The sequence below is a fragment of the Fibrivirga algicola genome (assembly GCF_011742925.1).
Taxonomy (GTDB): domain Bacteria; phylum Bacteroidota; class Bacteroidia; order Cytophagales; family Spirosomataceae; genus Fibrella; species Fibrella algicola.
Map to the genome: position 1 here is coordinate 403,701 of NZ_WAEL01000003.1, position 57,671 is coordinate 461,371.

The 57,671-nt window shown below is 54.3% G+C and carries 46 protein-coding genes (2 of these 46 cut by a window edge); 26 read left to right on the forward strand and 20 right to left on the reverse strand.

Features of this window, described 5'->3' with window-relative positions:
* The 9 genes from F7231_RS10130 to F7231_RS10170 all read left to right on the forward strand — a co-directional run.
* A protein-coding gene (locus F7231_RS10130) for a M13 family metallopeptidase (protein ID WP_229365099.1) crosses the window boundary here: on the forward strand, positions 1-753 show its end. The gene continues 1,164 nt to the left of window position 1, outside the view; the window shows 753 of its 1,917 coding nt (coding positions 1,165-1,917); its start codon lies off the left edge, out of view; it ends in the stop codon at positions 751-753.
* A gap of 129 nt (positions 754-882) precedes the next feature.
* Positions 883-1,683: a transglutaminase-like domain-containing protein gene (locus F7231_RS10135; protein ID WP_085410945.1), complete on the forward strand. Its 801-nt coding sequence runs from the start codon at positions 883-885 to the stop codon at positions 1,681-1,683.
* Positions 1,664-2,491: a Rossmann-fold NAD(P)-binding domain-containing protein gene (locus F7231_RS10140; protein ID WP_085410946.1), complete on the forward strand. Its 828-nt coding sequence runs from the start codon at positions 1,664-1,666 to the stop codon at positions 2,489-2,491. Before F7231_RS10135 ends, F7231_RS10140 begins: the two co-directional genes overlap by 20 nt.
* 150 nt (positions 2,492-2,641) lie before the next feature.
* Positions 2,642-3,445: an ion transporter gene (locus F7231_RS10145; RefSeq protein WP_085410947.1), complete on the forward strand. Its 804-nt coding sequence runs from the start codon at positions 2,642-2,644 to the stop codon at positions 3,443-3,445.
* Positions 3,446-3,650: 205 nt separating this feature from the next.
* Complete coding sequence (locus F7231_RS10150) at positions 3,651-4,232, forward strand: RNA polymerase sigma factor (protein WP_085410948.1); 582 nt, start codon at positions 3,651-3,653, stop codon at positions 4,230-4,232.
* Positions 4,229-4,570, forward strand: coding sequence for a hypothetical protein (locus F7231_RS27390; protein ID WP_229369781.1), 342 nt, complete (start codon positions 4,229-4,231; stop codon positions 4,568-4,570). Before F7231_RS10150 ends, F7231_RS27390 begins: the two co-directional genes overlap by 4 nt.
* A complete protein-coding gene (locus tag F7231_RS10160; RefSeq protein ID WP_085410950.1) occupies positions 4,563-5,060 on the forward strand; it encodes a Spy/CpxP family protein refolding chaperone in 498 nt (165 codons plus the stop codon). The genes F7231_RS27390 and F7231_RS10160 overlap by 8 nt, the downstream gene beginning before the upstream one ends.
* A gap of 207 nt (positions 5,061-5,267) precedes the next feature.
* Entirely contained in the window at positions 5,268-8,171 is a 2,904-nt protein-coding gene (locus F7231_RS10165; protein ID WP_085410951.1) for a TonB-dependent receptor, read from the forward strand.
* Positions 8,172-8,202: 31 nt separating this feature from the next.
* On the forward strand, positions 8,203-8,631 hold the full coding sequence (locus F7231_RS10170) for a DUF1810 domain-containing protein (RefSeq protein ID WP_085410952.1): 429 nt from the start codon (positions 8,203-8,205) through the stop codon (positions 8,629-8,631).
* Positions 8,632-8,743: 112 nt separating this feature from the next.
* Here the strand turns inward: F7231_RS10170 and F7231_RS10175 are convergent, their stop codons facing one another.
* Together F7231_RS10175 and F7231_RS10180 are read right to left on the reverse strand one after the other, a co-directional pair.
* Positions 8,744-10,021 (reverse strand): M20/M25/M40 family metallo-hydrolase, encoded by a 1,278-nt coding sequence (locus tag F7231_RS10175; protein WP_166691801.1) that lies wholly within the window; start codon positions 10,019-10,021, stop codon positions 8,744-8,746.
* Between the two features lie 90 nt (positions 10,022-10,111).
* A complete protein-coding gene (locus F7231_RS10180; RefSeq protein WP_166691802.1) occupies positions 10,112-10,897 on the reverse strand; it encodes an NIPSNAP family protein in 786 nt (261 codons plus the stop codon).
* Between the two features lie 137 nt (positions 10,898-11,034).
* On the opposite strand from F7231_RS10180, the gene F7231_RS10185 reads away from it, so the two are divergent.
* The 6 genes from F7231_RS10185 (at position 11,035) to F7231_RS10210 (ending at position 20,483) form a co-directional block, all read left to right on the forward strand.
* Positions 11,035-13,173 carry a M3 family metallopeptidase gene (locus F7231_RS10185; RefSeq protein ID WP_166691803.1) on the forward strand — a complete coding sequence of 713 codons (2,139 nt, stop codon included), beginning with the start codon at positions 11,035-11,037 and terminating at the stop codon, positions 13,171-13,173.
* Between the two features lie 116 nt (positions 13,174-13,289).
* Positions 13,290-14,081: a polysaccharide deacetylase family protein gene (locus F7231_RS10190; RefSeq protein ID WP_166691804.1), complete on the forward strand. Its 792-nt coding sequence runs from the start codon at positions 13,290-13,292 to the stop codon at positions 14,079-14,081.
* Positions 14,082-14,265: 184 nt separating this feature from the next.
* Positions 14,266-14,574 carry a hypothetical protein gene (locus F7231_RS10195; RefSeq protein ID WP_166691805.1) on the forward strand — a complete coding sequence of 103 codons (309 nt, stop codon included), beginning with the start codon at positions 14,266-14,268 and terminating at the stop codon, positions 14,572-14,574.
* A 191-nt stretch (positions 14,575-14,765) separates the two neighbouring features.
* Positions 14,766-15,158, forward strand: coding sequence for a hypothetical protein (locus F7231_RS10200; protein ID WP_085410958.1), 393 nt, complete (start codon positions 14,766-14,768; stop codon positions 15,156-15,158).
* A gap of 90 nt (positions 15,159-15,248) precedes the next feature.
* Positions 15,249-19,520, forward strand: coding sequence for a CusA/CzcA family heavy metal efflux RND transporter (locus F7231_RS10205; protein WP_166691806.1), 4,272 nt, complete (start codon positions 15,249-15,251; stop codon positions 19,518-19,520).
* Between the two features lie 69 nt (positions 19,521-19,589).
* A complete protein-coding gene (locus F7231_RS10210) occupies positions 19,590-20,483 on the forward strand; it encodes a cation diffusion facilitator family transporter (RefSeq protein ID WP_085410959.1) in 894 nt (297 codons plus the stop codon).
* A 540-nt stretch (positions 20,484-21,023) separates the two neighbouring features.
* Here the strand turns inward: F7231_RS10210 and dnaG are convergent.
* Positions 21,024-23,201 (reverse strand): DNA primase, encoded by a 2,178-nt coding sequence (gene dnaG / locus F7231_RS10215; protein ID WP_085410960.1) that lies wholly within the window; start codon positions 23,199-23,201, stop codon positions 21,024-21,026.
* Positions 23,202-23,458: 257 nt separating this feature from the next.
* Here dnaG and lacZ point away from each other — a divergent pair, with 257 nt between their 5' ends.
* Both lacZ and F7231_RS10225 read left to right on the forward strand, forming a co-directional pair.
* Positions 23,459-26,734, forward strand: a complete 3,276-nt coding sequence (gene lacZ / locus F7231_RS10220) for a beta-galactosidase, LacZ type (protein WP_166691807.1) — start codon at positions 23,459-23,461, stop codon at positions 26,732-26,734.
* Positions 26,735-26,854: 120 nt separating this feature from the next.
* Positions 26,855-28,366: an amidase gene (locus F7231_RS10225; protein ID WP_166691808.1), complete on the forward strand. Its 1,512-nt coding sequence runs from the start codon at positions 26,855-26,857 to the stop codon at positions 28,364-28,366.
* On the opposite strand, the gene F7231_RS10230 is transcribed toward F7231_RS10225, so the two are convergent.
* The 4 genes from F7231_RS10230 to F7231_RS10245 form a co-directional block, all read right to left on the reverse strand.
* A complete protein-coding gene (locus F7231_RS10230) occupies positions 28,358-28,576 on the reverse strand; it encodes a VF530 family protein (RefSeq protein ID WP_085410963.1) in 219 nt (72 codons plus the stop codon). The two genes, F7231_RS10225 and F7231_RS10230, sit on opposite strands and share 9 nt — an antisense overlap.
* Before the next feature lie 128 nt (positions 28,577-28,704).
* On the reverse strand, positions 28,705-29,592 hold the full coding sequence (locus tag F7231_RS10235; protein WP_085410964.1) for a hydroxypyruvate isomerase family protein: 888 nt from the start codon (positions 29,590-29,592) through the stop codon (positions 28,705-28,707).
* 77 nt (positions 29,593-29,669) lie between these two features.
* Positions 29,670-30,434 (reverse strand): 3-keto-disaccharide hydrolase, encoded by a 765-nt coding sequence (locus F7231_RS10240; protein ID WP_166691809.1) that lies wholly within the window; start codon positions 30,432-30,434, stop codon positions 29,670-29,672.
* A 168-nt stretch (positions 30,435-30,602) separates the two neighbouring features.
* The gene (locus tag F7231_RS10245; RefSeq protein WP_085410966.1) at positions 30,603-31,070 is read right to left on the reverse strand and encodes a hypothetical protein; all 468 of its coding nucleotides are present in this window, start codon (positions 31,068-31,070) and stop codon (positions 30,603-30,605) included.
* Positions 31,071-31,454: 384 nt separating this feature from the next.
* On the opposite strand from F7231_RS10245, the gene F7231_RS10250 reads away from it, so the two are divergent.
* The 3 genes from F7231_RS10250 (at position 31,455) to F7231_RS10260 (ending at position 33,495) form a co-directional block, all read left to right on the forward strand.
* Complete coding sequence (locus F7231_RS10250; RefSeq protein ID WP_085410967.1) at positions 31,455-32,102, forward strand: hypothetical protein; 648 nt, start codon at positions 31,455-31,457, stop codon at positions 32,100-32,102.
* A 133-nt stretch (positions 32,103-32,235) separates the two neighbouring features.
* A complete protein-coding gene (locus F7231_RS10255) occupies positions 32,236-33,051 on the forward strand; it encodes a PD-(D/E)XK nuclease-like domain-containing protein (protein ID WP_374757375.1) in 816 nt (271 codons plus the stop codon).
* Between the two features lie 36 nt (positions 33,052-33,087).
* Complete coding sequence (locus F7231_RS10260; protein WP_166691810.1) at positions 33,088-33,495, forward strand: hypothetical protein; 408 nt, start codon at positions 33,088-33,090, stop codon at positions 33,493-33,495.
* A gap of 82 nt (positions 33,496-33,577) precedes the next feature.
* Here F7231_RS10260 and F7231_RS10265 read toward each other — a convergent pair whose 3' ends face one another.
* Positions 33,578-34,711, reverse strand: coding sequence for a lactonase family protein (locus F7231_RS10265; RefSeq protein WP_166691811.1), 1,134 nt, complete (start codon positions 34,709-34,711; stop codon positions 33,578-33,580).
* A gap of 96 nt (positions 34,712-34,807) precedes the next feature.
* Here F7231_RS10265 and F7231_RS10270 point away from each other — a divergent pair, with 96 nt between their 5' ends.
* A complete protein-coding gene (locus F7231_RS10270; RefSeq protein WP_166691812.1) occupies positions 34,808-35,464 on the forward strand; it encodes a hypothetical protein in 657 nt (218 codons plus the stop codon).
* A gap of 77 nt (positions 35,465-35,541) precedes the next feature.
* Here the strand turns inward: F7231_RS10270 and F7231_RS10275 are convergent, their stop codons facing one another.
* Positions 35,542-36,261, reverse strand: a complete 720-nt coding sequence (locus tag F7231_RS10275) for a LexA family transcriptional regulator (protein ID WP_198172166.1) — start codon at positions 36,259-36,261, stop codon at positions 35,542-35,544.
* A 122-nt stretch (positions 36,262-36,383) separates the two neighbouring features.
* On the opposite strand from F7231_RS10275, the gene F7231_RS10280 reads away from it, so the two are divergent.
* Complete coding sequence (locus F7231_RS10280; RefSeq protein WP_166691813.1) at positions 36,384-37,652, forward strand: DNA polymerase Y family protein; 1,269 nt, start codon at positions 36,384-36,386, stop codon at positions 37,650-37,652.
* Between the two features lie 28 nt (positions 37,653-37,680).
* Here F7231_RS10280 and F7231_RS10285 read toward each other — a convergent pair whose 3' ends face one another.
* From F7231_RS10285 to F7231_RS10300, 4 genes are all read right to left on the reverse strand, one after another.
* The gene (locus F7231_RS10285) at positions 37,681-38,718 is read right to left on the reverse strand and encodes a sugar phosphate isomerase/epimerase family protein (RefSeq protein WP_166691814.1); all 1,038 of its coding nucleotides are present in this window, start codon (positions 38,716-38,718) and stop codon (positions 37,681-37,683) included.
* A 305-nt stretch (positions 38,719-39,023) separates the two neighbouring features.
* Entirely contained in the window at positions 39,024-41,504 is a 2,481-nt protein-coding gene (locus tag F7231_RS10290; RefSeq protein WP_166691815.1) for an OmpA family protein, read from the reverse strand.
* Positions 41,505-41,599: 95 nt separating this feature from the next.
* Positions 41,600-43,369 (reverse strand): T9SS type B sorting domain-containing protein, encoded by a 1,770-nt coding sequence (locus F7231_RS10295; protein WP_166691816.1) that lies wholly within the window; start codon positions 43,367-43,369, stop codon positions 41,600-41,602.
* A 240-nt stretch (positions 43,370-43,609) separates the two neighbouring features.
* Positions 43,610-44,797 carry a CaiB/BaiF CoA transferase family protein gene (locus F7231_RS10300; protein ID WP_166691817.1) on the reverse strand — a complete coding sequence of 396 codons (1,188 nt, stop codon included), beginning with the start codon at positions 44,795-44,797 and terminating at the stop codon, positions 43,610-43,612.
* A 241-nt stretch (positions 44,798-45,038) separates the two neighbouring features.
* Here F7231_RS10300 and F7231_RS10305 point away from each other — a divergent pair, with 241 nt between their 5' ends.
* From F7231_RS10305 to F7231_RS10320, 4 genes are all read left to right on the forward strand, one after another.
* Positions 45,039-45,854 (forward strand): hypothetical protein, encoded by an 816-nt coding sequence (locus F7231_RS10305; protein WP_229369785.1) that lies wholly within the window; start codon positions 45,039-45,041, stop codon positions 45,852-45,854.
* A gap of 121 nt (positions 45,855-45,975) precedes the next feature.
* Complete coding sequence (locus tag F7231_RS10310) at positions 45,976-46,242, forward strand: hypothetical protein (protein WP_085410977.1); 267 nt, start codon at positions 45,976-45,978, stop codon at positions 46,240-46,242.
* Between the two features lie 300 nt (positions 46,243-46,542).
* Positions 46,543-49,416, forward strand: coding sequence for a carbamoyl-phosphate synthase large subunit (gene carB, locus F7231_RS10315; protein WP_166691818.1), 2,874 nt, complete (start codon positions 46,543-46,545; stop codon positions 49,414-49,416).
* Positions 49,417-50,285: 869 nt separating this feature from the next.
* Positions 50,286-50,693 (forward strand): pyridoxamine 5'-phosphate oxidase family protein, encoded by a 408-nt coding sequence (locus tag F7231_RS10320; protein ID WP_166691819.1) that lies wholly within the window; start codon positions 50,286-50,288, stop codon positions 50,691-50,693.
* Positions 50,694-50,954: 261 nt separating this feature from the next.
* Here the strand turns inward: F7231_RS10320 and F7231_RS10325 are convergent, their stop codons facing one another.
* The 7 genes from F7231_RS10325 to F7231_RS10355 all read right to left on the reverse strand — a co-directional run.
* Positions 50,955-51,344: a hypothetical protein gene (locus tag F7231_RS10325; protein WP_166691820.1), complete on the reverse strand. Its 390-nt coding sequence runs from the start codon at positions 51,342-51,344 to the stop codon at positions 50,955-50,957.
* 202 nt (positions 51,345-51,546) lie between these two features.
* Positions 51,547-52,206 (reverse strand): DUF4145 domain-containing protein, encoded by a 660-nt coding sequence (locus tag F7231_RS10330; RefSeq protein ID WP_166691821.1) that lies wholly within the window; start codon positions 52,204-52,206, stop codon positions 51,547-51,549.
* A gap of 292 nt (positions 52,207-52,498) precedes the next feature.
* On the reverse strand, positions 52,499-53,497 hold the full coding sequence (locus F7231_RS10335) for an NADP-dependent oxidoreductase (RefSeq protein WP_166691822.1): 999 nt from the start codon (positions 53,495-53,497) through the stop codon (positions 52,499-52,501).
* Positions 53,494-53,937: an organic hydroperoxide resistance protein gene (locus F7231_RS10340; protein ID WP_166691823.1), complete on the reverse strand. Its 444-nt coding sequence runs from the start codon at positions 53,935-53,937 to the stop codon at positions 53,494-53,496. Before F7231_RS10340 ends, F7231_RS10335 begins: the two co-directional genes overlap by 4 nt.
* A 4-nt stretch (positions 53,938-53,941) precedes the next feature.
* Positions 53,942-54,391 carry a MarR family winged helix-turn-helix transcriptional regulator gene (locus F7231_RS10345; protein ID WP_085410985.1) on the reverse strand — a complete coding sequence of 150 codons (450 nt, stop codon included), beginning with the start codon at positions 54,389-54,391 and terminating at the stop codon, positions 53,942-53,944.
* 172 nt (positions 54,392-54,563) lie between these two features.
* Complete coding sequence (locus F7231_RS10350) at positions 54,564-56,120, reverse strand: DUF4394 domain-containing protein (RefSeq protein WP_166691824.1); 1,557 nt, start codon at positions 56,118-56,120, stop codon at positions 54,564-54,566.
* A 149-nt stretch (positions 56,121-56,269) separates the two neighbouring features.
* Positions 56,270-57,671, reverse strand: partial view of a capsule assembly Wzi family protein gene (locus F7231_RS10355; RefSeq protein ID WP_166691825.1) — the 3' portion only. 152 nt of this gene lie beyond the right edge of the window; only the last 1,402 of its 1,554 coding nucleotides appear in the window; the start codon falls outside the window, past its right edge; it ends in the stop codon at positions 56,270-56,272.

Consider the following 57,671-nt stretch of genomic DNA (forward strand, 5'->3'; position numbering starts at 1 on the left):
GACGGTGTGACTATCAAGCGGAATGACTTCTTCGGTAACGTAGATGCCGCCGGCCAGTGGTCTTACAATTACATGATCAACCGCCTCGGCAAGCCCGTCGACAAAACAGAGTGGGGCATGACACCGCCAACGGTAAACGCCTACTACAGTCCGGTAAACAACGAAATCGCGTTCCCGGCTGCTATTCTGCAGTTCCCTTTCTTTGATGCTGACGCCGACGACGCTATCAACTACGGTGGTATCGGTGCGGTAATCGGTCACGAAATGACGCACGGCTTCGACGATTCAGGTCGCCAGTACGATGCCGACGGTACCCTGCGCGACTGGTGGACCAAAGCCGATGCCGATAAGTTTAAAGAGCGGGCCGGTAAAGTAGAGGCGCAGTTCTTCGGCTACAAAGTGCTGGATACGCTGGCCGTAAATGGCAAGCTGACCCTAGGCGAAAACCTGGCTGACCTGGGTGGCCTGGCCATTGCTTACGATGCCTTCAAGAAAACCAAGCAGGGCAAAAGCAACACAGCGATCGATGGCTTCACACCCGATCAGCGTTTCTTTCTGTCATGGGCGCAGGTGTGGCGCATCAACGTACTCCCCGAGCAGCAGGCGCAACTGATCCTGACCGACCCGCACGCCCCTGGCCAATACCGGTGTAACGGGCCCCTGAGCAACATTGACGCCTGGTACAACGCCTTCAACGTAAAAGCTGGCGATAAACTCTACAAAGCACCCGACCAACGAATTCGGGTTTGGTAGAATAAAATAGTATACTGGCAACTGTAACAGTTCGCCGCTTCTGTAGTTTCGCTCTTGAATCATTTTCAGGATAACGAAGCCACTGAAGCGGCGAACTGTTTGTTACCTGAAACCTGAAACTATTCCCCCATGAAACTGACTGCCGGTTGTGAACTTCAATTCGATGTTCAGGACGACACACCCTTGATGCTGATGCTTCGCCCCCGCTCGGGTGCGGGCCAATGGATTATTAGCGAAACCTACGAGATGGAGCCGGAAGTGCCCGTCACTGAGTTCACCGACCTGTATGGTAACCTCTGCCAACGCCTGATTGCCCCTACCGGCAAGTTCCGCATACGTACCCAGGCGGTGGTGCAAACCGACGATCTCATAGCCACTGATCCGGGCGCTCCCCTGACCATTGTGCAGGACCTGCCCGACGATGTGCTACACTTCTTACTACCCAGTCGTTATTGCCCGTCCGATTATCTGGTTATCAGCAACGAAGCCGCCAGGATTGTGGCCGGTGTTGCACCCGGTTATGACCAGGCAGAGGCGATCCGCGCCTGGATCAACACCAACATCCGGTATGAATACGGCACCAGCGATTCCACCACCTCGGGCGCAGACACGCTCTACAACAAGGTGGGTGTCTGTCGCGATTTTACGCACCTGGGCATTTCGCTATGCCGTAGCCTGAGCATTCCGGCCCGGATGGTGGTTGGCTACCTGCACGAGCTGAAACCGATGGACCTCCACGCCTGGTTCGAAGCCTACATCAACGGGATCTGGTACACATTCGACGCTACGCAAACCGAACCGAAGGGTAACCGCATTACCGTTGCCTACGGCCGTGATGCCGCCGATGTTGCGTTTATGACTCAATTTGGCCCAATGACCATGAACACGATGGAAGTCTGGGTAGATGCCGATGAGACCGTTGCAACTTAGCCTCATTGGACTCGGCTGGCTGGGCATACCCCTGGCCGAGCGCCTGCAACAAAACGGTACGGTTGTTCAGGGCAGCACCACCACCCCCGACAAGCTTGCATTACTACGGCAAAAAGGAATCGATACGTACCTGTTGCGGCTTACCCCTGCACCGGAAGGTGACCTGCAACCATTGCTCGATGCCGATTATCTGGTGGTGAATATTCCGCCGAAAGCCGGACAACAGGGCGACGCGTTCCACCCGGAGCAGATGCGTTTGCTGGCCGACCAGGTACGTTCCTCCCGTATCAAGCACATCCTGTACGTCAGTTCAACCTCGGTTTATCCCGAGCTGAACCGCGATATGGTGGAAGACGACGTGATTACACCCGACCAATCGGCAGCCCCTGCGCTGGCCGAAGCGGAGCAAATCTGGCTATCGCTGGCCGATCAGCACAGGGCTGTCACCATTGTGCGTTGCGCCGGCTTGATGGGCGACCGGCGAATTCCGGGCAAGTACGTGGCGGGCCGAACCGTCGACAGCGGCAACGTACCTGTCAATTACATTCACCAGTCAGATGCTGTCGGGCTGCTAGCCGCCACCATTGAACAAGCACTGACCGGCACGTTCAATGCCGTTGCGCCGCAGCACCCAACACGCGAGGCGATTTACCGGAAAAGCTGTGCTGACTTCGGATACGCCCTCCCCACGTTCGTTACCCCAGCTGAGCCTATTCCGTATAAAGTGATCAACGGCGATAAACTGATGCAGGCCACGGGTTACGAATTTACGTACCCAGACCCACTGGCGTTCCCATATTCGGCATAGCATACCCGTACCACTATCTTCAGTCTGCATGTAGCATCTATCAGATGCGGACTGCAGTCCGCGGTACGGGTATGCTATGCCGAATACACGCTTCAATTACTGAATTGTCGGGATTTAGATCGATTTTTATAGCTATCGATCCTACTCACCATGTCAATCAGTATTCCTTACATTCGCCGTACGCTTTACCGTATTATGGAGACCTCGGCGGGGCAGCGCCGGGGGGCCAGCCTGGTGTTCAACATTACCCTTATCACCATCATCACGTTGAACGCCCTGGCTATCGTGATGCATACGGTTCCCGCCTATAACCAGACATACAGCCGCCTTTTTTACGATTTTGAGCTCTTCTCCGTGATGTTCTTTACGGTTGAGTACATCCTCCGGGTGTGGATCTGTGTCGAGAACGATCGGTATCAGCACTGGTTCTGGGGGCGGCTCAGGTACGTTCTGTCGACCTCGGCCATCATCGATTTACTCGCCATACTGCCCTTCTACGTTAGCCTTTTTGCCACCGATTTGGCGATCGTCCGTATCCTGCGCCTTTTCCGAATCTTCCGGCTGTTCCGCATATCGAAATACTCGCACGCCTACCGGTTGATCTTAAATGTAGTGCGGGATAAAAAAGAGGAGCTAGTGCTGAGCCTGATCATGGTGATTTTTATGCTCATCATTATCTCCAGCGTGATGTATTACGTTGAACATTCAGCTCAGCCGGAGGCCTTCTCCAGTATTCCGGCCACGATGTGGTGGGGCATCAACGCGATGGCGACAGTTGGCTATGGCGATATTCACCCCATAACTCCGTTGGGCAAAGTGCTGGGCGGGGTCTCGGCAATATTAGGTATCGCCTTATTTGCCCTGCCAACGGGTATTCTGGTATCTGGTTTCACCGAGCATATCCGTTACCAGAAAGCCCCGCGCTGCTGCCCACACTGCGGCAAAGAACTGTAGCTGTCTCGCGAAACGCATAAGAGCAGGAAAAATTCATTCGCAACTCATCGCAGAGCAATTGTGTACGAACGCTGTAACTACCATTTCCTGTCATTTATTGGAAAGCAGTCAATGACCATCCAGTGTCGATATAGGCAAATCTTTTTTTCACCCTTCACCGCAAGTTTGACGCGCAAACAGGGCCTATCACCAAAAGAACGCTGATGTGCAGAACGAACAGGCCGACGAAATAACCCGCATAAGCCGCCTTCAGGCAGGCGACGAATCGGCGTTTCGCTGGCTGGTCGATACCTATCAGAAGCGGGTGTTTCGCACGGCCCTCGCCATTGTTCCAACGCCCGAAGAAGCGGAAGACGTGGCGCAGGAAGTGTTCATTGAAGTATATAGAACAATTGCCAGTTTCCGCGGCGAAGCCAGTCTGGCTACCTGGCTCTATCGACTAACCACGTCGAGGGCCCTGAAAAAGGAGCGCGATCGTAAACGAAAAAAGCGGTTCGCCTTTCTCACCAGCCTCTTCGACGATGATGAACCTGAACGCTACGACCCGCCCGATTTTCAGACGCCCGATACCGTACTGGAAGCCAACGAGCGGGTGCAGCTGATTGGCCGGGCAGTACAGTCGCTGGCCGACACGCAAAAAGTCGCCTTTACGCTGCATTACCAGGAAGAACTGTCGTACCAGGAAATTGCCGACGTGATGCAAACGTCGGTATCGGCGGTCGAATCGCTGCTGTTTCGGGCCCGGCAAACGTTACGCAAGAAGTTAACACCGTACATCAGATCATGAACGAATCAATGCAGGAACCAAACGAAATGCGGGAGTGGGAATCCGATTTTCACCGTTGGGGTGAGCGTCCCCAACCCGAGATGCGCCCATTTTTTTACACGCGCCTGCAAGCCCGGCTGGCCCAGTCAGTGGAAACAGCCGAGTGGCTGCCGTGGTGGCTGCGTCAGCCCGCCTATGCCTACTCGGCCCTACTCCTGCTGGTGCTGCTCAATATTGGCGTGGTGGCTGGTGCTGCCTGGTGGACAGACAAACAGGCAACGACTCAAGCCGCGACGGCGGCTACAGGTGCTTTTCTCGATGAGTATGACATAAATCCGGTTATTCTGGCGTATGAATGAGCAACGGCGCATCCGTCTTTTACTGGGGATCATTGCGGCTCTGGTTTTTCTGAATATTGGGTTACTGACCTGGTTCTGGGTACGTCCGGCCGCTACCGAGCACCGGCGGTATCGAACACGCTCAGGTACGTTTCTGGCCGATACACTTCGGTTTACCGATCAGCAACGGACCCAGTTGGCTGGCCTGCAAAAGACTTATTTCCAGACGATGAAGCAGCAGGAGGCCCCACTGAAGCAAGCACGGAAAGCCTACTTCCGGCTGACCGACTCGTCGTTTACCGATGCCCAGCGCCGCCAGCAGGCATTGGCATTCCACGAGCAAGCCGCCAATGTAGACTTACTGACGCTGGCCCATTTCGACCGGGTGGCGGGCATCTGCACGCCAGAACAGCGCCAACTGCTCAACAAACTGCTGGGTGAGTTGCCGGGTCGCGCTTTCCGCATGCCCCGGTCGAGGCGCGCCGGTATGCCCGCCGACTCAACACGGTAAAACACCAGCATCAGCAACTTAGGAAAGGGATCGCTTTGGTGAGCGATCCCTTTTTTTTCACCCCGACCGCAAGTTTGGTTCAGGAACAGAGCCTAAGTACCAACAGCGTGCTAAACAAACCACCGGTTTTTGGTCTTCATGCTGTAGCCAACTATCCTATTCCATCGGGTGAGTCTGCCTAGGTAAGCCCTTGTATTACGCAACGTTATGAAGATATTCCTAGCCCACACAACTAGCCGGGCGGCACTCGGGTTATTCCTTCTGCTGCTGACGGCCACCCTTGGTTTCAGTCAACAGGCAGGTTCGGTCAGTGGCAATGTTACCGGCGCAAAAGGCGATACGCTCATTGGCGTAACCGTTCGCGTCAACAGTGTTTCCGACAGCACCATCCGACGAGGAGTGGTTACCGATATCGACGGCCGCTTTCTAATCGACAACCTGCCAGCTGGCGACTACAAAGTGCTGGCTTCTTTTGTTGGCTATAACACCACCGAGGCTACCCTGCGAATCGATTCGGGCCGCGTGGAGTTACCCACGATTATCCTGTTGGAAACTGCCCGGCAGCTCAATGAGGTAATTGTAAAAGGGAAAACGCCCACTGCTGAGCAAAAAGGCGATACGCTCCAGTTCAACGCCAACGCCTTTAAAGTAAACCGCGACGCGCAGGCGGAGGACCTCGTCAAGAAAATGCCGGGCGTCGACATGAGTGGTGGCGGCATTAAGGTGCAGGGCGAAGATGTACGGGAGATTCTGGTTGACGGAAAGCCGTTTTTTGGCGATGACCCAACCATCGCCCTGCGGAACTTGCCCGCCGAGGTTATCGATAAAATCGAGGTATTTGACCGCCAGAGTGATCAATCGCAGTTTACGGGCGTCAATGACGGCAACACGCTAAAAACCATCAACATCATTACCCGGGCCGACCGGCGTAATGGCCAGTTTGGCCGGGTCTATGCCGGTGTAGGTACGCCCGTCGACGGCACCGATGCTACGTTTGCCGCGGGGGGTAGTGTAAACCTGTTCAAAGGGGACCGGCGTATCTCGATCATCGGGCAAAGCAACAACATCAACCAGCAAAACTTCGCGAGTCAGGATCTGCTGGGCGTACTCGGGGGCGGAGGTGGTGGCGGCAATCAGCGCCAGGGTGGCGGCGGAGGCGGTCGTGGTGGCCGGGGCGGTGGCGGCGGCGCACCGGGCGGCGGTGGAGGTGGCCAGGGTGGTGGCGGAGGTACCGACAATTTCCTGGTTGGCCAGCAGGGCGGTATCAACACAACCAATTCGCTGGGCATCAACTACACCGACTCATGGGGCAAGAAAATGACCATTCGCGGTAGCTACTTCCTCAACCAGAGCACTAACCGCAACGAGCAGTCGCTGCTACGCGAGTACTACAACAACACGGGCGATTCGACCCAGACGTACCGGGAACAGACCTCGAACAGCAGCACGAATATGAACCACCGGCTGAACTTCCGGCTGGACTATACCATCAATCGAAACAACTCGATCTTACTGACTCCCCGGCTGAGTTTTCAGACCAACGATTCCCGGTCGGTTACCAACAGCGAAACACGGCTAGGCAACAGCCTGCTCAACCGGTCAGATAACACCTTTACCTCGACCAATCAGGGGCTATCATTCAGTAACTCGCTGTTGTTCCGGCACCGGTTCGAGAAACGCGGTCGTACACTATCGCTGAATCTGGGTACGTCGGTCAACGACCGCGACGGGATGAGCACGCTGGCCTCGATCAATGATTTTGTGAACGTTGATAGCACCACCCGGCAGGCCATCAACCAACGCACTACCAACCGGTCGAATAGCTACCAGCTATCGGCCAACGTGAATTATACAGAACCACTGGGCAAAGGCTTATTGCAACTATCGTATAACGCGGGCATCAACCGCAGCAATTCAGACCGGTTCACGTACCGCCTCAACCCTGCATCGGACCGGTACAACCTGCTGGATTCGCTCCTGAGCAACCAGTTCGACAATGATTACCTGACCCAGCGGGCAGGCGTTGGCTACAACGTAAATACCAAAACGTTACGCCTGTCGGCCTCGGTCGATCTGCAACGGGCCGATTTACAAAGCGAACAACTGTTTCCCCGCAACGATATGGTAACGCGGGCCTTTACCAACCTGCTGCCCACCGTAACCGCCGACTACCGCTTCACCGACGATCTGCGCCTCCGGTTTACATACCGGACCAACACGCAGGCCCCCAGCATCAATCAGTTGCAGAACGTACTGAACAATACCAACCCGCTGCTGCAAACCATTGGCAACCCCGACCTGCAACAAAGCTACAGCCACAACCTGTCGGCGCGCTTCACCAAAACGGCTGTAGAAAAGGCAAGCAGTATTGTGGCCCTGCTCAGTGCCAATTTCACGAATGACCCCATCGGTTCGTCGCTCTTTATTGCTGATAGCGCCATGGTAGTGCCGGGCGTCACATCGTCGACGGGTGAAGGCATTTTTCTGCAGAAGGGCACGCAGCTAACCCGCCCCGTCAACACCGAAGATGCCATGAACCTGCGGGCTTTTGCTTCGTACGGAACGCCACTGACATTCATCAAAAGCAACCTGAATTTCAACACTAGTGCCACTTACAACAGCACGCCAAGTGTGATCAACTACCAGGTGAACCGGGCCAACTCGTTTGCGCTGAGCGAGGGCGTGGTGCTCAGCAGTAACATCAGCGAGAAAGTCGATTTCACGCTGTCGTACAACTACGGCTACAATCAGGTTATCAACACGTTGCGCCCGCAGTTAAACAACTCGTTCAGCACACAACGGGCTGGAGCCAACGTAGTCTGGAACATATGGAAGGGCATGGTGCTCCGTTCCGACGTCAACTACCAGCAGTATGCGGGATTATCGGGTGGCTTCAATCAGAAGTTTACGCTCTGGAACGCCAGTTTTGCGCAGCGGTTGTTCAAAAGTCAGAACGGCGAGCTACGGCTATCAGTTTTCGATTTGCTGAATCAGAACAACAGCATCAGCCGCACGTTCTCGGAGACGTACCTGGAAGACAGCCGTTCGCTGGTGTTGAACCGTTATTTCATGATGACGTTCACGTATAACCTGCGCCAGTTCAAGGCGTAGCCCATTGCGCTATCAATTTGTGTTATCAATCATGCAAGAAGTCACAGACCTCAGTCGCTTTGTCGACGCGCAAGCCAACAACTATGCTGATGCCCTGGCCGAAATCAGGAATGGACGAAAAACAAGCCACTGGATGTGGTACGTGTTTCCACAGCTAACGGGCTTGGGCTTTAGCAGTACAGCTCGCTTTTACGGATTAAACACCCTTCATGAAGCAGTTGATTACCTGAATCATCCCGTACTCGGGCCGCGCCTCATCGATATTGCCACGGCCATGGTGCATGTAGATGGAAAGACGGCCAATCAGATTTTAGGCTCGCCCGATGATATGAAGCTACGCTCCAGTATGACTTTGTTTAGTCTTGTTCCTAACACAAATCCCGTTTTTCAGGCGGTGCTGGACAAGTATTACAACGGTGCACCAGACCCGAAGACACTGGCCCTTTTGGGAGAAGCGTAGGGGTGTTTGTAATTGCTAAAGCGCTGGTTGGCTTCGTGCTTTAATGTATTGCTGACGCATAGCCAACCTAGCACATCAGCAATACATGACAACGAACCCACACCCCCGCCTCCTACCGCGTCATGCGGTACAGCAGCACCGCCGTGCGCTGGATCAGGAGGGGGTATTCTTTGAGATTGATTGTTTCTTCGATGCTGTGCGCGCCTTTGCCGGAAGCACCCAGCCCATCCAGGCACGGCAGGTACTGGGCAACGAACGACACATCGCCCGCACCGCGCGAACCGGGGTCGCCCGCCGTAACCGGACCTAACCCCATATCCCGACTAACCTGATCGACCTGTTGGCGAAGGGCATCATTGCCGGCAGTAGGCTCCATAGAGGGAATGCCGTCGGCAAACGAGATAGTTGCTTTAGTTAAGGGCAGGCTCTTCTCTACGATCTCACGCATTCGCGTGCGGGCGCTTGCTTTCTGCGCTTCACCCAGAAAACGCAGGTCTCCTTTCACCAGCGCCGATCCAGCCACAATGTTGGTCTTGCCAATGGTCTCGGCCCTGGCTGTGTTGTCATCGTAACGTACCTCTGAGCCGCCCACCATTAGACCCGGATTGAAGGTGAGGTACTTTTCCTGCCCCAACGCCCGCCGGAATTCAGTCAGAATACGGGCAGCTTCATAAATGGCTCCGTAACCCATCGCGCTGAACACCCCCGACGAGTGGCCGGTCCGGGCTTTCACAGTCAGCGTCCAGCTGCTCGACCCGCGCCGCCCCGTAGTGACACTGTGTAATCCCTGAGCCGTTTCAAACGCCAGGGCTACGTCGCACCGTTTTGCGCGCTCGATGAAATCCTGTCGGCTTCGTTCGCCACCGCCTGCGCTCTCTTCGTCGCCGGTGAAATACACGGTGATCGATGTGTCGTCGAGCAACTTCTGGGCCTGCAACGCTTTCAACGCGGCAATGATCAGCACGTCGCCGCCTTTGATGTCGTTGACGCCCTGCCCCGAGGCCGTCGAATCGTTCAGGCGTGTGACGGGTTCCATCGGCAGGCTTTTCTCAAAAACAGTATCGAGGTGACCAATCAGGAAAAGTTTCTTCCCCCGTTTACCCTGCCGAGTGGCTACCAGATGACCCGCCCGGTTGACGGAATCGGGTAAGGTGATCCACTCCGTTTTGAAGCCAAGCTTCTCAAACTCGTCGGCCATCAGCTTCCCCACCGTCCGGACGCCCTCTTTGTTGAGCGTCCCGCTGTTGATGTTCACGACTTTCTCCAGAAAAGCTTCTGTTTCAGGCAATTGCTTCCGTACGGCGGCAATCACATTTTTCTCGGTCGCTGAGAGGGACTGGCTTCGGGCCGTATACGTGAGTAAAGAAAGAAGTAGGAAGAGATAGCGCATAGGTGGTTGGTTAGTTGATCTGGCATATTAGCAAAAAAAGCAGCAACCTGAATCAGGCTGCTGCTTTTTAGACAAGGTTGGTCCGGTTGGCTAAATCTCGGAGTAGGCCGTTGGGTTCAGCAGGAACATGTCCATGCGCATGAAGTTGTGGGCGTACTCGGGCAGTGAGTTGAGCGTTTTCCAGGCCGGATCGGCACTGAACGCTTTCCAGTGCGCATCGCGGGCGGCCCGATTCTCAAACGACGTCATGTAGAACATGTTGGGCATTTTGCCACCGGCTTTCACCTGTCCGCAGAAAACGGTATTGAAGCCCAGCCGCTTGAAGATATCCAGTTCGCCCTGGTTGAACTGACGAATTTTATTCTCGTGCAGTTTCTCCGTGGCGGCTTCGTAGCTGCGCAATTCATAAATCCGCTCCGACGGGGCCGCCTGCAACGCAGGTACGTTCAGCGTGGGCATGGTTTCAAAGGCTTCCATCAGAATCGATTCGAACCGGCTGTAAACCGGGTTATTAAACTCCGCATTGATGTAATCCTGCGCGGCGGTGGCGTATTCCTTGTCTTTATCGAGTTTGCCCGACAGCTTCATGAACTGATCGGCCGACTTGAACGGGATCAGGACAAACAGCAGCGAATCGATCTGCGTAGGTTTGAATACCCCTACTTTGTTGACACCGGCGCGATGCAGGGCGGGCATGTACGCTTGCTGCACATACTTTTCGAGGCGTGCCTTCTGGTCTGCGTTTTTAACGTGGTAGACTTTCAGTTGGTAGAACTCACGCTTAGGCGCAAAGGCAACCGCTTTCAGCGAAGCAGCTACCAGGGCAATGATAAACCAGATGGCAAACTGGTTTACTTTTTTATGAGAAATAGACATGGTTGTAGTTGACGATTAAACTCCACCTTACAAGCAGCAGAATACCTAAAACTCACCATCAGAAGCGGGAAATAGGTCAGATTCTTCACTTGATAAATCAAGTATCTTTGTCGATAACCTTCATCTGAATCAGACCCATGAACGTCATACTTGCCCTTGTTTTATCCACTGTGTTTACAACCGCTTTTGCGCCAGTGACTGACCCACCGACACCCAATCCGTTTTTCAGTTCATACAATACCCCATTCGACGTACCTGCCTTCGATAAAATTAAGCCCGAGCATATTGAGCCGGCCATCGACGAGGGCATGAAACGGCAGGTGGCTGAGATCGCCGCCATTGCTAGCAAAAAGGAAGCGCCCACGTTTGCCAACACTATTGAAGCCCTGGAAAACAGCGGCGATCTGCTGCGCCGGGTGAACACGGTATTCGGCAACCTCAACAGCGCCAATACCAACGATGAATTGCAGCGAATCGCTCAGGCCGTTTCGCCGAAGCTATCGAAACACAGCGACGACATTTCACTGAATCCGGCCCTGTTTGCCCGGGTAAAAGCGGTTTACGACCAGCGCAGCAAGCTGAAGCTATCGGGTGATCAACTGCGGTTGCTTGAAAAGACTTACAAGGATTTTGTGCGGGGTGGCGCGGGCCTGCCTGCCGACAAGCAGGATCGGCTGCGGAAGATCAACGGTGAACTGTCGTTACTGACCATCAAATTCGGACAGAACCTGCTGGCCGAAAACAACGCCTACACGCTCGTGATCGATAACCAGGCCGATCTGAGTGGTCTGCCGGCCTCGGTCATTGCGGCGGCCGCCGACGAGGCGAAGAAACGTACCCAGCCGGGCAAATGGGTGTTTACCCTGCAAAATCCGAGTATCATGCCGTTTCTGCAATACGCCGACAACCGGGCGTTGCGCGAAAAAATCTACCGCGCCTATCTGGAACGGGGCAATCACAACGACGCCCGAGACAACAAAGCCATTATGGCCAGTATGGTAGCTCTACGGGCCGAAAAGGCGCAGCTGCTCGGCTACGACAACCACGCCGCCTACATTCTGGAAGAAAGCATGGCTAAAACACCCGCCAAGGTGGGCGAATTGCTGAACCAGCTCTGGACCGCCACCGTACCTGTAGCCCAGAAGGAAGCGGCCGAGTTGCAGGCGCTGATGACCAAAGAAGGCAAGAATGAGAAACTGGCCGGTTGGGACTGGCGGTATTATGCCGAAAAGCTGCGCAAAGAGAAATACAATCTCGATGAGCAGGAACTCCGCCCCTACTTCTCGCTCGACAATGTGCGCGAAGGTATCTTCATGCTTACCGGCAAGCTGTACGGTCTGCGCTACGAACGCCGTACCGACCTGCCCGTTTACCACGAAGATGTGGTAGCGTATGAAGTGAAGGAAAGCGACGGTAGCCACATTGGCATTATGTACATGGATTTTCACCCCCGCGCCAGTAAACGGGGTGGTGCCTGGATGACCAGCTACCGGCGGCAGGAAGTAGAGAACGGCAAAAAAATAACGCCCGTCGTGTCGATCGTCTGTAACTTCTCCAAGCCCACCGGCGATACCCCCGCCTTGTTGAGCCTCGACGAAACCCGCACGTTTTTCCACGAGTTTGGTCACGCCCTGCACGGGTTACTCTCAAACGTTAAATACGGCAGTCAATCAGGTACGTCGGTGCCCCGCGACTTTGTGGAGTTACCCTCGCAGATCATGGAAAACTGGTCGCAGGAAGCGCAGATGATGAAGCTGTACGCCAAACATTATAAAACTGGCCAGGTTATTCCCGACGCACTGATTGAGAAAATCGAAAAAAGTAGCCTCTTCAATCAGGGTTTCTCGACCAGCGAGTACTTAGCCGCGTCGCTGCTCGACATGGCGTATCATACGCTCAAGCCCGGCCAAACGCCCGGCCTGAAAGACCCCGCCGAGGTGCTGACATTTGAAAAGCAGGCAATGGATAAGATTGGCCTGATCGATCAGATTCCACCGCGTTACCGAAGCACCTACTTCCAGCACGTATTCGCAGGCGGTTATTCAGCCGGTTATTACAGCTATATCTGGTCGGCGGTACTCGATGCCGATGCGTTTGAGGTGTTCAAGCAGAAGGGGTTGTTTGATAAGAAGTCGGCCGAATCGTTCCGAAAAAACGTACTGGAGCGCGGCGGCACCGATGAGCCTATGACGCTATATCGCAACTTCCGTGGTGCCGAACCCGACATCAAACCTCTCCTCCGCCGAAGAGGTTTGCTCACACAAAAACCGTCGTAAGTACCTCGCCTTTGTAAGCTTCTCGAGCTAAGCCCTTCGGCAGGCTCGTGAAGCCTACAAATGCGAAGCAACCACTTAATTAACTCGACATTCAACCCATTCTCTAAACCCCTTTCATGAAAAATAGTCTCCTTACCATTAGTCTCTCACTCTTCAGCGGGCTACTCTTCGCCCAGAACCCGGCCTGGCAGGACAAAAAATGCGCAGTGGCGCTGACCTACGACGATGGCTTGCAGGTACACCTCGACAACGTGGTACCGGCCCTGGATTCGCTGGGTTTTAAAGGTACATTCTACCTGTCGGGCAGTTTTCCCGGTGTTACGGCGCGTGTGGCCGACTGGAAAAAAGCCGCCACGCACGGGCATGAGCTTGCCAACCACACCCTGTTTCACCCCTGCACCGGTGGTCCCGGCCGTGAGTGGGTCAAGCCAGACCGCGACCTGAGCGCTTACACCGTTCCCCGGATCGTTGATGAGATCAGGATGACCAATACGTTCCTGGAGGCCCTCGATGGCAAAAAGCAGCGCACCTTCGCTTATCCCTGCGGCGACCGAACCATTGGCGGCACCTATTATTTCAATCAGGTAAAGGGCGATTTTGTGGCAGCTCGTGGAACTGCCAGCGAAATGCGTCAGCCCACAGCGGTCGATTTGGCCAATGTAGGCGCCTATGGTATCAATGGGCAGACGGGCGAACAGATGATTGCGCTGGTGAAGCAGGCTATGGCAACCAACTCGGTGCTGGTCTTCCTGTTTCATGGCGTGGGTGGCGAACATAATCTGAATGTGGCCCTTCCCGAACACCGCAAGCTCCTCCAATTCCTGAAACAGCACGAAAACGAAATCTGGATCGCTCCATTTATCGACGTAGCGCAATCGGTGAAGGTTAAAGGCACTACTGGCAAATAACCCGCAACTAGTCGTCCATTTACACGGCAATAAAACCTGACCTGGCGGCGGGGAGTGTACTCATCTACCTGAAAGTGAAACCACTCAGGCTATATTCGGTTAACTTCAGGAGCACTCATCACCCGTACGAATGAAACGACTAGCCATCCTAACAAGCCTATTAAGCGTAAGCATTGTAAGCTGTATGCGCTCAGTAGTAGTACCAGCCGAAGCAATTACGATAAGTCAAATCAGTTCGGCCGACTCCTCAGGCAATGCAGGTAATGCCGTCACCATTTTTCTGTTGGAACGCGACATCCCGCCGGTCACGAAGCGCCTGGGAATCGTTTACATTCCGATCAACCCCAGATCGCTCAGCGTTGACAAGAAAGTGAAGCGTGAGTTATTGAAGAAGTGCCAGGAGTTAGGCGCAAATGGGGCTTATCGGCTGGTTGAAGGCTATTACCCGACGAATAGTTTTTACGTCCCCTACTTATTACTCAAATCGAAATAATAATCTATTGAATTGGCTCACGCGGTGCGCGTGAGCCATCCGCCTCATTTCGTTCAGCTAGGCAGCACAAAGGACTACCCTGTTTGGTAAGCTCGACAAGATGCCAGCGTTGTTACCTATTACTATTTTATATCTATATGATTAATCGTTTTTAGACGAATCTGTTACGCATTGACCCGTACCTTTGTGCTATGAAATCTGCGGTGGCGCTTTTTCTGGGGGTACTTATGCTGGCTGGCAGTCTGTTTCCGCAAACCGATGTGGAAGAGGTCTTCAAGATACCGGGCCTGATTGCTCATTACAAGTTGCATAAACAGGCAGCGGGTACCGACTTCGATTTCTGGCAGTTCATGGATCTGCACTACAATACGGCCTCGAAACACGCCCAAACACCGCATGAAGGCACTAAACTGCCCATGTACAATCACCTCTCGGTCGGTTTCGTCTTTATCATTTCGCAGTTGCATTGGTGGCCCACGATCTCTTCGGGCCTGATTCTGCACGTACCTGGCCGGTTCGCCTACGAGAATCTATACTCCTTTCAGTCAGCATCCTGGCTGTTCCAACCGCCCCGTTTAGGGTAACTCCCCGTTTCGATTAGTTGGCCATCCGGACCCGTGTTCACGACACGGGCTCGGATGGTTGGCCTTTATCTATCAACGAGTTACCCATTTATGCTGCAAAAAATCATTCAGTTCAGCGTCCATCAGAAGTTGATGGTAGCGCTGGGCGTCGTGGCGTTGATTGCCTGGGGAAGTTATGCCCTGCGTCAACTGCCCATCGATGCTATTCCCGATATTACCAACAACCAGGTTCAGGTCATTACGCAGGTGCCGTCACTGGCCGCCCAGGAAACCGAACAGTTCGTCACTTTCCCCCTCGAATCGACGCTCAGGAACGTACCTGGCGTCACCGAAATCCGGTCCATCTCCCGCTTCGGGCTGTCGGTCATCACCGTGGTGTTCGACGATGAGACGCCCACGTTTCAGGCCCGGCAGCTAGTCACCGAACAACTCAAAGCCGCCGAAGCCGAACTAACCGCCGGTACGCCGCAACTGGCCCCGATCACCACGGGACTTGGCGAAATTTACCAGTACGTGATCCGGCCCAAAGACGGGTTCGAAACAAAGTATTCGGCCACCGAACTACGCACGGTGCAGGACTGGATCGTGAAACGGCAGCTGGCGGGCGTACCCGGCGTGGTGGAGGTCAGCAGCCTGGGCGGGTATCTGAAAGAATACGAAGTCCAGATCGACCCCGAACGGCTGCGGGGCATGAACACGACCCTGACCGAGGTAGTCGACGCGCTATCGGCCAACAACGCGAACACGGGCGGCAGCTACATCGAAAAGGGGCCGGAAGCGTTCTTCATCCGGGGCGAAGGCACGGTGAAAACGCCGACCGAGATTGGGCAGATCGTGGTCAGGAACGAAGGGCCTACACCTATTCTGGTGCGTGACGTGGCGCGGGTCGATATTGGCCACGCGGTGCGCTACGGGGCCATGACCCGCAACGGACATGGCGAAGTGGTGGGCGGTATTGTGCTGATGCTCAAGGGCGCGTCGTCGGAAAAGACGATCGAGGGCGTGAAGACGCGCATCGCCGAAATCCAGAAAAGCTTACCGGCTGGTCTGACCATCGAACCCTTTCTGGATCGTAAAGTACTCATCGACAAGGCCATTCACACCGTAGCCAAGAACCTGCTCGAAGGCGGGCTGATTGTGATGGCCGTGTTGCTGCTGCTCTTGGGCAACTGGCGGGCGGGGCTGGTGGTGGCGTCGGTCATTCCGCTGTGTATGCTGTTTGCGCTGGGAATGATGCACGTCTTCGGCGTATCGGCCAACCTGATGAGCCTCGGTGCCATCGACTTCGGCCTGCTGGTCGACGGGGCGGTGATCATCGTAGAGAGCATGATTTTTCAGATCGTACACACACAGGCGGCACGTACCCAATCGATGGACGAGATCGCGTTGGATTCATCGAACCGGCTGATGCGGTCGGCGTTGTTCGGGCAGCTTATTATCCTGATCGTATACGTACCCATTCTGTCGCTGACGGGTATTGAAGGCAAGATGTTCCGGCCCATGGCCTTGACGGTTGGCTTTGCCATTGTGGGAGCTATGCTCCTGTGCGTCACCTACGTACCCATGATGGCTGCCACGCTGCTGCGGAAAGACATTAAGGAAGAAGGTACGCTGGCCGATCGGATCATGAAATTCCTGTACCGGCTGTATGCGCCCCTGCTCAACGGAGCCCTGCGCTGGCGGAAAACCGTGTTGGCCGGGTCGCTGGCGTTGCTGGCCATGGCCGTCTGGCTGTTTACCACGATGGGCGGCGAATTTATCCCTAACCTCGACGAAGGGGATATTGCCATCAGCCTCACGCTGAAACCGGGTTCGTCGCTATCGCAAACGGTGGAAACGACCCGCCGCATCGAAACGATTCTCAAGAACGGCTTTCCCGAAGTCAATCAGGTGATTTCCAAGATCGGTACCGCCGAAATTCCGACCGACCCCATGCCCATCGAAGCGGCCGACGTGATGGTGCTGCTGAAAGAACCCGGCGACTGGACAACGGCAAAAACGAAGGAAGAGCTGATTCAGAAAATGGAGCGGGCACTCAGTGTACTTCCCGGCCTGAATCTAGAATTTACGCAACCCATCCAACTGCGGTTCAACGAGTTAATGACGGGTGTTAAATCAGACATTGCCGTGAAGATATATGGCGAAGACCTGGGTACGTTGTTCACCAAAGCCAATCAGGCGGCGGCCAAGCTGAAGTCGATTCCCGGCGTGGGTGATCTGAAAGTAGAGCAGATCAGCGGACTGCCGCAGATGCTGGTGTCGTACAACAGGGCACGGCTGGCCCAGTACGGCGTGTCGGTGGCGGGGCTGAACCGTATTCTGAAAACAGCTTTTGCGGGCGAAACCGCCGGGGTCGTGTTCGAAGGCGAAAAACGGTTCGACCTGGTCGTGCGCCTCGACAGTACCTACCGGCAGGACATCGACAACATTCGCCAACTCTACGTCGACCTCCCGAACGGGCAACAGGTTCCGCTGGAACAACTGGCCACCATCCGTTATCAGGATGCGCCCATGCAGATTTCGCGCGACAATGCCCGGCGGCGCATCACCATCGGCATTAACGTGCGGGGGCGGGATGTGGAGAGTCTGGTGGGCGAGATGAAGGCGGTGCTCGAAAAAGACGTGCCGCTGCCGGCCGGTTACAGCTACACGTTTGGCGGGCAGTTCGAGAACCTGGTAAAGGCTAAAGAGCGGCTCGGTGTGGCGGTGCCGCTGGCGCTGGTCCTGATCGGGCTGCTCTTGTTCTTCACGTTCGGCTCGTTCTCGCAGGCGCTCATGATCTTCACGGCTATTCCGCTCTCGGCCATTGGCGGGGTGCTGGCACTCTGGCTACGAGGCATGCCGTTCAGCATTTCGGCGGGCGTGGGGTTCATTGCGCTGTTTGGTATCGCCGTACTCAACGGCATCGTGCTCATCAGCTATTTCAATCAGCTTGAATCAGAAGGCGTTACCAACGTCTTGGAGCGCGTAAAACAAGGCACGGCGGTCCGGTTTCGGCCGGTGGTGATGACGGCGGCGGTGGCCTCGATGGGCTTTCTGCCGATGGCGTTGTCAACCTCAGCCGGAGCCGAAGTACAAAAACCCCTCGCCACCGTCGTCATCGGTGGACTGGTATCGGCTACGTTACTAACGCTGGTCGTCTTGCCCCTGCTCTACAGTCTGGTGGCGGCTCGAACGCCTAAAACTCAACACATCATGACACCCAATCTGGCCCAAACCCTGACAGCGCTCCTGCTCGTCGCCGGGCTGTCCGGCTGCTCGTCGGCACCCGAAAAAGCAAAAGAAACTCAATCTGCCAGCCCAAAAGCAGCCGGTACAGTTACCATCAGTGAAGCCCAGTTCCGCGAGACGGGCATTCAGTTGGGCGGACCAGATACGCTGACACTGGGCGAAACCATTCAGGCAACGGGCAAACTCGAGGCCCCGCCCGACCAATGGGCCATTATCAGTGCGCCGATGGGCGGCTTCGTGCGCTCGGCGAAGCTGGTAGAGGGGGATTTCGTTCGGAAAGGGCAGGTATTGGCTGTGCTGGAACACCCTGATTACGTGAAGCTTCAACAGGAATACTTGCAGGCCATTGCCCATAATCAGTTTGAACGGCAGGAGTTGGAACGGCAGACAGAACTGAGCCGGGAAGAATTTGGCGCTAAACGAAAGCTACAGCAATCAACGGCAGATGTTGAGTCGACGCGGGCGTTGCTGACCTCGCTGGAAGCACAGTTGGCACAGCTGCATATTCCGCTGGAATCGCTGCGGAAAGGCCACATTTCCCGGACTATTCCTTTGCTGGCCCCCATCAGTGGGTACGTCGATAAGGTCAATCTCCGGCTTGGTCAGTTCGTCGGCACGACGGATATGCTGGTCGAGATTGTGGGTAAAGAGCATCTGTACCTCGAACTACGGGTCTTTGAAAGCGATATCCGGCAGATTCGGGAAGGACAGCAGGTACGTTTCACGGTGCCGCAGCAGCAGACCGGCGAGATGAAAGCAACGGTATATCGCGTTGGTCAGGCGTTCGACGCGCAGACCAAAACGGTGCTTGTCCACGCCAACCTCACGGCTGGTCAGTACGACCGGCTCTTCGCGGGCTCCTACGTACGCGCCACGATCCTGGCATCGCCCCGGCAGGTAGTAGCCCTGCCCGACGATGCGTTGGTAAAAGACGGTAATCAGACGTTTGTGTACGTGCGGGAGCCGGGTAGCGCGTCGGGTACGTACCGGTTTGGCATGGTCCCGATACGAACAGGAATAACCCAAAACCACCGTACGGAAGTTACGCTACCAGCCACTCTTAATCCGGCCACCATCGTGCGGCAAGGCGCGTATTTCATCAGTGCTGAACGCGTTAAAACGGCAGGGTGATTGGTGGGATGTGTAGCAGACGTAAAAGCAACACATCCATCTGGTCAATTCATTTAATACACAACGACTATGGAAAACGCACCAATTAAACCGCACCAGGCCGAGCGGGGCCAGAAATCGACGCTGGTGGGCATTGCCGTGAACATCGGGTTGGTATTGGTAAAAGGAACCGCTGGCTGGCTGGGCAACTCTTACGCCCTGATTGCCGACGCCATGGAATCAGGTACCGATATTATCACCTCGATCTTCGTTTGGTTCGGCCTGCGTACGGCGGCTAAGGCACCCGATGAAGATCACCCTTACGGCCACGGAAAGGCCGAGCCCATGGCCGCCATCGTAGTGGCGCTCGCGTTAGTAGGCGCAGCCATTCTGATTGCCGTGCAAAGCATCAAGAATATTCAGATTCCGCACGCAACGCCCGCCCCGTTCACGCTGGCAGTGCTGGCAGGTGTTGTAATCGTGAAAGAAGTGCTGTTCCGACGAATTGCCAAAGTAGGGGCCGAAGTGGAAAGCAGTGCCGTAAAAGCCGACGCCTGGCACCACCGCAGTGATGCTATTACGTCGCTGACGGCCTTCGTCGGGATCAGCATCGCCCTGATCGGCGGACCGGGTTACGAAAGCGCTGACGACTGGGCCGCGCTGCTGGCCTCGGGCTTCATCGTGTTCAACGCGTATCTCATCTTTCGTCCTTCGTTCGGCGAAATCATGGACGAAGCACCGTCCGGCGACTGGCGCAATGAATTGTCAACCATTGCCTTAACGGTACCTCAGGTACGTGGCATCGATAAATACCGGGTTCGTAAAACGGGCTTCGAGTATTTCGTCGATCTCCATGTACGGGTTCCCGGCGAACTAACTGTGAAGCAGGGTCACGACATTGCTCATGCTGTAAAAGCCGCGATCCTCGAAGCCAAGCCTGCCGTGTACGACGTGCTGGTACATATCGAGCCGGTTAAGGTGTAGGAATTGAGTGGCTTGGTTACGCCTGCCTATCATGAGTGACCTTTAGCTGTAGAGCATCATTGATGTTTACTACTAAAGCGAGCAGTATTGCTGCCTTTAGTATCGTAAACTGAATGGAGCTTTTAGCCCCGTCAGGGGCTTAACAGCACAGCGTCGGTGGTAAAATGACGCCATTGTTTCACCCAGTCATAGCGTGCCGTAGGTACGTCACGTAGCTAGGTTACGTACCTACGGCACGTTGAGAATCGGGTAGGGATCGGCTTTCTTACTACCGACGCTGCGCTGTTATGAAGCCCTGACGGGGCTAAAAGCTTCGCCAAATTTCAGCAACCGAACCAGAGCGTCTTTGCTCGCTTCTTGGTAAAAATTAACCCGGCCCGTTCATAACTACAGAAACGAGTAATCGCTAAAAACTGGTAACGTTTAGCATTAGGCCCAGAACGGTGCGCTGCTGCGACCCTACAGTTGAGGGTCACTTGCCATAGGCAAGCAACAACAGGTCGCGACCATCGACAGCACCATACGGGGCACGCTCCCTACCTACCCCGAAATGACCGTACCCAATAACCGTGCGATTTCGACGTCGACACGTTTGAAGTGCATGTAATCGGCCATCAGTTGGTCGGATTCTACGGGGTCTTTTACGGTGCGGATCTTTTGCAGTAGCTCATGCATCCGTTCTTCAGCGATCAGCTTTTTCAAGCGCAGAATGTTTCCGTAGGCCGCTTCGGCTAGTACGCCGATGTCTTCTTCCGAAGGCACAAAAATGTGGAACTTGTCCTGCCATTGATTACTGATTTCGTATCGCTGCGTTGTTAAACTGATAGCCTGATATTGAAGCCCGTTGGCCTGCTGTGGCGTAATCGGGTTTTCGCTGACGGTTGGCCGCTGCTGCACAAAATCGTCGGCGGTCAGGGTATCGCCCCGGCTGAAAGCTTCGCGGAAAAGCGTCAGTATCAGGTCGTAAGGCGCGTGCTGAAAATCGATGTCGTTCAGTTCGCTCAGGATGTAGTGGCAGAGCGTAATGCCTGGTTCCAGCTCCCGAGTACCGTAATTCATCAGCAGCCGGATGCATTCTTCTTCCTGGTACGCCAGCGGAGGGCGAGTTGTATCCGGGCCCGGTGGAGTAAGGCTGGGAGTCGGTTTTCCACCCGGACCGGGCGCCGCCTGCCCTGTTCCATTCTGGCCAGCAGGTACGTTATCCTCTTTGGGTGCGGGCGAAATACCGGCTTCATCGAGGAAGTCGTTGAAGAAATCATCGGGCGGAAAATCGTTGGGGCCGGGTCGGTTCGAGACGGGGCCTGGGCCACGCTGGGACGTGTTTCCGCCATCGCGGGTAGCATTGCGGGCATCGATTCGAGCGTCGCGCTCCTGTTGGCGTTCGTAGTCTTTAACCTGCGTGTCGTGCTGTTTACGAAGCAGACGGTTGCTTTCCGAAATCAGCGTTTGCTCATCAACACTCAACTGCCGGGCGGTCGACTGGAAAAAGACCTGGCGCTTGATCGGGTCGGGAATGCGGGTGATGCTACCCACTATTTCGGTGATCACCTCCGCGCGTTTGAACGGGTTGTCGCCCGCATCTTTCAGCAGCGCCGCCGTTTTAAACGCGATGAAATCTTGGGTATACTGGCTCAAGTACGCCTTGAAGGCCTCAGCCCCCACTTTCCTGACATAACTGTCGGGGTCGTCGCCGTTCGGAAAAGTCGCCACGCTGACGTTCAGGCCCTCTTCCAGCACCATGTCCAGCCCGCGCAGGGCCGCTTTTACGCCCGCCGCGTCGCCATCATACAGAATGGTAACATTTTGTGTGAACCGGCTGATGAGCCGGATTTGCTCAATGGTCAGCGACGTACCCGACGAAGCCACTACGTTTTTAATACCCGCCTGATGCAGCGAAATCACGTCGGTATAGCCTTCTGTCAGGTAACAAACGTCTTCCTGCCTAATGGTTTGTTTAGCCTGAAAGATGCCGTACAGCACCTGGCTTTTGTGGTAGGCCTCGGTTTCGGGCGAGTTAAGGTATTTGGGCGCTTTAGGATCAGGTTTCAGAATTCGGGCTCCAAACGCAATGACCCGCCCCGACACGTTATGGATCGGGAACATAACCCGCCCCCGAAACCGGTCGAAAATTTTTCCGGATTCTTCCCGCGTAACGGTCAAACCCGCTTTGTTGAGCAGTTCGGGGTTGTAGCCTTTTGTCTGGGCGTCTTTGAGCAGCGCGTCCCACTGATCGGGGCTGTAGCCAAGATCGAACGCAGCGATAGTGGGGTCTGAGAAACCCCGCTCACGGAAATAGCTCAGGCCGATGCCACGTCCTTCTTCCGATTTCAGCAGGTGATCCTGGAAGAATGTCTTGGCGTAATTGAGTACGATGTACAGGCTTTCGCGCTCGGTATGCTTCAGTTGCTCCTCGGGCGTAACCTCCTGTTCTTCAATTTCAATGTTATACTTTTTGGCCAGATAGCGCAGTGCCTCGCCATAGCCCAGGTTCTCCACATCCATGATGAACCGGACGGAGTCACCCGCTTTTCCGCAACCAAAACACTTGTAAATCTGCCGCGCCGGGTTGACGTTGAACGAGGGTGATTTCTCGTTGTGAAACGGGCAACAGGCAATGTAGTTACTCCCACGCCGCTTCAACGACACAAAATCGCCCACCACTTCCACTATCTCGGCAGCCTGCCGAATTCGCTCGACGGTCTCTTCAGGAATACGCATAAACGAAGATACGAGTCGGGAGTCAGAAAAAGTCGGGAGTCGATAGTCTGGAAAGTCGACTTACACGAGTTTTACCTCACCCCCAGCCCCTCTCCTGAAAACCAGGAGAGGGGAGCCGCTCTACAGTAGCTTCGCATCTAGCAGCGCTACGCTAAAGCTACTCCCCTCTCCTTATTTCAAGGAGAGGGGTTGGGGGTGAGGTGAATACAATTATCTTACCACCTTGTTACCATACAGCCCATCCTCTACAATTATTCATGAATAATTTCTCCCTTCGTAAAATTTTTGTTCCTGCCATTACCCTGACGTTACAATCCGTTCACCTGCTGGCTCAGACAGCCACTGTCCCCTTTTATGAAGACCCGAAGGTGAGCAGCCAGCATACCGAAACGCCGCACGCGACAATCTGGCCTTTTGCTACCGAACAGCAGGCCATTGCCAACGATCGGGGTACGTCGCCACGCATTCAATCGCTCAATGGGGTCTGGAAATTCAAATGGGTAAAGAATCCCAAACTTGTCAACGGCGACTTCAGTAATCCGGCCACCCCCGACCAGGATTGGGATAATTTACCGGTACCGTCAAACTGGCAGGTGGTGGGGGCCCGCGAAGGACGCGCTTACGATCGCCCCATTTTCACCAACATCATTCACCCGTTTCCGGCCAAACCACCACTCATTCTGGCCGATACCAACGCTGTTGGCCTGTATCGGAAACGCTTTACCATTCCCGCCGAATGGTCCGACCGCGAAACGTTTCTGCACTTCGCGGGTGTGCAGTCTACCTGCCGGGTTTTTCTGAACGGCGCTTATATCGGCTACCACGAAGACAGCATGACGCCCGCCGAATTCAGGATCACCGACGCGTTACGCCCCGGGGAGAACATCCTGGCGGTGGAGGTCATCAACTGGTCGGATGCGAGTTACCTGGAAGATCAGGATTTCTGGCGGCTATCGGGCATTTTTCGGGATGTGCTGCTGCTGAGCCGACCCAAGCTTCACCTGCGCGATTTACAGGTTGTTACCGACCTCGATGAGCCTACATACCGCAACGGCACGCTGAAACTGACGGCTTATGTGCGCAATCTGGTCAGCCAGCAACAGCCCCGCTATCGGCTGAAAACTACGCTGTACGACGCAAAACAACGGGTTGTATTCACCGAAACGCTGGCGTCAGAAACGGCAGTCGGGTCGGTGCAGGAGGGCGTTTTCCGGTTCAGCAAACCCATTGCCGACCCGCTGTTGTGGTCGGCAGAGTTACCCAACCTGTACACGCTTACGCTTCAATTGCTTAGTCCGGATGGCCAGCCCCTGGAGGCAACCAGTCGAAAGATCGGGTTCCGCGAGGTCACCATGCGCAGTGGGCAACTGCTGGTCAACGGCCAGCCGGTAACGTTCAAGGGGGTGAACCGGCATGAGTTCGATACGAACACAGGCCGCGTGATCAGCCGCGAGAGCATGATTCGCGACATCAAATTGATGAAGCAGTATAACATCAACGCCGTCCGAACGAGCCATTATCCCAACGTAACCGACTGGTATGACCTCTGCGACGAATACGGTCTCTACGTGATCGACGAAGCCAATGTTGAAAGCCACGACCTTTGGCAGAAAGGCTACGAACTAGCCGATCGGCCCGAATGGCGCGACGCCTTTGTGGCACGGGGCCGGGCGATGGTGGAGCGCGATAAGAACCACGCCTCGATTGTGATCTGGTCGCTGGGTAACGAAACGGGCATGGGTCAGAACTTCACTGATATGGCCACGATCATTAAACTCGTTGACCCCACGCGCCCCATCCACTACGAAGGTCGTAAGCCCTACACGCAGTCGACCCTGAGCAGTTTCGACATCATCGCTACCATGTACCCTTCAGTTGAAGAAATGGTGAAGCTCATGGAAAAAGATCCGTCGCGGCCGGTCATCGTGTGCGAGTACGCTCATGCCATGGGCAACAGCGTGGGCAACCTGAAAGATTACTGGGCGGCCATCGACAAGTACCCACGCCTGCAGGGCGGCTTCATCTGGGACTGGGCCGACCAGGGCCTGACACTGCGCGACAAGCAGGGCAATTTCTACGTCGATCACATCAACTACATCGACGGGGCCAACGCCTGCGACGGGCTGGTGAATCCCGACCGGACACCACAGCCGGAGTTGAACGAAGTGAAGCGAGCCTACAGCTACGTAAAATTCATTCTGCCCGAACCCCTGTCGGCTACGCAAACGAAGGTCAACCTCAAGAACACCTACGATTTTCAAACGCTCGACAACCTAAAGCTGGTTTGCAAGCTGATGCGCAACGGCGAAGTGGTACAGCAGGGCACGGTACCCACCCTGACCGCCCGCGCCGGACAAACTATTCAGGTGACGGTGCCGTATAACATTCCGACCATCCAGGAGCCGGGCAGCGAGTATTTCCTGGTCCTGAGCCTGCAACTGAAAGAAGCCACGCCCTGGGCGGCGGCCGGGCACGAGGTAGCCGCCGAGCAGTTTCCCATTCAAACCGACATTCCGATGCCGCCCGTGGTGGGTATTTCGCGGATCCCGGCGTTAAAGTCGGCCCCTACCGCCACGGGTACGTCGCTGGCAGGCACAGATTTCAGCCTTACATTCAACCGGGCCACAGGCGGCATCAGCCAGTGGTTTTACAAAGGGAAAGACCTGCTGGCGGGCCAGAAAGACGTTATGGGTGGCTTGTTACAGCCCGATTTCAGTCGCGTGCCAACCGATAACGACGAAGGGGGCGGCGCAAACTCCTTCGCCAGTCGCTGGCGCAAAGCTGGTGTTGATCAGCCAACCGTGAAGCCGGTCGATATGCGCGTCGAGAAGCTGGGGACGCAACGGGTGCGGGTGACGTGTGTCAACGACCTGATCATGACGGGCGGCTCGCTTCGCCAAACGACGGAATACCTTGTTTACGGATCCGGCGATGTACTGGTATCAACAACCTGCACGGTAGGTACGTCGGCGGCTGGAGCAAGTCTGCCACCGCTGGCCCGCGTGGGTATACAGATCAGCCTGCCCGCCAGCCTGAGTGCCCTGACCTGGTACGGACGCGGGCCCTTCGAGAGCTATCAGGACCGGAAGGACGCGGCCTTTGTGGGGCTGTACTCGGGCGCCGTGGCCGACCAATACTTTCCCTACGTGATGGCGCAGGAAAATGGCAATAAAACCGACGTTCGCTGGGCGCACCTGACCGACGGGGCCACTCCAACAACGGGGCTGCTCATTATGGCCGAGCCCAACGGCAGCGGATCGGATCTGCTGAACATCAATGCCCGCAATTACACCGACGCTGCCTTGATGGCGGCAAAGAATCCGCACGCACAGGCCGTAGAACGGGGCAACACAACGATCGTCAACATCGACTACCAGCAGATGGGCCTCGGCGGCGACGATAGCTGGACACCACGTACCCACGCCGAATACCAGCTACCGGCCAATCGCCCTTACAGCTACAGTTTCCGCCTTCGCCCCACCGACGCCCGCACCGACCGCAAGGCAGTGGTCACCATGATCTTACCTAGATAAGCTGCTCATTGTCCTCGTCGGTGGGTTTCTGTTGCGCTGCTGATTACCGAAGCGTACCCAAGCAGGCTAACAGAGAACCAATGACACAGGACAGTGAACAGAAAACTGTAAACTTGCAGCATGACTTCTTCCGAATATCGCCAACAAGATGCCCTTGGGCTGGCTGACCTCGTTCGTAAAGGCGCGGTCACGCCATTGGAACTGCTCGACGCAGCTATTGCTGAGGCGGAGGTGCATAACCCGGCACTGAACGCTATTGTAACGCCGCTGTATGAGCAGGGCCGACGGATGCTCGACCAGCTACCCGCCGGCCGTGCCGGAGAAGCCATGCCCTTTCGGGGGGTGCCTTTTTTACTGAAAGACCTTGAACTGGAGTGGGCTGGCACACCGCTCAAATCAGGGTGCCGGGGCTATGCCGGGTACGTGTCGACCACCGATAGCTTTGCGGTGGCGCGTTACAAACAGGCTGGGCTTATTTTCTTCGGCAAAACCAACACGCCCGAATTTGGGCTGACGCCCTATACCGAATCGCAACTGTATGGCCCGGCCCGTAACCCCTGGAATCCGGCTCACTCACCGGGAGGCAGCAGTGGCGGCTCGGCGGTGGCCGTGGCAGCGGGCATTGTTCCGGCGGCTTCGGCCAGCGACGGAGGAGGCAGCATCCGTATTCCGGCATCGTGCTGCGGCCTGTTTGGGCTGATGCCGTCGCGGGGTCGGGCTTCGCTGGGGCCGGGCTATGGCGAACTGTGGCAGGGAGCCGTACGCAGCCATGTTGTTTCGCGAACCGTTCGTGACAGCGCCGCTTTTCTGGACGTCACCGCAGGTACGTCGCCGGGCGATCCGTATACGATGGGCACGCCCGCCGAAACGTTCCTGAGCCAGGTTGGGAAGCAACCGGGTAAACTACGCATTGCTCTGGCCACGCAGCACCCCTTTCCAGGCCAGCAAACGCATGCCGAGTGCATCGCGGCTGTTCAGAAAACGGCAAAACTGCTCGAAAGTCTGGGGCATACAGTGGAAGAAATCGCCCTGCCTTACGACCACACCGTGCTGAGTCAGGTGTACCTGACCATGGTGCTGGGCGAAACCGGCGCAACCATTCGCGAACTGGGCGATTACCTGAAACGCCCCGCCCGCCGCGACGACATGGAACTAAATACCTGGGCTCTCTCCCGCATTTCGGAAGCCTACTCGGCCGCCGATTTTTCGTATCAGAAACGCCGCTGGAACGACTTGGCCCGCCGCATGGGCGCCCTGCACGAAACCTATGATTTGCTGCTGATGCCCACGCTCTCCCGGCCGCCCATTCGAATTGGCGAGCTGCAAAACACGCCAACTGAAAATCAGCTGATGAAACTGGTGGATGCCGTTGGAGGCTTGAAATTGCTGAAGGGCAGCAAGCAGATCGACCAACTGGCCGAGAAATCGTTTGGTTACATTCCCTTTCCGCCAATTGCCAACATGACCGGGCAGCCATCAATGTCGGTACCGCTGCACCTGTCGGCCGATGGGCTTCCCGTTGGGTCTATGCTCACCGCCGCTTTGGGGAACGACGCGCTGCTGTTTCAGGTGGCGGCGCAACTGGAGCAGGCGCAGCCGTGGATCGGCAACTGGCCCACCGGGCTAGCGTAGGCTCTTCAGGTACAGCCCCTCAACACGCTGACGGGCCCAGTCAGTTTTGCGCAGGAACGTCAGGCTCGACTTGATGCTGGGGTTGGTTTTAAAGCAGTTGATCGGTATTCGTTCAGCTAGTTCTTCCCAGCCGTAGCGTTCAACAAGGTGTTCCAGAATGGTATCCAGCCTCAGGCCGTGTAACGGGTTATTGGGTTGTGGGTCGGGCATATAGGGGATGGCTTATGTGCAGGTGTATTCTGTTCGCTATCGTTTCAATTTCCGACAAAGTAACAACGAGAAACGGCCCGCAGTGTGTTGCTGCGGGCCGTTTCTCGTTGTTACCAGTTCCGGGTACGTTACACGTCGCACAGAAGAACGGCCTCGCGGAGACTCGTGAGCGGGTCGCGCTTCGGAATAAACTCCTGCGCCACGTAGCCTTTAAAGCCAGTAGCCAAAATAGCTTTCATAACCGCCGGGTAGTAAATCTCCTGCGTTTCGTCGATCTCATTTCGGCCCGGATTACCGCCCGTGTGGTAGTGACCAATGTACTGATGGCTCTGCTGAATGGTACGGATGATGTCGCCCTCCATGATCTGCATGTGGTAGATGTCGTACAGCAGTTTGAACTTGTCTGACCCTACTTTCTTGCAGAGTTCAACGCCCCAAGCGGTGTGATCGCACATGTAATCTTTGTGGTTCACTTTACTGTTGAGCAACTCCATAATCATGGTGATCCCGTACTTTTCGGCGCTGGGCATCAGGCGTTTCAGCCCCACGGCACAGTTTTCCAGTCCCTGCGCGTCTGACATGCCCCGCCGGTTGCCCGAAAAGCAGATAACAGTGGTGAGGCCAGCGGCCTTCAGTTTCGGGAAGATCGCTTCGTAGCTGGCTACCAGTTCGTCGTGGAATTTTGGGTCGTTAAAACCGTCGTTAATTCCTTTTCCAGCACCCTGAGGCAGTGCCGACGTAAGTCCATACTTTTTCAGAACAGGCCATTCTTCGGGGCCCGTCAGGTCGATCGACTTGATACCCATCGCCTTGGCAGCCTGACAAAGCTCTTCGAGTGGGATCTTACTATAGCACCACCGGCATACCGAATGGTTGATGTTGCCCTTCAACGGAGCAGCCATCGCTGCGCCGGGCGCAGTGGGTTCATGATCCTTCATGAGTTGTGCAAAAGAGGGTACGGCACTCAGCGAGAGGGCGGTACCAGTTAAGTTTCGGAGGGCGCGACGGCGTTGCATCGGTGAATGGGTGAAGGAATGAGTGAATGAGCGAACAGCGCTGCTATTGGTTGCGGCGCTGTTCGTTCTGTCGCACTTTATAATTCGCGAATACGAATGTTGCGGTACCAAACCTGGTTGCCGTGGTCTTGCAGGGCAATTTTACCCGTCTGGTATTTACCAAAACCATCCCAGGTTTTGAATTTACTTTCCGACACCATTTTGTCCCACTCTGGGCCAGAAGTTGGGTATTCGGCGGTCTTTTTACCATTCAGGTATTGTTCAGCCTTACCATTTTTGATCACCAGTCGGGCTTTGTTCCACTGGCCGGCTGGTTTGGCCGCGTTGGGCGTAACCGGCTTTTGCAGATCATACAGCGAACCAGCGGTGCGGTTGCCATCACGACCCTGCTTGGCATCAGGGTGACGCTCATTGTCAAGCACTTGCATTTCAGGGCCGGTTTGATAGGTGGCCCGATACTTAGGATCTTCGAACACGTGGAAAATGACACCGCTATTTCCCCCTTCGGCAATTTTCCAATCAATCTCCAGTTCAAAATCGCCGTACTCTTTGTCGGTCACCAGGTCACCCACACCACCAGCGGTAAGGTGAATGGCTCCATCCTGCACAACCCACTTTTCGGTAACTGGCTGGCCCGGTTTCAGGTACACATGCCAGCCTGAGAGGGTTTTTCCATCAAACAGGGTCTCCCATGGTTTCCGCGCCTTGTTGATCTCGAGGCTGGTTGTACCCGGCACATCAGACGACCGCTTGGGTAGCCCGTGACTGGCAATTGAGCTGGGTACGTTGAAAAGCAGGGTTAGCGCAACGGCTGCTCCGGTTGTTAATTGCTTACTAGTCATTGAAGAAAAGACGTTGGTTTCAATTGAATTAATACGTCTGTTAGCAAAAGTGGTTAATCATTTGCTTTTACCCACAAACAGGAAGTGCCAGCACCGAGAATTCGATCAGAATCCTCCGCACTGGCACTTCCTGTTTATTAATTGATCGGCTAAAGCGTAAGCTGATAGTTACTGCTCTTTGCCGGCTTTGTCGTCATACCCTTTGTTGTGGGGGTCATACTGGCGGGTCGGATCGTCGCCCTGCTCTAGGTACGTTGCGTCGCCCCGGTGGAAAAGCGCCTCGTCGGATGGATTATCAGGAAGCGACTCCAGGTGTTTAGCCTCCGCCTCGGTCAGGCCTTTTACTTCTTTGTCGGGGTTAAGCAGGGCCGGATCAACGTCCCATTCCTGGTATGTGCCTACGCTCTCGCCGCGGGGCGCATCCGGGTTGTTGTCCGTGAATGTTTCGGCCCGTGTTCCCGCTACGTAATCACGGTTTTCAGAAGCCATGTCCTGCCCCGACGTGCTGTCTTTATACGTGTTGGTGCCTACCCCTTCCGATTCGTGACCGTAATCAGATTTAGCCTGCTGGTTGGGGTTTTGCGAATAAAATTCTGGATCGACATTATCGGGGTCGAAAGGTGATTGGGTCGCCATAGCGCTGATGGATTTGTTTTCCTCTATAACCCGACGGGTCAGTCACTTGTTTTAGCCGCCGAAAATCGTCGATTTGGGCTATTATTGAGGCCAACTATCGTTCAACTAAAATAGTGGGGCATATGTCGCTGTTTTCGCTGGGAGTAATGGAACCAATACTGGGCTTCTAAGCCATTTTAGCGGGGCTTCAACAGGCAAAATGCCGGGAAAATAGAGGGGAGTATGGCTGCCGTATTTCAATGCGTCTTATGCGACAAAAAACGGACACTATATTTTTCTATTTGACTAACTATGCGTATCTTTAAACCAGTAAACAACACCCCTATAAAAGGCAAAAGGGGTCTCAACCGGACCCCCTGCTCGAACAGTAAACAACAAATACTAATGAACACGCAAAACAAGAACACAATCGAGACATTTCAAAACGCTCAGGTGGTGAAACCGTACCAAATGATTCACGAGGGTACGGGCGAAGTGGTCAGTCGGTACAAGTATCTGGAGGGTCATCCACGCCAATACCGGTTCGACGCCAAAGAAGGTGTGTTCAATATCAATGGGGCCGAGAAGCTGGGGCGAACCCTCACATTCCAACCGATTGCCTGGCGCATTTTCACGGATAACATCCTGAATATGGGCACAAAGAACTGGGCAGAGCTCTTTTTCATCGATGAAAAAAACTGCGTCTCAGCCGTTCTTTTCCACGGTTATTCGGTCGATAATATCTTCCGGTTGATCGAGCCGCTGTACTACGACGACCTCACACTGGCCGACGTAGTGATCACGGCGGTGGCCGAGAAAAAAGAGAATAATAAAATTCAGCCCAAGGGGGTTTATTACATCGCCAACTTCTCCTACAAGATGGCCAACCCCGAGAAGTCGGCAGAGTTGAAGCAGTTTGCGCAGGATTATAAAGTGTTCCGTCAGGAAACACTAACCGACATCGCAAACATAAAAACCGCGTTCAACTATTATAACCCGTTTGCCCACGCCATCGACGAACCCGCCTCGGGTTTGCTGGCCGCCGGCGTGTAATCGGGGTTTGGTCTACGGTTCGTCGTTTGCTGTTTATCATTGCTTCGCCAATCAACCAGTTCGTGGTTTAGCGAAGCAACGATAAACAGCAAACGACGAACCGTAGACCAGGACTTCACTTCCCAACTCACGTATGACTCCATCCTTGCTGTACGACTCCAAGTCGTCAATGGCCCCGGCGCAGGTCATCCGCACCACTGGCCTCGATTACCGCGCGCTGCCGCGCATTTCCAATTCGGACTTAACCCGGCTCAAAGAAGAACAACTGGGCTACCAGTTGGCCGCCACCAGCCGGGCTACCGAGCAGGCACGTAGCTTTGGAAAAGCATTTCACCAGCATCTGCTGGAACCCGAAGCAATTGGCACCGTACTGGAACAGTTGCTTCCTGACCTGACCAATAGCCGACTGACAAGCCACGAGCCCAACAAACTAGACGGTGGCCCCACGTCCGGGCTGATGGATGCTGTACGCCATGATCCATTTTGCCGTCGGTACCTACAGATGGCTGAGCAAGGGCGCGCCGGGTATAAATCGGACGCTGGCGAAGCCGAACGCGAACGGGTTGTGCTCTTTACAGACCCAACTACCCAACTCGCCTGCAAGTCGCGCCTCGACCTGGTTTATACCAGTCCGAAACGGCAGAACGCCCTAATTTTTGATTTCAAAACTACCTCGGCACGTACCCAGGCGCAGTTTCTGCAAAGCTGCTATGATTATGACTACGACCGGCAGGCTGCGTTTTACCTCGACAGCCTCCGCTATGCCGACCGGCACGAGTGGACGACGACCAAACAGTTTCGGTTTGTGCTCATCGGGGTGATGAAAGACCAGCCTCATCGCCTCTTTGCGGTCGATGCCACGTCGCTCCCGGGGTTCATCGAGTATGGTCGGAAAAAGTACCGGTTCTGGCTTAAAAAGTGGCAGGAAACCAGCGGGTTAACGGACTAATCGGCATGGTTTTTTGTTCTATAGAAACAACAGACTATGAACACAACAACGCCGTCAGTACCCCTCTCAACGGCCCAGTTGATTGATACCGCCGCGCTCACTGCGCTGCTGGTGTCGGTTCGGCCTTCGCCGATTCAGTTCGACTGGGGAACCGATAATCTGGTGCTTTGGATCGAAGATCTCAGCACCACAGGTACGTTGCTCGACCAGATGCAGGAAGTGATCAGCCGCGTCGGGTTCGCCATTGAGCTTCAAACGGGCTGGGACCACCGCACCGATGAAGCCCTGTACCACCCGCTCTACGGGTACCACATCTTGTTGCGCGATGCCACCGGCCTTTGGCACGGTGTTCGGGTCAACGCCGCCGGTGAGTTTATTGAATCGCTTCCATTGGAAGAAATCAACTACGAAATCGCCTATGATAAGGTGATGTGGATTGATTAAACGTTTTTACACACAGCAAAACAGGGGGCACATAGAGTTATTTTCTCTATATGCCCCCTGTTTCGCTGTGTGTAAACCTCTCCTACTGCCCCGAGATGACGCAGACGGGTGCTGGAATTTTTAACTCCTGCCCGGTTGGGGTGAGCATGCCAGTGGTTGCATTGCGCCGGAACACAACGAGGTTATCGCTGTCCTGATTGGCAACGATCACAAACTGCCCGCGCGGATCGAGCCAGAAATTGCGGGGTGTCTTTCCACCCGTAGGTACATGTCCAACCAACGTAGGTACGCCATTAGTACCGATTTTCAACACGGCCAGCGCATTATGCCCCCGGTTCGACTGATAAATGTATTTCCCCGCTGCATCGATGTGAATATCGGCGGAGGTATTTTTATTCTTGCCCGTAAAGTCGGCAGGTAGTGTGGCTATTCCTTCCTGAATCAAGGTCAGCGCTCCCGTTTTAGGATTTCTGGTGAACACCGCCATTGACGATGTAAGCTCTTCGACTAGGTATACAAACCGCCCATTGGGGTGCATGGCAATATGGCGCGGCCCCGATCCTTTTTTCACCGTGACAAAGGGCATAGCATTGGGGACGGGCTTGTTACCGCCAATGTTGTAGATGTATACCCGGTCGTTGCCCAGATCGGCCACGTACACCTGCTTGCTATCGGGCGAGACGGTGGCCGAGTGTGCATGTGGCCCGTCCTGCCGTGCGTTGTCGGGGTTTTTGCCTTCATACTGAACCTGCTCTACCAACGTACCCAGCGTGCCGTCGGCTTCAATGGGTAGTGCTGTAAAAACGCCGCCGCCGTAGGCCGATACAAACGCCATTTTGCCAGCTTTGTCGATACTGACATGGCAAGGTCCTGATCCTTCTGTTGCCTGCTGGTTTAGCAATGTCAATGTACCTGCCGCCTTATCAATCTTGTAGGCACTAGCCCCGGCAGCACTGGCGCTAGACTCGTTTACGGCATACAGGTATTTTTTTGACGGGTGCAAGGCCAGAAACGATGGGTTCTGTTTGTTGCTGGCAGTGCCCACAATCGAGAGCGCGCCCGACGCGCGGTTGAAGTCAACGGCGTAGATTCCTTCGCTTCCGCGTATAGAGTACGTACCTACATAGAGCCGGTCGGTCGTTGATTTAGGTTGGGCCTGTACACCAGACACCATACCGATGGCTAAAAGGCCAACAAAAAAAGCGAAGCATTTCATGGGTTAATGAGTTACTAAAAAGTAGGTTAAAAGTCTTACTGAGGCTGGTTTTGCCCAAACCATTTGGCCATCTTCCCCCGGCAAATCAAACATACGATGACACACAACCTGTTTACCTGCTCAAAATTAACACTCGTTGGCCTGCTGATAGGCACAACGGGTGCTTTTGCCCAGTTTGGCACATTGCCTAAAACGGTATCCAGCGCCTCGGCAACAACAGCCATTGTTGGCGCAACGTCGGCCGCCGATTCGGCAGCAACGAAACTCGATCAGGCGATTATGGCCAGTGGCAAGGGTGACAAAGCTGCTACAGTAAGTGCACTAAACGAAGGTATAGCCGCTGCCGAAGCACAGGCTACCAGCAGTAAAGGCGATTTCGGCGGTAAGCTAATGAACCAGGTCGGCAATCTAAAGAAATTGATTCCGGGGGTAGAGAGCGGAGCAGTATCGGGCAATGTGCTCACGAAAGCGGTATCGCTTGTAAAGATGGCGTTAGGGGCCAATCAGATCAGTAGCTTGCTTGGCGGCGGTGGAAGCCTGCTCGGGTCCGTAGGCGCGCTTACTGGCGGCCTAAACCTGCTAAAAGGCGGTCTCCCTTCACTAGGTGGCGAGGCCGCATCGACAGGCAGTTCGCTGATTGGCACAGCCCTGTCAGGCGTGAGTAAGCTGGGGGGCCTTGGTGGAGCAGCTGCCGAACCAGCCGTGAAGCAGCAGTTGGGCGGCGTACTGAATTTCGCAAAGGGAATTTTGTAAGTTTCACGTCTCAAGCGCTGCGCTACACCTCCCATTCCGTAGAGTAGCGAAGCGCTTGAGATATGAACCTCATGTCTTTACTCGACCGGCGAATCGACGATGCTGATGATTTTCCAGATGCCGCGCAGGTCTTTATGCCCCACCGTGACGCTACCGCCCAGTGGGTTATCTGAATGCAGCGTTAGGTACCGCTTGGTCATCAGCTCGTTGTCGCGAATGCGCTTCACCACAAAATAGTCGCGGTACATGACCGCGTAAATCCCGCCCGACTGGTATTCCCAGTTGCTTTGATCCACTTGTTCGGCCAACACCTTGGCACCGTTGCCTAGCTGGGGCGTCATACTGTTCCCCGATATTTCGATAACGACAACCGGTTTGTTAGACCGGACTGATGAGCTGCGTACCCGGTACGTATCCATGTCCATTTTGCGGAACCCTTCGGTATAGGTTTCTACAAAACTGGCGTAAAATTTAATGGGCACGAACGGCACCTCGATCAGGTTCTCGTCGGTCACAATAAACTTACTGTTCCCCCCGTCGCTAGTGCCGTCGGCCAGCACGGGCAGAATGCCCCGCAAGAGAAAATCGGCTCTGATCTGGGGGTAACAAGCCAAGAGGCTCATTATCGTATCATACGAAGGCTTTGCCCGACCGCTCAGAATATTGTAAAACTTCGACGGGTTTTCCCCTAAGTCTTTGGAAATCTGATAGATGGTCATCCCCAGCGCATCAAATACCTGCTTAAGGCGATCCTGAATCGTTTCCACTGCTTCGATGTTTACTGCACAGTCTTCCATTTTTATTATATAAAATTTGGATAGTGTGTTATAAGTAAAATATATTGCACCGTTCCAATGCAAGTTTACGACAATTTACTATCAAAAGGAAAGCATACTTTGTGAGTTTTAGCTGATATTTCATGAATGACAACCGCCTGCGTACCCATACTGAGCCAACGGTGCTTTTTGTCGATATGAACAGCTTTTTTGCCAGCTGCGAACAGCAGGATAACTACTGGCTAAGGGGGAGGCCCGTAGCTGTATGCGTGTACACGGGAGCACGCGGTTGCGTGATCGCCCCCTCCGTTGAGGCCAAGCTACGGGGTGTAAAAACTGGCATGCGACTCGACGAAGCGATGGGCATCTGCCCCGATCTGGTACCGGTCGAAACAAGCCCTAACCGCTACCGATCATACCACGTCAAGCTCATCAATCTGTTCAAACGCTTCTCCGATGATGTGCTACCCAAAAGCATCGACGAGGCGGTGATCGATCTGACCAACTACCAGTTGGCTTACAAAAGCATGCCCGACGTAGCCAACCGGATCAAACAGGCGATTCGCACTGAAATAGGCGACTACTTGCGTTGCTCTATCGGAATTGCTCCCAATGCTTTTCTGGCCAAACTCGCCTCGAACCTACAAAAGCCCGACGGACTGGTCACGATATCACCCGCCAACATCGACGATGTCCTAGGCAACCTGACTCTGACCGATTTGCCCGGCATTGGCCACAACATGGCTACCCGGCTACGGGCGGGCGGTATCCACTCGCCCCTCGAACTCCGCTACGCCTCACCCGACCGATTGAAGCAGGTGTGTAAGAGCATCATTGGCTGGCATTGGCACCTACGGCTGAATTTCGGCGGCGAGGTAGACCTGGTCACCCACGCCTACAAGCAGATGCAGGCCATTCGGTCGGTGTCGGCCGAGCAAAGACGCTCACCGGAGTTGCTGGAAACGATTCTGCGTACCCTCTGCCTAACCCTCGAACGGCGGATGGTACGCCAGCAGTTTTTCTGCCGCCAGTTGCAGGGCTGGGTACGTTATTACAACGGCAAGCGCTACGAAGACAGCCTGACTTTTAGCATTCCTATACAGGACGGCATCGACTTGTTCAACCTATTGTGCAGCCGGATGAAGCGCTATCAAGACGCACATCAGTGCAGCCCGCTGCTCAACGCTGAGGTCGGGCAAATTGGTGTTGGCGTCAGTGATTTCATTCCGGCCGACCACATTCAGTATACCCTGTTTGAGGACAATACGCGCAAAGACAAATTTCGGCAAACGCTACACGACATTAATGCGCGGTTCGGAAACAACAGCCTTGTGCGCGCAACCGAACTCCGCGACGAGCCCGTCAAGGATCTCATCGGCTTTGGATCGATCAAGGATCTTCACGACTGGTAGCCGCTTAAGTCAGCACGGACAGCGTCTGCTAGCTCAGCGCATTCCGGCAAAAGTCGACGCATTTCTTGACTTCGGCCACCGCGTTCGAACCGGCTGGCACTTTGTATTCGAGTTCAACCGTAGCGGGGAAGTTATACTTCTGATCGCGCATCAATTTGAGCACTTGAAGCAGCGGCGTGTCACCCTGTCCCCAGGGTAGATTGCCTTTACCATTAGCTGGCAGTTGGCGGTCTTTGATGTGCATGCTCGCAATGCGCGTATGCTTTTGCCGGATCAGGTCGAGCGGGTCGGGTTGACCGGCAGCCACGTAATGGCCCAGATCAAAATTCATAGCGTTGCCGGTCGATTGCGCCAGGGCGGTGTCCCAGAATGTGGGCGTTTGCTGCTCGTGGCCGTGGTAGCCAACGCGCAGGCCATGCTTTTCGGCGAGTTTCCCTAACCGAAGCGTCTGCGCATCGTTTGCTGGGTGCTCTACCGTTACCTGATTGGCACCCAGTGCTTTAGCCGCCTGCATGCCATAGTTTATGTCGGCGTCGGTATTCTGTATACTAAACGCGTCGGGCTTAAATCCGTAGATGGTCACGCCGGCCTTATTGTACAGCTTCCGGACCTGCTCAAACTTGGCCATAGGCGCAGACAGCCGCCACTTGGCTAGTTCAGATCGGTAGGCTTTAGTCTGCACGTCAGCGTCGGCCACCATCTTTTCCTCATCGGCGGTCAAAGGCTGATTTTCGCGCCGTTTGCGCATCAGCGGAAACAGCACCTGCATATTGACCGGATTTTTGGGGGCACCCGCAAACGATTCAGCGGGCCCACCCATCAATTCAATGGCACTAATGCCGCAATCGAGCACATACTGAAGGGTGGCCTCGGCGCTCTGGTCGGGCATATCCCGAAACGAGTAGGTGATGACGCCAATCTGCACACCGCCAATCAATGAATTTGGCTTATCCAGGCTGCGAATAATGGCTGGAGCCCCAAAAAGCTTACTACTCCCGAGCATCGCTCCCGAAACGAGAGCGGCAGTAGCGCCCAAGAACTGACGACGTGATGATTGGTTTTGCATGGTTTAGGTCCGGTTGGTTTACCTGGCTTTTGCAGCCAGCACTAGTTTTACCGACTGAATACCAAACCTTATTCTTTCTACTGATTAGCCCGCCACAATTGACCCAGTGCCCGGTACGTGCCCGCTCACTACAAGGCCTTTATCCGGTCAGCAATGCAACAGGGCCTTCTGGTGCCTTGTCCTATCACCTGGTTACCAGGTGATGCCGCGCTGACTTAACAAAGTGATGCCGCGAACACAGCGTAAAAATTGATTTTTACACGGTATTCGCGGCATCACTTTAGTTGACCCCTCTTCTCAGCGCCTTACTTGATAGCCAACACCTTGAACTCGGTTCGGCGGTTGCGCTGGTGCTCGTTTTCGGTACAGATTACGCCATCGGTGCAGTTGTTGACCAGCATGGATTCGCCGTAGCCCGTTGCCAGCATCCGTTTACGGCTGATACCTTTTGAGGCGAGATAATCGGCTACAGCCCGTGCCCGCCGCGTTGATAGCTCTTTGTTTGCACCGGCATCGCCGCGGCTGTCTGTATGTGAACGAATCTCGATCACCAGCGTCGGGTAACGCCGCATGGTGGCAACCATTTTGTTCAACTCTCGCGCCGCGTCGGGGCGGATGGTCGAATTACCAAGGTCGTAGTAAATATTGTCGATCGTAATTACATCGCCCACGTGCCACATCCGAACCATAGCAACCAGTTCTTTCGGCGTCGATTTTTTCTCCACCCGTTTCACCTTACTGGTGCTGGTTCCGTACATAGGTTTGCTGGCAGTAAGGGTATAGTCACAACCTTCCACGATATCGAATTCATACGTACCTGCCGCATCAGTTACGGCCGACTGGGTCTTGCCGTTACAGTCGTTTTTTAATTTCATGATCACACCCTCGATGGGCGACCCGTCACGTTCGCCCAGCACCACGCCCCGAATTCGGGAATTGACCAGCGGACGCTTCGGCTTCACGGCCTCGGTGTAGATTGTATCGATAACCAGCGTTGGTTTCGCCAGTGCCATTTCGAGGCGCAACGGCTGGTCGTCGGTAAGAGCCCGGGTAGACAAGCCAACTGTACTGCTGACGTAGCCGTCACGGGCGGCAGTGAATATATAATCGCTTTCGGCATCCAGACACAGACGCACGAATCCGTTTTTATCGCCCATCAACACTTGATCTGCCTGCCCTACGCGCTTTCCTTTCGCAGTAACCATAACGCTATCGATCGGTGCATCGGTAGTAACATCGAAGACACGGACGGTAAGGTCACGGCAGCCGAACAGCGAGCTCTCACGGGTAAATCGGAAAACGTCGTCGGAGCCGCTTCGGTTACTGCTGAAGTAACCTGTCAGCCGGGAGCCATCGGTAATAAGCCCGAAATCGTCGGCATTTGAGTTAATAGGCGCATCAATCGTTTCCACTGTTTTAACGACTGTGCCATCCATAGCGGCATAAAACACATCGAGCCCACCCAACCCGCGCCGTCCGTCAGACGAGAAGTAGAGATTACCGTTTTCGTCGGCAAACGGAAACAGCTCGTTGCCTTTTGTATTAATGCTTGGCCCCAGATTGACGGGTTCGCTCCAGCGGTTATTGACCCATCTCGACACATACAGGTCGGTACCGCCTATGCCACCCGGCATGTTTGACACAAAAAACAACAGTTGGTCGGGTGTACCGTCGCGGCCTTTGCACAGAGCAGGATGGCCCACCGCATAGTCATCACTGTTGAAAGGAAGTTCAGTTACATTGGCCCACGCCCCGTTGATTTGTCGCGCGGTGTACAATTTCAGCGTGTTGACGTTCTCCTCGCTGGTTTTAGCCTTGCCGTTATTGTAATTGTTACGCGTGAAGATGATCTGCGAGCCATCAGCTGTAAATGTTGCCGGACCTTCGTGGTACTTTGTATTGAGTGATTGCGAGAACTGCCGATCAGCATTCACGGTTTTTTTCGCGTAGCCGAGCCCCTGTGCCACATTAATTCCCCCTTCGAAGGTAGTAGCCGTGCGCGAATCATTGGCCGTTGGAGCCGTGTACTGGTCGCGCCCAAGAACAGTCCCGGATGAAGCTTTCGCCGCTGGTTTTTTCTTGACGTCTACAACCTCACCATCCGCATTGATACGCCGTTTAGCTGTAAGCAGCGACCGATTAGGTACGTAAACCAGATCAAGGTAACCACTTCCTCCCCCGCTACCGCTCGCTTCAATCGTTGATCCGCCTTTGCTGCCCGCCACGTAAACGAGCCCATCCAGGTAATACATCGGACTGAACTCTTCATTCGCCGTATTTAGGTTCAGGTCTTCAATCTGATACCGCACAGCTTCCCCACGCGCTCCGGCAGCGCCGCCACTAGCAGATGTAGGCACGGGAGCCAACCGGCGACTACGCTGCTTTTCATTTAACAGTTCGTACCGGTCGAATTGGTCCTGGGCCTCTTTGAATTTGCCGTTACTGGCCAGTGTTTTCGCGTAGAGTAGCACCATAGCCGGCGATTCCTGGCCGGGTGTCAGACCGGCCTGCCACTCCCGAAACATTCGTTCAGCTTTTACATTGTCGCCCACAGCCCTGTAGGCCTGCGCCAACGACGATTGCGCACTACTTCGTTGTACCGCCGCCAGTTTAGGGTTACTCAATAATTGCGTGTATAAATCAATTGCGCGCCCGTAGGCTTTGTAACTCAGCATCCGGTCGGCCTGAATAAGCAGCGAATCGGGTGGTTGTTGATCTGGTCCGGCCACAGCTAACCCGGAAACCAGCAATAGCAGAAAAATAAGTAAATTAGAAAACCGTCTCATAAATACTAGTGCGGTGGATATTTCGTGCCTAAACGTGGTTGTGAGGCTCCCACGAGAGATAACGAGTTTGTCTAATGATTTAGTTGGATATACACTTATCGGGCTATAGTTAAAAATTTTACGTACTCACGGCCATCGCTGATTCGTACTACATAAAAGTAAGTACCATCGGGCAAACCCTGATTTCCGGCCGCCCGAATTCCCTGATTCGCCTGGCCTTCCCAATCGTTCTTATAATTGGAATCGGCATACACCTTGTACCCCCAGCGATTGAACACCTCCAGATCGACCGTAGCTGTTGCTGGCACACCCTGAATCACAAATCGGTCATTGATCCCGTCTCCGTTTGGCGAGAAACCTTCCGGAATAAACACGGTTCCTTCGGGCGTTACAGGTTGCTTTATTATCACATTGGTACTGTCTGTCCGGGGAGTGGTGCTGGATTGCGACACAACAACGGCAAGTTTAGCAGCCCCCGCTACGCAAGGCCCTACCCCATCAGGGTCGGGGGTGGTGATCGAAAACGTAACCAGCCCCGTCTGTCGATCGGTTTCAGAAGCCACATAGCGGGGCTGCAGGGTTTGCTGGCCGGTAAACAGCCCCGTTCCCGAGCAAGACCAGGCAGCAGGCAGTTGACCACTTGTCGTGACCACACCCCGCACGCGGGCTTTCAGGCAAACCAACCCCCGATTCAGATCCAGCGAATCAAGCGAAAGGCTAACCGCCGGTGGATTACTCAGGCAGGGCGCAATCCCGTTTGCACAGGCCGTTATCACTACCGACACGGCGACCGGTTGGCTCAGACAACCCGAAAACGTACGCGCCGACAGGTAGTACGTGCCCGCCAGTACCGCACCCGGCGTGGCCACTTCCGGTGCGTCGGGCGCAGGGCCGGTTCGGAATTCATAGACTTGCGACGCCTGAAACACACCGTCAATGGCTTTGGCCAGATCGGCGGTCAGAAAAGGGCAGGCATTTTGTAGCGTCGTTTGGGAAAGCTTCGTTACCTGACCGGGTCGAACCACGATGGTTAGCGCCGATGAACTGTCGCTCTGGCAGGTACCCACCCGGCAAACAGCCCGGAGGCGCAGCGTCTGATGAGCAATCAGCGTTCGGTCAGCGCCCAGACCACCGTCTGACCAACGTACCTGACCGGCGCAATAGCCCGCATTCAGTTGAACCGACTGCCCCGCGCATACGTCACCATCGCCCGAGAGCCTGATCAGTGCGGGCACAGCAGGCGTAGCAACGCCAACCACCAGCGGAAGCGATGGCGCGCTAGTACATCCGTTTTTCGTACAGGTCGCCTGAAAAATTGTAGGTTGCAAAACCCGCGCCGTGGGGCTATACCCCGACAGCGAAGCATCGGTCCATTGAACGGTACCACTACAATTAGCGGCCGTCAGCGAAACTACGTCGCCGGTGCAGACCACCGTGTTTTCGGCCGTCACGACCGGGGCTTCCGGCGTCCCTACTGTGACAGTATATGCTTCAGCAAAGCAGCTGACACAGCCATCGGGCAGGCGGCAAATGGCGGTGTACCGGGTCGTTTGGTAGGGCGTCACACGAATAGACGATCCCCGCTCGCCCGTCGACCAGACAACGGTTCCCAGGCAACCGGTAGCCGTTAGCGCGATGGTCTCACCCCGACAGACGCTGGTGCGTTCACCGTTCACGATGGGTGGCCCAGGCGGCTGGCACGTCTGCGAAACAGGCCTGGTAACGTTCGGCACCTCTCCAGCCAATACCGTTGTTGCCAGGCCGATCAGGCCCAGTAGCGCACATCCAATACCCTTTACTGTATACGTTTTCACCAAGTCTACTGATAACTTACACTTATACTGGCTACTGTAACTAAATTTCATGCCAAGCTCGTTTTACGCAAGTGCTATACGTTTCCAGGCAGTCATACGCTCAAATCAACTGTCTTTCGCTTTGTTAACAGGAACCGCATCCAGGGCTTCTTATTGGGCTGTCAAGTCGTCACAAATCATGCCAGATGGTTCATACATAGTGTAAGTACTTATGAATAGCCACCGCCCAACAACCAACTCACCAGGCAACCAATCACTGAGTATATTTAATCACAAGCTCCGGTAGACTCATCATCCGCTAATGCACGCAGCAAGAACCGAGTCGGTATCGGCACCTAGCTGCGGGGCGGGCCCGGACGGATGAGCGGGGGTTGCCGAAAACTTGATGGGCACCCCCACGCCTGCTAGGGTACCGGCTACCGGATGCTGCTCTTCCACGATCATTTGCCGGGCCTGTATGTGTGGGTCATCAGCCAGTTGGTCGAGTGTCAGCACGGGGGTAATCAGCAGGTCATGATCGGTGCCTATCTGCACCCATTCCGCCTGGGTACGTTCGGCCAACAATGCCTGAATCTGCTTTTTGCACTGGTCGACTTTCTCGGGCGCCTGCGGTACCATAAAACCCAGCCAGTCGGGCCGGTCAACGAGCGTACAGAATTTTTGCCAGAACTTGGGCTCCAACGTACCCAGTGCCACGTAGCGGGGAGTCACATCACCTGTTTCCGGATCGGCTTCATCGCGGCAACGATACACACCGTAGTTGGGTTGCCCGCCCGAGAGTGGCATGCGCCCGCGCTCAGGTACGTGGCCCGTACCGACAAACAGCGCATGAGCGACCGACAACAAGGGCATCACACAATCGGTCATCGATACGTCGACGTGCTGCCCTTCGCCAGTTTGCTGCCGGGCATACACCGCCGCCAGAGTAGCCATGACACAGCCATACGACCCACCCGCAATGTCGGCCAGTTGTACACCGGGGATCACCGGTACCTGGTCGGCTTCACCGCTCAGACTGAGTACGCCCGACAGCCCAAGGTAGTTGAGGTCATGCCCGGCCAGGTGCGCATATGGACCCGTTTGCCCGTAGCCTGTCACCGATACATAAATGATGCGGGGATTACGGCTGCGGGCGGTAGTATAACCAAGTCCGAGGCGATCGAGATGACCAGGGCGAAACTGCTCGACCAGCACGTCGGCGGTTTCAATGAGTTTCAAGAAAGTTTCGCGGCCTTCGTCGGTGCTATAGTCGAGGAGTACACTCTTCTTCGACCGGTTATAGGCCAGGTAATTCACTGATTCGCCATTGCTATACGGTGGAAAGAGCCTGACATAATCGGGACTGGCCGGCTGTTCTATTTTGATGACTTCAGCACCCATGTCGGCCATCAACATAGTACCGAGCGGGCCGGGTAGCAACCGTGTAAGGTCAAGGATGCGTAAGCCACGCAGGGGGCCGGTAACGGAAGTTGATGACATATAGGCAAATCACGCTAGTCAATTTGTTCGGACCCGCCAGCGGCAAGGTGGTCACATGCTTTACGCTGCTTTTCGCGTCATCGCCACATCCGCTTATGCTGATTCTATAATCTTAGCGTGGTTATTTTTCACTAAAAAACGACCACTAATTAAATAACCATTTAATAGAAACTAACTAAGTCTATTTCTTCGTCTAGGCTGTACCCGTCACTCGGCGGGCCCCCACCGAACAGACTATTTCATGAAAGAACGTTTATTGCTCGTTGCTTTATTACTCAGTACCAGTTCGACTCACTCGCTCGCTCAACTACCTAACCTACGTTTGTCGACAGTTCCGAAGAAAAGCTCCTTTTATTTTTCCTGGGGATACAACCACGAGGCTTACTCACGAAGCACTATCCGGTTCCGAAACACGACAACTGATAACTACGACTTCACGATCGTAGACGCGCATGCGCACGAATCGCCCGACATGGCCGATTTCTGGCGAATCACGTACCTGACCATTCCGCAGTATCAGATGAATGGCGGCTACTTCTTCAACAACAAGAATGGCTGGGGCATTGAGCTGTCTTGGGACCACCTTAAATACACGGTTGACGATTACCAGACGGTTCGCCTTCAGGGAAACATCCGGGGGCGTACCATTGACAAAGACACGCTGCTGACACCCTCATTTCTACACCTGCAACACACAAACGGCAATAATTACCTAATGATCAATGCCGTGAAAAAGTGGCCCGTCTGGCAGGGCAAGCACCTTTCGCTCGACGCCATTACCAAAGCCGGTGTGGGGCCGCTTATCTCGGTTACGATTTCAACGATCCTGGGCAGTTCAGATAGCAAGGGTCATTTCCGCCCGCAAGGCTGGGTGGCGGGTACGTCGGCGGGGCTAAAACTCACGATCTACAACCGTCTCTTCGTTCAGGGCGACGGCCAATTGGCATTTGCCAACTACACCGGGGCCGAAATCGGAGCCGACCGCGTTGGCCGTGCTACGCACCACTTTTTCTCTTACGCTTATATGTATCGTGTGGGCATGAATTTTCCGCTGTAAATAGCTGGTGAGCATAAACAGCGCCATGCGTTCCCTGCTCCCCTACCAGGTTCTGAATTAGTGTAAACAAACGCCGGGTTGAGTCGTTATAAGCCTATTTAATCACTAGACTTCTATACCCATGGCTACCAACAAAACAACGGACCAACCAGGGTCGAACGACAAACAGCCGCACGACGAACGTACCCGCAACAACGAAGCGCACGACACGAGCTTTACCCGCCCCAACGGCGAGCGGACTATGCAGGAATCGAACAAGACCAAGCAAGGGCCCGAAGACGATCACAACCCGGAAACAAACGGTAAGTCGACTGCCGACCTAGCCGAGGAGCGGGGCGGTCATGGGCACTCAGGCCACAGCAGCAGCCGCAATGGCAGCCGCTCGTAAGAGTGGCTTCGCTAGCCTCATCCTATCAGTCAACGGTGTTCCAAGGCATAAACCTGGAACACCGTTTTTTTATAAACAGGAACCATCGGCTCCAGCCTACATACCTGACAAACATTAGCAAACAGCGGTTCTATTCCATAGATACCAATGTCTTTACCTGGAATTTAATGAAGGGTATCGTTGGTTTGCCTGCCTGTAGCCCGTACTTTTGCGGGATTTTTGCCCATACCCTTCTGGGGTAATCGGTCAGAATCGGCTCGTTGTTGTCCATCGTCCCATCTGTTCTTTTTCGGCCCAATCATGCCAAAAAATTCCTCAATACGCTCGGTTCTTATCATTGGCTCAGGCCCCATCGTTATCGGTCAGGCCTGCGAATTCGATTATGCCGGGTCACAGGCGGCCCGCTCCATTCGTGAAGAAGGCATCGAGGTAGCACTGATCAACTCCAACCCGGCTACGATCATGACTGACCCGATCAACGCCGATCATGTGTATCTGCTGCCGCTGGAGAAAAAGTCAATCGTCGAGATTCTGGAGAAACACCGGGCCATGGGTCGCCCTATCGATGCGGTACTGCCGACGATGGGTGGCCAGACGGCTCTGAATCTGGCCATCGACTGTGACAAGGCCGGTATCTGGGCGAAATATGACGTAAAGATCATCGGTGTTGACATCAAGGCGATCGAAACCACCGAAGACCGCGAGAAATTCCGGTTACTGATGCTTGAACTGGGCGCGGGTGTCTGCAAAGGCCGCACCGCCCGGTCATTCCTGGAAGGCAAAGAAATTGCCCAGGAGATTGGCTTTCCGCTCGTTATTCGTCCGTCGTTCACCCTTGGTGGCACCGGCGGCGGATTCGTGAACGTAGCTGAAGACTTCGACAAAGCCCTAACGGCTGGCCTGCACGCCTCGCCTGTGCATGAGGTACTGGTGGAGCAGAGCGTAATGGGCTGGAAAGAGTACGAACTCGAACTGCTGCGCGACGGCAACGGGAACTTCATCATCATCTGCTCGATCGAGAACTTCGACCCGATGGGCATCCACACCGGCGACTCCATTACGGTAGCCCCGGCCATGACCCTGCCCGACACGCTCTACCAAAAAATGCGCGACCTGTCGATTCGGGTAATGAACGGTATCGGGCAGTTTGCAGGTGGCTGTAACATTCAGTTCTCGGTTAATCCCGAAACCGACGATATCATTGTGATCGAAGTGAACCCACGCGTGAGCCGGTCGTCGGCCCTGGCGTCGAAAGCAACGGGCTACCCCATCGCCAAAATTTCGGCGAAGATGGCTGTTGGGTATAACCTCGATGAATTGATCAACCCAATCACGGGCACCACGTCGGCCTTCTTCGAACCGGCCATCGACTACGTGATCGTGAAGGTACCGCGCTGGAACTTCGATAAGTTCCCGGGGGCCGACCGGTCGCTGGGCTTGCAGATGAAATCGGTAGGCGAAGCCATGGGTATTGGCCGGAATTTCCAGGAAGCCCTGCAAAAAGCCTGTCAGTCGCTCGAAATTCGCCGCAACGGCCTTGGTGCCGACGGACGTGAGCTGTCTGATATCACGGCGTTGAAGCAAAGCCTGGAGCATCCAAGCTGGAACCGCTTGTTCCACATTTACGATGCGTTCAAGGCGGGTATGTCGTTCAGCACCATTCGCAAGCTGACCCGGATTGACCCCTGGTTCCTGCATCAGATCGAAGAACTGATTGAACTGGAGCGCGAAATTGAGAAATACGACCTCGACGACCTGCCACCCGAACTGCTGCGCACCGCCAAGCAGAAAGGCTACGCCGACCGTCAGCTGGCGCATATTCTCCAGGTACGTGAAAGCAAGATTTACCAGTATCGGCAGGACCACAATATCCGGCGGGTGTTTAAATGCGTAGACACCTGCGCGGCCGAGTTCGAGGCCAAAACCCCGTACTACTACTCGACCTTCAACAACCAGTTGCCCATCACCCTCGACCGGCCCGAACCCGTTTCGGATCTGCCCGGTAACGAGTCTATCCGGTCTGACCGAAAAAAGGTCGTGATCCTAGGATCAGGCCCAAACCGGATCGGTCAGGGCATCGAGTTTGATTACTCGTGTGTTCACGGCGTACTGGCCGCGAAGGAAGCGGGTTACGAGACGATCATGATCAACTGTAACCCTGAAACCGTTTCGACTGACCCCGATATTGCCGACAAGCTGTATTTCGAGCCGGTATTCTGGGAGCACGTCCACGCGATCATCATGCACGAGCAGCCTGAGGGTGTGATTGTGCAGTTGGGTGGCCAGACGGCACTGAAAATGGCCGAGAAACTGACCCGCTATGGCATCAAGATCATCGGTACCAGCTGGGATGCCCTCGACCTGGCCGAAGACCGGGGCCGGTTCTCTAGCCTGTTGCACGACCTCGACATTCCGTATCCGAAGTTCGGTACTGTACGCGAGTCAGAAGCGGCTATCGAGCTGTCACGTGATCTGGGCTTCCCGTTGCTGGTTCGCCCAAGCTATGTGTTGGGTGGTCAGAGCATGAAGATCGTGATCAACGAAACGGAGCTGGAGCAGCACGTGATGAAGATCCTGAGCGATATTCCCGACAATAACATCCTGCTCGACCACTTCCTCGAAAACGCGATCGAAGCCGAATCGGACGCGATCTGCGACGGTGAAAACGTGTACATCATCGGCGTAATGGAGCATATCGAACCGGCGGGTATCCACTCGGGCGACTCGTATGCCCTGCTGCCTACCTTTGACCTGAGCGAAAACGTGATTCGGCAGATTGAAGAGTACACGAAGAAGATTGCCGTGGCGCTGCAAACGAAAGGACTGATCAACATTCAGTTCGCCATCAAAGACGAGAAGGTATACGTGATCGAGGCCAACCCACGCGCCAGCCGCACGGTGCCGTTCATCTGCAAAGCCTACCAGGAGCCGTATGTGAATTACGCCACGAAAGTAATGCTGGGCGCCAAGGTAACCGACTTCACGTTCAACCCTGTGAAGAAGGGGTACGCCATCAAGATTCCAGTGTTCTCGTTCAGCAAATTCCCGAATGTGAATAAGGAGTTAGGCCCCGAAATGAAATCGACTGGCGAAGGCATTTACTTTATCGATGACCTCACCGACGATTTCTTCCAGAAAGTCTACGCCGAGCGCAATCTGTATTTGAGCCGGTAGAGCTTTTTAATGGGAAACTAAAATGGGCCAACGTACCTGAGTTATCTGGGTACGTTGGCCCATTTTAGTTTTAGCTACATTGCCGCTACCAGTACTGCTAACCGCTGATTACAGGACATAATCAGCGGCTAGTGTTTTCCAGACAAATCAATGAGCAAACCAGCGAAGTTCATTAACGATGTATATCAGGGGCTCTATTATTATTGTATAAAGTACGAGTCAGTGGAAACGGCTAGAAGTCTTCTGAATTTACGGTTAGCAGTAACTTTTTACCTTTACTACTTCAGCCTCATACTACTGCTAATTACCCTGAAAGTCAGGATTTATGGACCGTTCAAACCTACTTACTTAGAGGCTTTTGTTGTAACGTCTGGATTATACTTTCTCCTGTATCGGTATGTTATAAAACCGTCTGTTGTTGTCTCTTCCTTTGACGATTTACCCGACGAAAGGAAGCGAAAAGCCAGGCTATGCCTTTGGACATTTGGGGGCAGTATAGCCTTCTTCATAGCCTCTTTCTCACTGACTTATTTTGTCTACAAGAAATAGTCATGCCAATTGCCTCCATGGTGAAGTTGCTGAATATGGCTAACGAGCGGAGGCGTCTATCGATGAGCCGGCCCTGCTAATCGACAACCTCACCGACAATTTCTTCCAAAAGAGCTACGCCAAGCGTAATTTGTAGTTGAGCCGGTAGGGCTTTTTAGTTGCCAAACCGATCGACCAACGTACCTAAATTAGTCGGGTACGTTGGCCGATTCTACTTTTAGCCGAGTTGAAAGGTAGGATAACTTTACCAATGACCTGTTTGTGGTAAAACCTTTCGAGCTTCACTGAGCTTATCTGTATTCACTGATAGCTCACACTTTATGTCTGCTCCTGCTAATCTTAGCCCTGAGGAATTTGATTCCATCAAGCGCAACATTGATCAAATACGCGTCGCCATGCTTACCACCCAGGATAAGGGCGGTCAGCTACGTACCCGGCCTATGGCTACTCACCAACTGGATGCCGATGGCACCATGTGGTTCTTCACCCACAACGACTCCAACAAGGTGAGTCATATCCGCCAGCAGCCCGCCGTAGCCCTCGGTTTCTCTAATCCCGAAACCCACGTGTCGGTAGCGACATCGGGACAGGCAGAGATCGTTACTGATCAGGATAAAGTCAACCAGTTGTGGACCGATTCACTACTGGACTGGTTTCCCGAAGGCAAAGACGATCCAAATATCGTTTTGCTCAAAGTGACCACAACCAGCGGCGAGTGCTGGGAATAAAGAAATCGGCCAACGTACCTGTATCATCTGGTTACGTTGGCCGATCTTGTTTTAGCCGCACTTCTCGACATTAACAGGGCGTATTTTCTTTTCACCTAACAGTTGGCTTTCTATCTAAAATAGAAGCAGCTAGATAGCACTTTAACTGTACATTTTCCAGCAGTGTCAGCTAACTCACAGTGTGTTATGTGATTGAAATTAGAAATAGGGGAACTGAATCTATTTTGAGTTTCCACTTGTAATTCAATTCGCTTTAGTAAGTCAAGGCGTATTGGTATAGATCAAATTTGTTTTCTTAAGAGAGCGAACAAAGGCTAACATTTGGTCATTGTCGGTAAATGAAACTGATTGACCATCACAATAGTAGACCCGCATCGCTAAGCCTCCGCTTCCCATTGCCATATCAGTATGGAAGACATCTTTATCATTGAATTTCTCCAAATAAATTGTCCCAATGTAGTTACCCGAATACGTTTTGGTAGTTCGATCTGCTTCGGCTTTTGTGATAATATCCCTTAACCAAGCGAGTTCTTTAGCAGGGTCTTTTACGCCACAGGTTAACACTCCTGACTCAGGTTCAGGGCTTGCCTGCTTAGTTTCACATTGGAGAGCGAGACAGATCAGTGCAGTGAGAGTAATAAGTTTATTCATAGCTTAGGAGATTCACGTTAACTTTCCTGATAGACCCTCACAAGCGGACAAACGTTGTAGCTGCTGTTGTATAAATGGTAATTATGTCAGTAGGTACTGAACGAACCGGCTAGATATAAAGCAAATGAGGGATTCCGTATGATTCGGCAACAGGTTCTGTTACCAGCTAACGTACCTGCGTTTGGCGAAGAGCTCCTCAACTTCACTCCGTCTTCACTGATTTGGCAGCGCCGTTCAAATTGACGCCAGCATGAGGTAGCGTAGCCGGTTTTGAATCCGATAGCTTTTCCATCTTGTCATGTAACTGCTGAATCCGGCCGGGGAGAATGAAAATGTACTCGATGAGGTCATCGAGCAGGTCGACCATAAGCGAGGCTGTTTCCTGGTTAGGCTCTTTTTCCAGTTCGAAGTGTGCACCAATGGTACCGCCTTTCCTGATCGCATCGGCCAGAGTTGAGATCGGCTTCGACAGATCGAGTTGGGTGAGCAATGCCCGTATCTGCGTAGGCAGGTTCTTGTTTTTGTGCTCTTCCGAAACGATGGATTTTGTGATGCCTTCCAGTACGCGCCGGCACAAAATAGTAGTGGCCGTCCATTCCTGCGCGTTCAGCACGTTGATGGTTGAAAAGTAAGCCCGTTTTAGCCCGTCTTCAATTTTGTTGGTTTCGGCAATCCCCGTAAGCGGCTGCCGGACATCGTCGCCGGGAGTGATGAACAACTGCCCCGTGCGAACGCCCCCCTTACCAGGGCTGGCATCAGTAAGCAGAATGAGCGTAGTGGTTTGCTGGCAGGCCGGGCAGTGTGCGCTGCAATGCTCAACTACATAGGTTTTGGGATTGTCCCACGGGAGCGACAAATTCACCTGGCGGCGGCAGTGCGGACACGTGGTATCAATAGACGTAGGTAGGTTGTAGTTGTCTTTAACTACTTGGACAACATAACACTGAGCTGGTATAGGTCTTAACATTCGACTGTAGAGGCTGAAGTAACAAGGCTGATTACGGTAAGCAGCAGCAATTTAACATATTTAAATCTATTGATTAAATAGCTTAACAAGCTAAAACCATGCCTAATTACGGCTACCTTCTACACGGGAAAGGCCAGCTCGTACTATACAAGCTGGCCTTTTTTAGATACTATACAGGTAAACGCCGCTACACTTCGACGATCATTTTACCAGTGTTTTGGCCCGAAAACAGGCCAAGTAGAGCTTCAGGTAATTTGTCAAACCCTTTAATGGTTGTTTCGGTATACCGGAGTTTACCTTCGCCAACCCACGCAGCCAGTTGCTTGATACCTTCGCCAAAACGCGCCTGGTAGTTACCGATCGTAAAGCCTTTCATCAGCACGCTACGGGTTAATAACATAGGCTGAATCCGGGGGCCCATCGGTACGTCGGTGGTGTTGTACAGGGCAATCTGACCGCAAAGAGGAATACGGGCGTGGAAGTTCAGGTGCTTGATCACCGCATCAGAAACGTCGCCACCTACATTATCGAAATATACATCTACGCCATTGGGACAGGCCTTGGCAATGGCCGCAGACAGGTCACCAGCGGTTTTGTAGTTCACCACCGCGTCGAAGCCGAACCCATCTTTCAGCAGGGCAATCTTATCGTCGGAACCGGCAATCCCTACTACTCGGGCACCTTTGATTTTAGCGATCTGCCCCACAATAATGCCCACAGCACCGGCCGCACCCGACACCACCACGGTTTCGCCGGGCTGCGGGTTACCGATGTCGAGCAGACCGAAATAGGCCGTCAGGCCGGGCATACCCAGAATACCGAGGTAATAACTGGCTGGCGCCAAGCTGGCGTCGATCTTTTTCAGCGACTTACCCGGCACCACCGCCCGCGTTGCCCACGGCAGGCTACCCGTCACCAGGTCGCCAGCGGCGATCCCATCGGTCAGACTCTCGACAACCCTGGCAACGGCCCCGCCAACCAGCGGCTGACCGACCTCGAACGGTGCAATGTATGATTTGCCTTCGTTCATCCGGCCCCGCATATAGGGGTCAACCGAGAAGTACGTGGGCTCGATCAGCACGTCGCCCGCCTGCAATTCAGGCAGCGTAACGACCTCTACGCTGAAGTTAGTCGCATCGGGCATCCCCTTGGGACGTGAGGCTAATAGGATCTGATGGTCGCTCATGCCGGTACTGCTGTGTCGTTGGTTGTTACGGTCAGCGCCACGTCGATGTTGCCGCGTGTTGCGTTTGAGTATGGGCAAACCTGATGGGCTTTCTGCACCAGTTCTTCAGCAACCGCCTGCTCAACGCCAGGTACGTTCACGTTAAGCGTCACGGCTAGGCCAAACCCGCCCGCATCCAGCTTACCAATGCTGACATCGGCGGTTACGGTGGTGATGCCGGTTTTCACTTTTGCCATCCGGGTAACCAGCCCTAAGGCACTGTCGAAACAGGCCGCATAGCCAGCGGCGAATAACTGCTCGGGATTGGTGTAGGCACCGCCCGCACCACCCATTTCGCGGGGCACGCGCACATCGAGATTCAGTACCTGATCAGATGACGTTACATGGCCATCGCGTCCGCCAGTGGCCGTAGCCTGTGCGGTGTAGATTGATTGAAACATGGTCTTATTCGTTATTAGTGGTTGACTGTATGGATGAAATCTGGTGTAATAGGCTGACCAATTGCTGATATAGGCTGCTGGTCTGCTGGTTGTCTGTTTGCAAGCCAGCCAGCAACTGCGCTGGGATATCGGCGGCTTTCTCCCGAAGATTTCGGCCTGCATCGGTCAAGCGGATGGTCACCTGGCGTTCGTCGGCGGGATTACGCTGCCGGGTAATGAGTTTCTTCTGCTCCAACCGTTTCAACAGGGGTGTCAACGTACCTGAGTCAAGCAGCAGCCTGTCGCCGATTTCCCCTACCGTTTTGTCATCGGCCTCCCACAGCACCAGTAGCACCAGGTATTGCGGATAAGTCAGTTCCAGCTTTTCAAGCAACGGCCGATACAACGCCGTTACCTGCCTCGACAGCGCGTAAAGCGGAAAACAGAGTTGATTTTGCAGCAGCAGTTGTTTCATTGTTTACAATCTTATTGTGCACAATATAACAAACCAGAAGAGCCGTATAAAGTTTCACCGTGGTTAATCGTATTATGATTAGGCTGATATATCCCCTAATCCGACACAAAAAAGGCCAGCGCTCCCCCCTTGCAGGGTTGGCGCTGGCCTGTCAGGTACGTTAGGTACGTGCCTAGAAACCTAAGCCCAGGGTAAAGCCACGTGGGTTAGGGTTACCAGGTATTGGCATCATGGCTGTTGCAGCCCCTGTGGTCAGGTTGATGGTGTATACCCGCGTTACGCCGGTAGTCCGCAATAGGGCATAAGCCATACCGCTTGTGCCACCAATATCAAAGCCATTGGCGCTTTCAACATCGACACCCAACGAGCCTACACTAACCAGTACACCGTTGTTTGGTGGGTCTTGCTTGAAGAGCATAGCACCGCCAGCCCGCACATCAATATCATACAACACCGTTGTGGTGGCCCCTGCGAAGTTGTTCGTATAGGCACCAGCCGATACATTAGGCGTTCCGGTCATTGGCGCAAACGTCAGTGAGCCATCAGCTAAAGTCAGCGTACCGTCATTTGGGTTCAAGCGCAGGTTTTGACCCGTGTTGCTGATAACCCGGATCCGGTCGACGGTTGGGTTAAAATCGAACCCGAACTCTGTACCTGACAGCGTAAATGCACCGGCAGTTCCAACCTGCGTAGCTGTCCAGGCGGTCGTGGCGTTCACACCAACCACATACAGACGGCTGCTGCTGCCCAGCATAAACAGCTGACCGTTGACTGGCCGCGAGTCGATACCAAGGATTGTTTCACCTGATTGCAGACCGGTAATTGTTTTAGTTACGACCGAAGATGGACTGTTCGGGTTGAATATGAGCAGGTTATTCGTTCCACCGTCGATAGCGTAGGCCACCGGTGTGGTTGGAATAGCCAGGCCAATGATAGTGCCGGGCAGATTACCCAGCTTTTGCAGGCGACCCGTTGCCAGGTTGATCTGCTGCAACTCCGATGCACCATTGAAGGTCACCGCCGCCAGTCCCTGCGAGTTGTCAGTCGAGGAAATATCGAAGCCTACAGCATCGGTGATGTTCAAACCAAGCGGCCCTACATCAGCCAGCATACCGTTGTTGGGTGGGTTCTGAATGTACAGGCGATCAGTGGCCGGGTCGATATCATATAAAGTTGTCGAGGTAGCACCGGCCTGGCTGTTGGTATAAGCAACACCACCGATAGCCGCACCGGTTACCCCGTTGATGCCCCCGTCAGTAACGGCTACAGCACCCGTTTCAGGGTTGAGACGCAGGTTCTGCCCGGTGTTAGTAACAAGCCGAATACGATCGACGGTTGGGTTGAAATCAATAGACACGATTGATCCCGAAATAGCCGGGCTGAATGCCGTTGTGGCAATTGGGCGGGCTACGGCTGTGGCCGGATTGATCACAAACAGACGACTCTGGTTGCTCACACCGTATAACTGACCGGTAGCAGGCCGAAAATCGATCGATAGTATACGCTCTCCATTTCCCGCATCAACCCCCGTGATGGTAGTAGTTGCCATCGGTGAATTTGAACTTCTGATGTTCAACTGGAGCAACTGATTCGCGTTGTTGAGTGCGTAAACGACCTGGTCGGGTAGCGTGGCCGGATTTGGTTCTGTGCGGTGATCACAGCTAGTCGCCGCGAAAAGCAGGCATAACCCTGCTACCAATGATTTGATATGTAGTCGGTTAACTCGCATAGTAGTTGAGTGTTTAGTCTGAATAGAATTATAGCCGGGAGAAGTCCCAACGGAGATTCATACGACATACTCAGCCTCCTGGATTTAATCCGTTAAAAGAAAATTAAAAATAGTAGCCTACGGCCAGGTAAGCGGTCTATTAGGGTATGTTACCAACGCTTTTGCAGACTTAGAAAACCGCCAAATGAAGCAGGATACAATTCACCGCGGTCAATAGCCAGCGAGGTGGTGAGCCATACGTTCGGTAACCGGGGTAGCCGCCCCTGGCCAGCCAACATTGCCGATACCTGCTGGTACGGTGCCGTAAAGGCCTGGTCGTATCCACCAAAATTACGGCTCCACGACACCCGGGTTGTCAGCCGAATCGCTTGCCTGAGCAGTGCCTCAGCCCCAATATGCCACATCACCAACCGATTGTTCGGGAAATAGCCACCGCCTTCATTGGCATTCACCTCTGGCGAAAATGTGGTACGGGGGGCAATAAACGGGGTGCCAATGGTGCGGGCCTGATAGCTCCAGCCCTGCACATACTGCCCATGATTGAAGTAGTTATCGCGCCCTTGAAACGATTGATTAAAATCGAAGGTAGTACCCGACTGATCGGTTGTGGTTAAGAGTTCGAGCACCAGGCGGGTAACCTGCAACGTACCTGACCGGTCACGGCGCAGGTTGCGCCAGCTCAAACCTGTCAAGCCGTCGGGTACGTTCTGAAACGCAATGCCCGATGCATCTTCGTAGATATGCTGGTGGTATAGTTGTAGCCCGTGACGATCATTTTTCCAGTCGAACGCAAAATCAATACTCCCTACATGATTGCCCAGGCGATTGGTGCCGTCGAAGTTGGTGAAGCGATCATTGGCGATGGCCTCCGGGTAGATTCCCAGCACGACCGACACATAATCACGCAGAGTGGATGGAAGCTGGCCCGTAGTTGAAAAGATAGTGCCCCGTAGGTAGTCGGCCGAGCCTCCCCACTGCGCCTGATGGTTCAGGCCGGTGGTAAAAGTGAGCTTAGCTGTTGGTTTGCCAAACCGTAGGTACGCATATTTCTGGTGGAGCATGGCACCCTGGATGTTTGGTTGAGTGAACCAGCCATGCGCGTACCCGGCCCGAAAAGCAACGGCATTCTTCAACCACTTGATGGGCACAAAATTGGGCGTGTGCACCTGTACTTTCGGAAATGGTAACGCATTACCCGACCAGGCCACAAACCCCGACGTGAGCGTGGTATCGCCCAGCCCATACACCTCGCGCCGCCGACCCGCAAATACCTCGAACTGCCCGAACCGCACTTTAGCGAATACCTCCGGCCAGAGCACCTGCCGGGCATCGTTCAGGTTTCCATTGGATAGATTGGTCGGCCCCGTATTCCCAACAACCGATAGCCCAAACCCCCAGTCGAATTGGGACCCTTTCCTAGTTGCGGTCGCCGTCGAATCGGACTGATACTCCCGAAAAGCGCTGGCCCGCAGCGTACCCGCCGAACCGCCCAATGGCACAATGCCGTACTGGTTTGTCCGCAGCCAGAACGGCGTTTGCGACACATCGCTG

Coding starts and splice junctions, on each gene's coding strand:
- F7231_RS10205 (WP_166691806.1), top strand. CDS start 15,249: ATGCTGCAAAAAATCATTCAGTTCAGCGTCCATCAGAAGTTGATGGTA.
- F7231_RS10200 (WP_085410958.1), top strand. CDS start 14,766: ATGAAATCTGCGGTGGCGCTTTTTCTGGGGGTACTTATGCTGGCTGGC.
- F7231_RS10145 (WP_085410947.1), top strand. CDS start 2,642: ATGTCAATCAGTATTCCTTACATTCGCCGTACGCTTTACCGTATTATG.
- F7231_RS10165 (WP_085410951.1), top strand. CDS start 5,268: ATGAAGATATTCCTAGCCCACACAACTAGCCGGGCGGCACTCGGGTTA.
- F7231_RS10320 (WP_166691819.1), top strand. CDS start 50,286: ATGTCTGCTCCTGCTAATCTTAGCCCTGAGGAATTTGATTCCATCAAG.
- F7231_RS10160 (WP_085410950.1), top strand. CDS start 4,563: ATGAATGAGCAACGGCGCATCCGTCTTTTACTGGGGATCATTGCGGCT.
- F7231_RS10265 (WP_166691811.1), bottom strand. CDS start 34,711: ATGAAATGCTTCGCTTTTTTTGTTGGCCTTTTAGCCATCGGTATGGTG.
- F7231_RS10285 (WP_166691814.1), bottom strand. CDS start 38,718: ATGCAAAACCAATCATCACGTCGTCAGTTCTTGGGCGCTACTGCCGCT.
- F7231_RS10295 (WP_166691816.1), bottom strand. CDS start 43,369: ATGAAATTTAGTTACAGTAGCCAGTATAAGTGTAAGTTATCAGTAGAC.
- F7231_RS10335 (WP_166691822.1), bottom strand. CDS start 53,497: ATGAGCGACCATCAGATCCTATTAGCCTCACGTCCCAAGGGGATGCCC.
- dnaG (WP_085410960.1), bottom strand. CDS start 23,201: ATGCGTATTCCTGAAGAGACCGTCGAGCGAATTCGGCAGGCTGCCGAG.
- F7231_RS10240 (WP_166691809.1), bottom strand. CDS start 30,434: ATGACTAGTAAGCAATTAACAACCGGAGCAGCCGTTGCGCTAACCCTG.
- F7231_RS10310 (WP_085410977.1), top strand. CDS start 45,976: ATGGCTACCAACAAAACAACGGACCAACCAGGGTCGAACGACAAACAG.
- F7231_RS10305 (WP_229369785.1), top strand. CDS start 45,039: ATGAAAGAACGTTTATTGCTCGTTGCTTTATTACTCAGTACCAGTTCG.
- F7231_RS10210 (WP_085410959.1), top strand. CDS start 19,590: ATGGAAAACGCACCAATTAAACCGCACCAGGCCGAGCGGGGCCAGAAA.
- F7231_RS10140 (WP_085410946.1), top strand. CDS start 1,664: ATGAGACCGTTGCAACTTAGCCTCATTGGACTCGGCTGGCTGGGCATA.
- F7231_RS10290 (WP_166691815.1), bottom strand. CDS start 41,504: ATGAGACGGTTTTCTAATTTACTTATTTTTCTGCTATTGCTGGTTTCC.
- F7231_RS27390 (WP_229369781.1), top strand. CDS start 4,229: ATGAACGAATCAATGCAGGAACCAAACGAAATGCGGGAGTGGGAATCC.
- F7231_RS10180 (WP_166691802.1), bottom strand. CDS start 10,897: ATGTCTATTTCTCATAAAAAAGTAAACCAGTTTGCCATCTGGTTTATC.
- F7231_RS10185 (WP_166691803.1), top strand. CDS start 11,035: ATGAACGTCATACTTGCCCTTGTTTTATCCACTGTGTTTACAACCGCT.
- F7231_RS10225 (WP_166691808.1), top strand. CDS start 26,855: ATGACTTCTTCCGAATATCGCCAACAAGATGCCCTTGGGCTGGCTGAC.
- F7231_RS10245 (WP_085410966.1), bottom strand. CDS start 31,070: ATGGCGACCCAATCACCTTTCGACCCCGATAATGTCGATCCAGAATTT.
- F7231_RS10230 (WP_085410963.1), bottom strand. CDS start 28,576: ATGCCCGACCCACAACCCAATAACCCGTTACACGGCCTGAGGCTGGAT.
- F7231_RS10260 (WP_166691810.1), top strand. CDS start 33,088: ATGAACACAACAACGCCGTCAGTACCCCTCTCAACGGCCCAGTTGATT.
- F7231_RS10190 (WP_166691804.1), top strand. CDS start 13,290: ATGAAAAATAGTCTCCTTACCATTAGTCTCTCACTCTTCAGCGGGCTA.
- F7231_RS10325 (WP_166691820.1), bottom strand. CDS start 51,344: ATGAATAAACTTATTACTCTCACTGCACTGATCTGTCTCGCTCTCCAA.
- F7231_RS10135 (WP_085410945.1), top strand. CDS start 883: ATGAAACTGACTGCCGGTTGTGAACTTCAATTCGATGTTCAGGACGAC.
- F7231_RS10255 (WP_374757375.1), top strand. CDS start 32,236: ATGACTCCATCCTTGCTGTACGACTCCAAGTCGTCAATGGCCCCGGCG.
- carB (WP_166691818.1), top strand. CDS start 46,543: ATGCCAAAAAATTCCTCAATACGCTCGGTTCTTATCATTGGCTCAGGC.
- F7231_RS10250 (WP_085410967.1), top strand. CDS start 31,455: ATGAACACGCAAAACAAGAACACAATCGAGACATTTCAAAACGCTCAG.
- F7231_RS10275 (WP_198172166.1), bottom strand. CDS start 36,261: ATGGAAGACTGTGCAGTAAACATCGAAGCAGTGGAAACGATTCAGGAT.
- lacZ (WP_166691807.1), top strand. CDS start 23,459: ATGAATAATTTCTCCCTTCGTAAAATTTTTGTTCCTGCCATTACCCTG.
- F7231_RS10175 (WP_166691801.1), bottom strand. CDS start 10,021: ATGCGCTATCTCTTCCTACTTCTTTCTTTACTCACGTATACGGCCCGA.
- F7231_RS10300 (WP_166691817.1), bottom strand. CDS start 44,797: ATGTCATCAACTTCCGTTACCGGCCCCCTGCGTGGCTTACGCATCCTT.
- F7231_RS10280 (WP_166691813.1), top strand. CDS start 36,384: ATGAATGACAACCGCCTGCGTACCCATACTGAGCCAACGGTGCTTTTT.
- F7231_RS10345 (WP_085410985.1), bottom strand. CDS start 54,391: ATGAAACAACTGCTGCTGCAAAATCAACTCTGTTTTCCGCTTTACGCG.
- F7231_RS10170 (WP_085410952.1), top strand. CDS start 8,203: ATGCAAGAAGTCACAGACCTCAGTCGCTTTGTCGACGCGCAAGCCAAC.
- F7231_RS10235 (WP_085410964.1), bottom strand. CDS start 29,592: ATGCAACGCCGTCGCGCCCTCCGAAACTTAACTGGTACCGCCCTCTCG.
- F7231_RS10270 (WP_166691812.1), top strand. CDS start 34,808: ATGACACACAACCTGTTTACCTGCTCAAAATTAACACTCGTTGGCCTG.
- F7231_RS10195 (WP_166691805.1), top strand. CDS start 14,266: ATGCGCTCAGTAGTAGTACCAGCCGAAGCAATTACGATAAGTCAAATC.
- F7231_RS10340 (WP_166691823.1), bottom strand. CDS start 53,937: ATGTTTCAATCAATCTACACCGCACAGGCTACGGCCACTGGCGGACGC.
- F7231_RS10350 (WP_166691824.1), bottom strand. CDS start 56,120: ATGCGAGTTAACCGACTACATATCAAATCATTGGTAGCAGGGTTATGC.